52 protein-coding genes and 4 pseudogenes (1 of these 56 running past the window's edge) are annotated in these 56,693 nt (G+C 67.3%); 25 read left to right on the top strand and 31 right to left on the bottom strand.

Features of this window, described 5'->3' with window-relative positions:
* From rpsR to BJF87_RS26080, 5 genes are all read right to left on the bottom strand, one after another.
* Positions 1–231 carry the 5' portion of a 30S ribosomal protein S18 gene (gene rpsR / locus BJF87_RS11280; RefSeq protein ID WP_006361034.1) on the bottom strand. 27 nt of this gene lie to the left of the window's left edge, so only the first 231 of its 258 coding nucleotides appear in the window; it begins with the start codon at positions 229–231; its stop codon lies off the left edge, out of view.
* Between the two features lie 65 nt (positions 232–296).
* A complete protein-coding gene (locus BJF87_RS11275; RefSeq protein ID WP_035753991.1) occupies positions 297–821 on the bottom strand; it encodes a single-stranded DNA-binding protein in 525 nt (174 codons plus the stop codon).
* A 116-nt stretch (positions 822–937) separates the two neighbouring features.
* Complete coding sequence (rpsF, locus tag BJF87_RS11270) at positions 938–1,219, bottom strand: 30S ribosomal protein S6 (protein WP_004020660.1); 282 nt, start codon at positions 1,217–1,219, stop codon at positions 938–940.
* A gap of 132 nt (positions 1,220–1,351) precedes the next feature.
* Positions 1,352–1,636 carry a hypothetical protein gene (locus BJF87_RS11265; RefSeq protein ID WP_075863124.1) on the bottom strand — a complete coding sequence of 95 codons (285 nt, stop codon included), beginning with the start codon at positions 1,634–1,636 and terminating at the stop codon, positions 1,352–1,354.
* Entirely contained in the window at positions 1,633–1,803 is a 171-nt protein-coding gene (locus tag BJF87_RS26080) for a hypothetical protein (protein ID WP_158037494.1), read from the bottom strand. Before BJF87_RS26080 ends, BJF87_RS11265 begins: the two co-directional genes overlap by 4 nt.
* Before the next feature lie 122 nt (positions 1,804–1,925).
* Here BJF87_RS26080 and BJF87_RS11260 point away from each other — a divergent pair, with 122 nt between their 5' ends.
* Both BJF87_RS11260 and BJF87_RS11255 read left to right on the top strand, forming a co-directional pair.
* Positions 1,926–3,383 (top strand): membrane protein, encoded by a 1,458-nt coding sequence (locus tag BJF87_RS11260; protein WP_042376071.1) that lies wholly within the window; start codon positions 1,926–1,928, stop codon positions 3,381–3,383.
* Between the two features lies 1 nt (position 3,384).
* Entirely contained in the window at positions 3,385–3,966 is a 582-nt protein-coding gene (locus BJF87_RS11255; protein ID WP_035754048.1) for a GNAT family N-acetyltransferase, read from the top strand.
* Here the strand turns inward: BJF87_RS11255 and BJF87_RS11250 are convergent.
* The 5 genes from BJF87_RS11250 to BJF87_RS11230 form a co-directional block, all read right to left on the bottom strand.
* Positions 3,946–4,389 (bottom strand): hypothetical protein, encoded by a 444-nt coding sequence (locus BJF87_RS11250; RefSeq protein ID WP_035753990.1) that lies wholly within the window; start codon positions 4,387–4,389, stop codon positions 3,946–3,948. The genes BJF87_RS11255 and BJF87_RS11250 overlap by 21 nt on opposite strands.
* A 36-nt stretch (positions 4,390–4,425) precedes the next feature.
* Positions 4,426–5,367, bottom strand: coding sequence for a hypothetical protein (locus BJF87_RS11245; RefSeq protein ID WP_035754047.1), 942 nt, complete (start codon positions 5,365–5,367; stop codon positions 4,426–4,428).
* Between the two features lie 74 nt (positions 5,368–5,441).
* Positions 5,442–7,094, bottom strand: coding sequence for a glycosyltransferase family 87 protein (locus BJF87_RS11240; protein ID WP_187346490.1), 1,653 nt, complete (start codon positions 7,092–7,094; stop codon positions 5,442–5,444).
* Positions 7,054–9,414: a transglycosylase domain-containing protein gene (locus tag BJF87_RS11235; protein WP_035753989.1), complete on the bottom strand. Its 2,361-nt coding sequence runs from the start codon at positions 9,412–9,414 to the stop codon at positions 7,054–7,056. The genes BJF87_RS11240 and BJF87_RS11235 overlap by 41 nt, the downstream gene beginning before the upstream one ends.
* A 128-nt stretch (positions 9,415–9,542) precedes the next feature.
* Positions 9,543–9,935 carry a DUF5318 family protein gene (locus BJF87_RS11230; protein WP_006361045.1) on the bottom strand — a complete coding sequence of 131 codons (393 nt, stop codon included), beginning with the start codon at positions 9,933–9,935 and terminating at the stop codon, positions 9,543–9,545.
* A gap of 225 nt (positions 9,936–10,160) precedes the next feature.
* On the opposite strand from BJF87_RS11230, the gene BJF87_RS11225 reads away from it, so the two are divergent.
* The 3 genes from BJF87_RS11225 to BJF87_RS11215 all read left to right on the top strand — a co-directional run bounded on the left by BJF87_RS11225 (position 10,161) and on the right by BJF87_RS11215 (position 12,624).
* The gene (locus BJF87_RS11225; RefSeq protein WP_035753986.1) at positions 10,161–10,874 is read left to right on the top strand and encodes a PadR family transcriptional regulator; all 714 of its coding nucleotides are present in this window, start codon (positions 10,161–10,163) and stop codon (positions 10,872–10,874) included.
* 57 nt (positions 10,875–10,931) lie between these two features.
* Positions 10,932–12,023: an inositol-3-phosphate synthase gene (locus tag BJF87_RS11220; RefSeq protein WP_006361047.1), complete on the top strand. Its 1,092-nt coding sequence runs from the start codon at positions 10,932–10,934 to the stop codon at positions 12,021–12,023.
* A gap of 175 nt (positions 12,024–12,198) precedes the next feature.
* Positions 12,199–12,624, top strand: coding sequence for a hypothetical protein (locus BJF87_RS11215; RefSeq protein ID WP_035754045.1), 426 nt, complete (start codon positions 12,199–12,201; stop codon positions 12,622–12,624).
* Between the two features lie 3 nt (positions 12,625–12,627).
* Here BJF87_RS11215 and BJF87_RS11210 read toward each other — a convergent pair whose 3' ends face one another.
* Complete coding sequence (locus BJF87_RS11210) at positions 12,628–14,637, bottom strand: aconitate hydratase (RefSeq protein ID WP_035753985.1); 2,010 nt, start codon at positions 14,635–14,637, stop codon at positions 12,628–12,630.
* Between the two features lie 339 nt (positions 14,638–14,976).
* On the opposite strand from BJF87_RS11210, the gene BJF87_RS11205 reads away from it, so the two are divergent.
* Entirely contained in the window at positions 14,977–15,552 is a 576-nt protein-coding gene (locus BJF87_RS11205) for a TerD family protein (RefSeq protein ID WP_035753983.1), read from the top strand.
* A 145-nt stretch (positions 15,553–15,697) separates the two neighbouring features.
* Positions 15,698–16,852, top strand: coding sequence for a DUF475 domain-containing protein (locus BJF87_RS11200; protein ID WP_035753981.1), 1,155 nt, complete (start codon positions 15,698–15,700; stop codon positions 16,850–16,852).
* Positions 16,853–16,928: 76 nt separating this feature from the next.
* On the opposite strand, the gene BJF87_RS11195 is transcribed toward BJF87_RS11200, so the two are convergent.
* From BJF87_RS11195 to BJF87_RS11185, 3 genes are read right to left on the bottom strand one after another with little or no spacing between them, the layout of a single operon-like run.
* On the bottom strand, positions 16,929–17,693 hold the full coding sequence (locus BJF87_RS11195) for an AIM24 family protein (protein WP_075863123.1): 765 nt from the start codon (positions 17,691–17,693) through the stop codon (positions 16,929–16,931).
* Positions 17,690–18,409 carry an AIM24 family protein gene (locus BJF87_RS11190; protein WP_006361066.1) on the bottom strand — a complete coding sequence of 240 codons (720 nt, stop codon included), beginning with the start codon at positions 18,407–18,409 and terminating at the stop codon, positions 17,690–17,692. Before BJF87_RS11190 ends, BJF87_RS11195 begins: the two co-directional genes overlap by 4 nt.
* A gap of 14 nt (positions 18,410–18,423) precedes the next feature.
* The gene (locus BJF87_RS11185) at positions 18,424–19,044 is read right to left on the bottom strand and encodes an AIM24 family protein (RefSeq protein ID WP_042376020.1); all 621 of its coding nucleotides are present in this window, start codon (positions 19,042–19,044) and stop codon (positions 18,424–18,426) included.
* A gap of 269 nt (positions 19,045–19,313) precedes the next feature.
* Between BJF87_RS11185 and BJF87_RS11180 the strand changes: the two genes are divergently transcribed.
* The 5 genes and pseudogenes from BJF87_RS11180 (at position 19,314) to BJF87_RS11160 (ending at position 24,966) form a co-directional block, all read left to right on the top strand.
* Positions 19,314–20,426 carry a hypothetical protein gene (locus tag BJF87_RS11180; RefSeq protein WP_042376022.1) on the top strand — a complete coding sequence of 371 codons (1,113 nt, stop codon included), beginning with the start codon at positions 19,314–19,316 and terminating at the stop codon, positions 20,424–20,426.
* A complete protein-coding gene (locus BJF87_RS11175) occupies positions 20,423–21,673 on the top strand; it encodes an HpcH/HpaI aldolase/citrate lyase family protein (RefSeq protein WP_006361069.1) in 1,251 nt (416 codons plus the stop codon). Before BJF87_RS11180 ends, BJF87_RS11175 begins: the two co-directional genes overlap by 4 nt.
* Positions 21,670–22,982: pseudogene (locus BJF87_RS11170) on the top strand (phosphoribosyltransferase family protein). Before BJF87_RS11175 ends, BJF87_RS11170 begins: the two are co-directional and overlap by 4 nt.
* Entirely contained in the window at positions 22,979–24,097 is a 1,119-nt protein-coding gene (locus BJF87_RS11165; RefSeq protein ID WP_006361071.1) for a cysteine protease StiP family protein, read from the top strand. Before BJF87_RS11170 ends, BJF87_RS11165 begins: the two are co-directional and overlap by 4 nt.
* Positions 24,094–24,966 carry a hypothetical protein gene (locus BJF87_RS11160; RefSeq protein WP_006361072.1) on the top strand — a complete coding sequence of 291 codons (873 nt, stop codon included), beginning with the start codon at positions 24,094–24,096 and terminating at the stop codon, positions 24,964–24,966. The genes BJF87_RS11165 and BJF87_RS11160 overlap by 4 nt, the downstream gene beginning before the upstream one ends.
* On the opposite strand, the gene BJF87_RS11155 is transcribed toward BJF87_RS11160, so the two are convergent.
* Positions 24,911–25,654 carry a response regulator gene (locus BJF87_RS11155; RefSeq protein WP_035753974.1) on the bottom strand — a complete coding sequence of 248 codons (744 nt, stop codon included), beginning with the start codon at positions 25,652–25,654 and terminating at the stop codon, positions 24,911–24,913. The genes BJF87_RS11160 and BJF87_RS11155 overlap by 56 nt on opposite strands.
* Positions 25,655–25,934: 280 nt before the next feature.
* Between BJF87_RS11155 and BJF87_RS11150 the strand changes: the two genes are divergently transcribed.
* From BJF87_RS11150 to BJF87_RS11135, 4 genes are all read left to right on the top strand, one after another.
* Positions 25,935–26,621, top strand: a complete 687-nt coding sequence (locus tag BJF87_RS11150) for a hypothetical protein (protein ID WP_006361074.1) — start codon at positions 25,935–25,937, stop codon at positions 26,619–26,621.
* Between the two features lie 63 nt (positions 26,622–26,684).
* A complete protein-coding gene (locus tag BJF87_RS11145) occupies positions 26,685–27,203 on the top strand; it encodes a hypothetical protein (RefSeq protein ID WP_006361075.1) in 519 nt (172 codons plus the stop codon).
* Positions 27,200–27,817 (top strand): SRPBCC family protein, encoded by a 618-nt coding sequence (locus tag BJF87_RS11140; protein ID WP_006361076.1) that lies wholly within the window; start codon positions 27,200–27,202, stop codon positions 27,815–27,817. The genes BJF87_RS11145 and BJF87_RS11140 overlap by 4 nt, the downstream gene beginning before the upstream one ends.
* Positions 27,818–27,874: 57 nt before the next feature.
* Positions 27,875–29,266 carry an acyl-CoA synthetase gene (locus BJF87_RS11135; protein ID WP_035753971.1) on the top strand — a complete coding sequence of 464 codons (1,392 nt, stop codon included), beginning with the start codon at positions 27,875–27,877 and terminating at the stop codon, positions 29,264–29,266.
* A gap of 126 nt (positions 29,267–29,392) precedes the next feature.
* Here BJF87_RS11135 and BJF87_RS11130 read toward each other — a convergent pair whose 3' ends face one another.
* The 3 genes from BJF87_RS11130 to BJF87_RS11120 all read right to left on the bottom strand — a co-directional run bounded on the left by BJF87_RS11130 (position 29,393) and on the right by BJF87_RS11120 (position 32,737).
* Positions 29,393–30,244, bottom strand: a complete 852-nt coding sequence (locus BJF87_RS11130) for a type IV toxin-antitoxin system AbiEi family antitoxin domain-containing protein (RefSeq protein WP_075863122.1) — start codon at positions 30,242–30,244, stop codon at positions 29,393–29,395.
* A gap of 199 nt (positions 30,245–30,443) precedes the next feature.
* The gene (locus BJF87_RS11125; protein WP_075863121.1) at positions 30,444–31,631 is read right to left on the bottom strand and encodes an alpha/beta fold hydrolase; all 1,188 of its coding nucleotides are present in this window, start codon (positions 31,629–31,631) and stop codon (positions 30,444–30,446) included.
* Entirely contained in the window at positions 31,628–32,737 is a 1,110-nt protein-coding gene (locus BJF87_RS11120) for a homogentisate 1,2-dioxygenase (protein WP_075863120.1), read from the bottom strand. Before BJF87_RS11120 ends, BJF87_RS11125 begins: the two co-directional genes overlap by 4 nt.
* 206 nt (positions 32,738–32,943) lie before the next feature.
* On the opposite strand from BJF87_RS11120, the gene BJF87_RS11115 reads away from it, so the two are divergent.
* Both BJF87_RS11115 and BJF87_RS11110 read left to right on the top strand, forming a co-directional pair.
* On the top strand, positions 32,944–33,558 hold the full coding sequence (locus BJF87_RS11115; RefSeq protein WP_006361081.1) for a TetR/AcrR family transcriptional regulator: 615 nt from the start codon (positions 32,944–32,946) through the stop codon (positions 33,556–33,558).
* Positions 33,559–33,615: 57 nt separating this feature from the next.
* Positions 33,616–34,200, top strand: coding sequence for a GNAT family N-acetyltransferase (locus BJF87_RS11110; RefSeq protein WP_075863127.1), 585 nt, complete (start codon positions 33,616–33,618; stop codon positions 34,198–34,200).
* On the opposite strand, the gene BJF87_RS11105 is transcribed toward BJF87_RS11110, so the two are convergent.
* From BJF87_RS11105 to BJF87_RS11075, 7 genes are all read right to left on the bottom strand, one after another.
* Positions 34,127–34,933: a DUF429 domain-containing protein gene (locus BJF87_RS11105; protein ID WP_006361083.1), complete on the bottom strand. Its 807-nt coding sequence runs from the start codon at positions 34,931–34,933 to the stop codon at positions 34,127–34,129. The genes BJF87_RS11110 and BJF87_RS11105 overlap by 74 nt on opposite strands.
* Positions 34,934–34,935: 2 nt before the next feature.
* The gene (locus BJF87_RS11100) at positions 34,936–36,237 is read right to left on the bottom strand and encodes a TrpB-like pyridoxal phosphate-dependent enzyme (protein ID WP_006361084.1); all 1,302 of its coding nucleotides are present in this window, start codon (positions 36,235–36,237) and stop codon (positions 34,936–34,938) included.
* A gap of 57 nt (positions 36,238–36,294) precedes the next feature.
* On the bottom strand, positions 36,295–36,963 hold the full coding sequence (locus BJF87_RS11095) for a response regulator (protein ID WP_006361085.1): 669 nt from the start codon (positions 36,961–36,963) through the stop codon (positions 36,295–36,297).
* Positions 36,963–38,615 (bottom strand): sensor histidine kinase, encoded by a 1,653-nt coding sequence (locus tag BJF87_RS11090; protein ID WP_075863119.1) that lies wholly within the window; start codon positions 38,613–38,615, stop codon positions 36,963–36,965. Before BJF87_RS11090 ends, BJF87_RS11095 begins: the two co-directional genes overlap by 1 nt.
* Before the next feature lie 54 nt (positions 38,616–38,669).
* The gene (locus BJF87_RS11085) at positions 38,670–40,106 is read right to left on the bottom strand and encodes a CitMHS family transporter (protein WP_075863118.1); all 1,437 of its coding nucleotides are present in this window, start codon (positions 40,104–40,106) and stop codon (positions 38,670–38,672) included.
* 182 nt (positions 40,107–40,288) lie between these two features.
* Entirely contained in the window at positions 40,289–41,497 is a 1,209-nt protein-coding gene (dinB, locus tag BJF87_RS11080; protein WP_075863117.1) for a DNA polymerase IV, read from the bottom strand.
* A 66-nt stretch (positions 41,498–41,563) separates the two neighbouring features.
* Positions 41,564–42,001, bottom strand: coding sequence for a DUF309 domain-containing protein (locus BJF87_RS11075; RefSeq protein ID WP_075863116.1), 438 nt, complete (start codon positions 41,999–42,001; stop codon positions 41,564–41,566).
* Positions 42,002–42,132: 131 nt separating this feature from the next.
* Between BJF87_RS11075 and BJF87_RS11070 the strand changes: the two genes are divergently transcribed.
* Both BJF87_RS11070 and ilvD read left to right on the top strand, forming a co-directional pair.
* The gene (locus BJF87_RS11070) at positions 42,133–43,641 is read left to right on the top strand and encodes an acyl-CoA synthetase (RefSeq protein ID WP_075863115.1); all 1,509 of its coding nucleotides are present in this window, start codon (positions 42,133–42,135) and stop codon (positions 43,639–43,641) included.
* 97 nt (positions 43,642–43,738) lie between these two features.
* Positions 43,739–45,448 (top strand): annotated as a pseudogene (ilvD, locus tag BJF87_RS11065) (dihydroxy-acid dehydratase); the annotation flags it as partial.
* 45 nt (positions 45,449–45,493) lie between these two features.
* Here the strand turns inward: ilvD and BJF87_RS11060 are convergent.
* Entirely contained in the window at positions 45,494–45,916 is a 423-nt protein-coding gene (locus BJF87_RS11060) for an organic hydroperoxide resistance protein (protein WP_075863126.1), read from the bottom strand.
* A gap of 37 nt (positions 45,917–45,953) precedes the next feature.
* Positions 45,954–46,400, bottom strand: coding sequence for a MarR family winged helix-turn-helix transcriptional regulator (locus BJF87_RS11055; protein WP_050918789.1), 447 nt, complete (start codon positions 46,398–46,400; stop codon positions 45,954–45,956).
* 134 nt (positions 46,401–46,534) lie between these two features.
* On the opposite strand from BJF87_RS11055, the gene BJF87_RS11050 reads away from it, so the two are divergent.
* Both BJF87_RS11050 and BJF87_RS11040 read left to right on the top strand, forming a co-directional pair.
* On the top strand, positions 46,535–48,370 hold the full coding sequence (locus tag BJF87_RS11050) for a hypothetical protein (RefSeq protein WP_040004438.1): 1,836 nt from the start codon (positions 46,535–46,537) through the stop codon (positions 48,368–48,370).
* A 221-nt stretch (positions 48,371–48,591) separates the two neighbouring features.
* Positions 48,592–49,943: pseudogene (locus BJF87_RS11040) on the top strand (hypothetical protein).
* A 23-nt stretch (positions 49,944–49,966) separates the two neighbouring features.
* Here BJF87_RS11040 and BJF87_RS11035 read toward each other — a convergent pair.
* A complete protein-coding gene (locus BJF87_RS11035; protein WP_035754037.1) occupies positions 49,967–50,566 on the bottom strand; it encodes a hypothetical protein in 600 nt (199 codons plus the stop codon).
* A 229-nt stretch (positions 50,567–50,795) separates the two neighbouring features.
* Here BJF87_RS11035 and BJF87_RS11030 point away from each other — a divergent pair, with 229 nt between their 5' ends.
* On the top strand, positions 50,796–51,650 hold the full coding sequence (locus BJF87_RS11030; protein WP_075863114.1) for an SGNH/GDSL hydrolase family protein: 855 nt from the start codon (positions 50,796–50,798) through the stop codon (positions 51,648–51,650).
* Positions 51,651–51,662: 12 nt separating this feature from the next.
* Here the strand turns inward: BJF87_RS11030 and BJF87_RS11025 are convergent, their stop codons facing one another.
* Both BJF87_RS11025 and BJF87_RS11020 read right to left on the bottom strand, forming a co-directional pair.
* Positions 51,663–52,274 (bottom strand): bifunctional 2-polyprenyl-6-hydroxyphenol methylase/3-demethylubiquinol 3-O-methyltransferase UbiG, encoded by a 612-nt coding sequence (locus BJF87_RS11025; protein WP_075863113.1) that lies wholly within the window; start codon positions 52,272–52,274, stop codon positions 51,663–51,665.
* A 50-nt stretch (positions 52,275–52,324) separates the two neighbouring features.
* The gene (locus BJF87_RS11020; protein ID WP_040004441.1) at positions 52,325–53,485 is read right to left on the bottom strand and encodes a MalY/PatB family protein; all 1,161 of its coding nucleotides are present in this window, start codon (positions 53,483–53,485) and stop codon (positions 52,325–52,327) included.
* 157 nt (positions 53,486–53,642) lie between these two features.
* Here BJF87_RS11020 and BJF87_RS11015 point away from each other — a divergent pair, with 157 nt between their 5' ends.
* Both BJF87_RS11015 and BJF87_RS11010 read left to right on the top strand, forming a co-directional pair.
* On the top strand, positions 53,643–54,434 hold the full coding sequence (locus BJF87_RS11015) for an LLM class F420-dependent oxidoreductase (protein ID WP_035753946.1): 792 nt from the start codon (positions 53,643–53,645) through the stop codon (positions 54,432–54,434).
* Between the two features lie 76 nt (positions 54,435–54,510).
* Positions 54,511–56,571, top strand: coding sequence for a TPM domain-containing protein (locus BJF87_RS11010; protein WP_075863125.1), 2,061 nt, complete (start codon positions 54,511–54,513; stop codon positions 56,569–56,571).
* Here the strand turns inward: BJF87_RS11010 and BJF87_RS25745 are convergent.
* Positions 56,568–56,693: pseudogene (locus BJF87_RS25745) on the bottom strand (IS481 family transposase); the annotation flags it as partial. The gene BJF87_RS11010 and the pseudogene BJF87_RS25745 sit on opposite strands and share 4 nt — an antisense overlap.

Genomic DNA, 56,693 nt, shown 5'->3' with positions numbered 1-56,693 from the left:
CAGGGCCACCTCACGCGAGTTCTTGACAGCCACAGCGACGTCGCGCTGGTGCTGCACGCAGTTACCGGTCACGCGACGCGAGCGGATCTTGCCACGGTCGGACAGGAAACGGCGCAGAAGCGCGGTGTCCTTGTAGTCGATGTCGGCCTTCTTGTCCTTGCAGAAGCTGCACGCCTTGGTCTTGGTGACCTTTTCGACGCGAGGCTTCCGGCTGGGCTTCGCCTTTGCCATGTGTGTATTGCTCCAGTCAATGCTTCTTCGGGATCACTCACATGTGAGTGTCGTCCCGTGAGATATCAGAAAGGTGGTTCGTCGTCCCCGCCACCGAACGATCCGCCGCTGCTGGCAGGCGCGCTGCCCCAGGGATCGTCGGCGACCTGCTGGTTCGATCCGCCGCCGCGGCTACCGCCGCCGCCACCGGATCCGAATCCGCCGCCACCACCGCCGCCGCCGCCGCGCGAGGCGCGGTTGACCTTGGCGGTGGCATAACGCAGCGAGGGGCCGATCTCGTCGACCTCGAGTTCCACGACCGTGCGTCGTTCGCCTTCTTTGGTTTCGTAGGACCGCTGCTTGAGCCGTCCCTGCACGATCACCCGGGAACCCTTGGTCAGGCTTTCGGTCACGTTCTCCGCGGCGTCGCGCCAGATGTTGCAGCGGAGGAACAGCGCTTCGCCGTCCTTCCACTCATTGGTCTGACGGTCGAACGTGCGCGGGGTGGAAGCCACCGTGAAGTTGGCAACCGCTGCACCGGACGGCGTGAACCGCAGTTCCGGGTCGGCGGTGAGATTGCCGATGACGGTGATGACCGTGTCGCCTGCCATGTGTGTTTCCCCTTGGGTCGTAGGTGGGCACTCGCTGATCGACATGCACCGGGATTTTCTGGGTCAACCCTAGAACCCGGTACCGACGTCTTCAGACGTTCAAGAAACCCTGTGGATTACTTCCGCAGGACCTTGGTGCGCAGAACCGACTCGTTCAGCTTCAGCTGACGGTCGAGCTCGGTGACCGTGGCGGGCTCGGCATTGAGATCGATGACGGCGTAGATGCCCTCGTTGTGCTTCAGGATCTCGTAAGCGAGGCGGCGCTTGCCCCAGATGTCGACACCATCCACCGAACCGCCATCCTTGCGGACAACATTGAGGAAAGTATCGAGTGAGGGTGCGACGGTGCGCTCGTCCAGATTCGGATCGAGGATGACCATCAATTCGTAGTGACGCATAAGACCACATCACCTCCTATGGGCTAGGTCGGCCACGGACTGTCCGTGGCAGGAGGGTCGCCTGCGTCGGCAACCGGTCCAAGATACATGACCAGGACGTTCTCCCGGAAATCCGAGGTCGTGAGCACCGGTTCAGCGGCTGGTGACGACCTCGATGCGGTAGTTCAGCTCGAGGGTCGCGACGCCGTAGCCGTGGATGTGCGCCTGGGTCTGCAGCCACCGGCCCTCGCCACCACGGGGATCGTCGACCACGGTCGTCTCCGCCCAGGTGGGCCCGATCCCGATCGCCGCCGGCCCGGGGTTGCTCACGTACTGCCGCACGCCGAGCTCGGTGTGGATCGCCTGCGGGTCGCGGCGGTGATCGAGGCTGTCGGGGAGGAAGAACGAGATCGACGTGACGTCGGTGAGGCGGATCATCCCGCGGAACTCCCGGTTGTGATCGAGAGAGACGACGCCTGGTAGCGCCACACCCGCACCGGCAGTTCGCGTCCCGCGGTGCCGTCGTGCCCGATTCCGGTCGCCAGGGTCGCCTCGACGCTGTAGCGCGGCCCCGGGACGATGCCTGCGACGGTCAGCACGTTCATCGACCCAGGGTAAGTCGGAGAGACACCGGTGGCCGTTGATCGACGATCGGGTCGGTTCGGCGTTCGCGGCTCGTCACACCTCAGGGAACACGATCCAGACGCGACGACCTACTCTGTTGGCCATGTCGGAGCCGCGGATCAGTACGCCTCGGCGGATCCCGTGGTTGTCCGGACGCGGTGAGACCGCGGTCATCGTGCTGGTCTCGCTACTGGCCACCGCGGCGACGATGTTCTGGAGCTTCCAGGCGAAGGCCCGCTGCGGCGGGGCGCCGTTCGACGCCGAGGGCCGCAGCGCCAACTGGCCCTCCGGCGATCCCGGCGGCCTCATCCCCTGCTACTCGGACCTGATGTACCTGTGGCTCGGCCGCGACATCAACAACCACGTGTTCCCCTACATTCACGGTGGGATCGCCGGGGACGGCACCCTGTTCGGCGGCGTGGTCGAGTACCCGGTGTTGTCCGGCCTGCTCATGTACGTCGGGGCCATCGGCGCCGACACCGACACCGCGTTCTTCACCCAGTCCGCATTGTTGTTGGCGCCGTTCGGTTTCGCGATCACCGTGATGCTGGCGCTGATGGTCCGCTGGTGGGCGCTGTTGTGGGCGGCCACTCCCCCGCTGGTCCTGTACTCCTTCCACAATTGGGAGTTGCCGGTGGTCGCGACCGCGGTCGCCGCGATCGCCGTGATGGCGTGGGGCGGTTCGATCGATCCCGCCACCGACCGACGGAGACTCCCGCTGCGCGCCTGTGCCGTGGTGGCGGCCGTCCTGCTGGCCATCGGCTTCTGCCTCAAGCTCTATCCCGGGATCTTCGTGCTGCCGCTGGCCGCCTATGTCCTGACCGGGGACGCCGCTCGTCTGGGACAAGCGGGGCGTCGCGGCCTCGACTGGGTCGGTGCCGCATGGGTGGCCGGCGCCGCGGTGGTGACCGTCGTCGCGATCCAGTTGCCGTTCATGGTCCTCGGATTCGACGGCTGGAAGGCGGCATTGACCTTCCAGGGGCGGCGGCGAGCCGACGTCGACACCAACTCCATCTGGTACTGGGGTCTGCGCTATCTCACCGGAACGACAGACACCTACCACTCCGTCGTCGGAGTGGCGTCGCCGGTGCTGATCCTCGTCAGCTTCGCCGTGGCCATGTACCTGGGGTGGCGCCGCTACGAGCGGATCGGGGTCTTCCCCTGGATCGGCGTGAGCGGGGCGATGCTCGCCGGGTTCATGCTGTTCCACAAAGTGCACTCACCGCAGTACACGCTCTGGATTCTCCCGTTCTTCGTGCTCATGCGAGTCCGCTGGCAGGTGATCGCCGTCTACCTGCTCACCGACATCGCCCTCGACCTCACGATCTTCCGCCTGTTCCCCATCCGCGACGCCGGCGATCCCCTGCCCTGGTGGGTGCTCACCGGAGTCGCCGGCTCGGTGTGGGTGCACGCGGTGTTGCTCGTCTACCTGATCGGTACGCTCGCCCGCACACCGCTGCGGGAACCGCTCGCGTCGAAGACGATCCGCGACACGGGACCGCGTGATCTCCCCGGAAATCCCGCGACTCGACCCGCTGCACCGGCCGCGGATCGAGCCTGACGTGAGTTCCTGGTTGGGCACTGGCCCGCTCGTCGGCGAGCGGGTCACCCTGCGGCCGTTGACCGTCCACGACGCTCCGGCGCTCGCCCGCGTGGTCGGGGATCCGGCCCGGTTCCGCTGGTCTCCTGGTGTACCGGTCGACCTCACCTCCGCCCAACGTTTCATCGATGCCGCCAACGTCGGCCCAGACGCACGCGTTGCGTTCGCGGTCGTCGACAACGTAGACGGCGAGATCGTCGGGTCGACGAGCTTCTACGAGATCGACCACACCCACCGGAGTGCCTGCATCGGGTACACGTTCTACGCCGAACGCGTGCAGGGGACGACGGTCAACCCAACCGCGAAGTACCTGTTGCTGCGGCACGCCTTCGAGGACTGCGGCGCTGTACGAGTCACCTGGCACACCCACGAGCACAATGCGCAGTCCCGCGCCGCCATCGAGAAGCTCGGCGCCCGATTCGAGGGTTTGCTCCGCAAACACCGGCGGTTCGGCGGCGGCTGGCGCACGACCGCGCTCTACTCGATGACCGATGATGACTGGCCGGTCGCCAAAGACATACTGCTACAGCGGATGTCCACCTGATCCGGGTTCTCTGCCCTCAGGCTCCTTGGTGTGGTCGGGGTGACCGTGCGTCCGTCGGTCCTCTTTCATCCGCGCCTCGTGGAGGTGTGCGATTCCGTCCGTCAGCTCGGTCCGTGCCCGATCGACGTGGTCGCGCAGCGGTTGCCAGTAGGTGGAGTCGAACTCCTCGACGACCTGGAATGTCCAGCGGCCGTTGACGACATTGCGTCCGACCATCTCGGTGGCGAGGGCGTCAGCGATGTCGGTGTGCCCGTCCTCGCGCAGTGCGTCCACGGCCTCGCCGAGCAGCAGGTCTGCATGCCCGATGAGCTGATGGAAACTGTAGAGGTGGCCACGGGCGCGCTCGACGTACTCGAGCGCCTCCCCCACCTTGCCGACCGCCTCCGCGGTGCTGTCCGGGATGTTCTCGCCACGCTCAGCCATGTCCAGGCCATACCCACGGCAAGCACGCCTCAACCCTCAGAATCGTCGACCGAGATAGCTGCCGTAGACGTGGTCCTCGTCGAATCCGTTGTTGATCTCACTGACCTCGCCATTGAGCGCCTGGCTGATCTTGCGACCGAGGTCCCTGAATTCGTGTTGCGCCTCAGCGGATCTCGGCGCCAATGCGGACAGAGTGCACAACCAGCGGTGGACGACGCGCAGATCGTCGGTGGACAGCGGGCCGCGCACCCAGTTCGCCTTCTCCCACGTCTGACGCTCCCAGGCCTGCCATGGGTGGTCCCATCCGGTCGGGGGCGAGATCGCGAACAGGCCGCGCACGATGACGTCGTTGCGATCGACCCCGGCTTCCGTGCGCCAGCGATCCACGATCCGCGAGTAGGCGACGTAGTCGGCGGCGGTCCAGACGCCGTCGCGCAGACCCTTCCACCCGGCACGTCGCAGCGACCGGCCGACCTTTGCCTCGAGCACCGGACTCGGGTGTTTCGGGTCGCCGGCACCCGCGAAGTACAGAAACCAGGTGAACCCGCCCGGGCCAAGCCGATCGATGGTGTTGCCGCCCTTGTCCGGTCGCAGCATCGCGTACGCCGCGCCCGGGTCGTCTCGACTGGCCAGGGCGGCCTCCTGGAGCAACCTTCCGAGGCGTTTGCGGTCCGCGGCCACGGCGGCGATCCGCTTCTTGCCGTCGGAGTTCTGCCGGCCCAGGCAGAACGCGACGACATTCCACAGCAGCGCGATCGCATCTTCCGGGGATTCGCCGGCGACCGCACCGAGAGCGAACAACTCCTGTCGGCCGATTCGACTGCCGTGCAACGTGTTCGGCATCTCGAACTCGGCCAGCGTGTCGATCCACCACTGTTGGTCGACCAGCACGGAATCGGACAGGAGCTCGGCCGTACGGTCGCCCTCGGCGAGCCAGTCGGTGAGGTCGTCGGGGAGTGCGAGTTGCGAGGGATTCATGATGGATTGGACGCGCCGGCGCAGCGTTCGGTTCCCTCGGATACGCGTCGGACCGCGGCGCAGCCGCTGTCCGCTCACCGACACCCGGCCGAAACCGGCTCGGCCACTTCGTCTTCGGTACGTCGCCGCACACGCCTCGACGGCAGGCGCAGCCGGATGTGGTCCGGTGCGCCGTCGAGCACCCCACCGGCCGGGTCGTCGTACCAGCGGCCGTCGTTCCCGGCCCGGACGAGGTCGTCCTTCGGATGCCAGATCTGCCAGATCACAACCGCACACAGCACGATGACGATCAATCCCCGGAGCACCACCGCGGTGGTGAACCACTGGTCGGGGAGCCAACGACGTTCCTGGTCGAGGAACAGGCCCATCCGCGGAATCCAGATCAGCGCGTCGATCGTCATCCACGTCAGCAGCAGCCGGGTGTGCGGGATCGCCAGGACCGCCAGCGGCACCAGCCACAGCGAGTACTGCGGGCTCCACACCTTGTTGACGAGGAGGAAGCCGGCCACCGCGAGGAACGCCAGTTGCGCGACCCGGGGACGGAACGGCGCGCACAGACCGATGAGGGCGACCGCCACCAGGACGAGGACGGTCAACCCCACCGACAGCGCGTTCAGATGGTTGATGTTCCATGTGAAACCAAGCGTGTCGGCGAGGATGCGGTAGATGGTGTCGGCGTCGGCGGAGCGGTCGCCGTTGAACCGGAAGAACTCCCACCACCCGGTCGGATACGGGATGAGGATCGGCAGGTTGACCAGCAGCCAGGCGGTGAGCGCGGCCGCAGCCGTGGCCCCGAACTCCCGAACCCGGCCGGACCGCAGACACAACGCTCCCAGCACCACCAGGAGCAACGCCGGATAGAGCTTCGCGGCGGCGCCGACCCCGATAGCCACGCCCGCGATCCACGGCCGGTCCCGCGACCAGGCGAGGAGGGCGACCGCGACGGCTGCCGTCGCGATGGTGTCGAAGTTGGTGAAGGCGTGGACGAACACCAGCGGCGACAGCGCCGCCAGCCAGACCGCCCACATCCGGGTGCGTGCGGTCAGAGCCGTGGCCCAGATCGTGACCAGCCAGAACAGCGCCAGTCCGAGCGCGACGATGGTGAAGAACAGCACGACGTCGAGCGCACCGGGGACACCCCAGTTCTCCTCGGCCCACACCCAACCGCGCGTCAGCTGCGCGGCGCCGTACATGAACATCCCGGTGAGGACCGGGTACTCCATGTAGCGCTTGATGGTCTGACCCCGGGCATCCTCCTGGAACCAGAAATCGCGGTAGGGCAGTGCCCCGATGTTCAGTCGTTCCGCGCCGTACAAGCTGATGACGTCGCTGTAGCAGAGATTGGTGAACTGCCGCTGGTCGTCCCAGTCGAGTCGCATCTCGGCACCCGGCCGGCTCGCCGAACCGTCGTCGGCCGGAGCCTGCTGCAGACAGCTCGCCTTGCCGAACCAGCCGAGGGCCAGACCGCACAGAGCCAGTGCGAACAGCACGCGCAGCGGTGTCAGGTGGCGGCTGCGGCCGATGACGGCATGCGCGCCCGCCGGGCCGCCGATGAGTGAACTCGCCTCGCGCACGAGGTTGTCGGGGAGTATTCGTTCTGCGTCGACGCGTTCGTCACGCGCCAACGGTGCAGGGCTGTCCCAGGCAGGGTCGGCTGCGTCGTCGGTGTCAGCCGAGGTGTCCTGGTCAGCCGACAGGCGGTTCAGGGACGCCTCCGCCGTCCTCACCACCGGGCTGGTTGCCTCCGCCGCCCGGGGTGTTCCCGCCGCCGGTGCCTCCGCCACCGGGCGAGTTCCCGCCGCCGGAATTGCCGCCACCGGAGTTGCCGCCGCCGCGCGGGGCTCCCGGGATCGGGATGGTCACGCCCGGTGCGAGGGTCAGGTTGCCGTCGTTGCCCTGATCGGGGATCTCGAAGGTGGGAGCAGAGGGTCCGCGCGAGCGCGTCGACGGGGCGTATGTCGTCGCCGGCGCCTCGTACGGGATGCCGACCTGTCCGCCGATCGCCTCTTCGGGTTCGGGGAACTCCTTGATCTCCTTGCCCTCCAGGGCGGAGTTCATGGCCGCCTTCCAGATCTGCGAGGGCAGGCCGCTGCCGTAGATCGACGCGCCGCTGTAGTTGGTGAGCGCCGTGCCGTCGTTGGTGCCGACCCAGACCGCGGTGGACAGCTGCGGCGTGTAGCCGACCATCCAGGCATCCTTGTTCTTTCCGGTGTCGCCGAGCTGCACGGTGCCGGTCTTGGCAGCCGACGGACGCGCGCCCAGCGACGAATCGTAGAGCGAGTTGCCGTTGGAGTACGCGGCGATCGGTTCGAGTGCCGCGGTCACGGTGTCGGCGACCTTGGCGGGGAAGACCCGCTTGCCCTCGTTCTTGCGCTCGAAGAGCACCTGGCCCTCGGAGTCGGTGACCTTCTGCACGAAGTACGGCTCGTGGTAGACGCCGGACGCCGCGAGCGTCGCATATGCCGAGGCCATGTCGATGACGCGGGACTGGTACTGGCCCAGCACCACGCCGCCCTCGGGGGAGCCGTTCGCCTCCTCCAGGGTCTTCTCGATGTTGCCGAAGGACTCGGCGACACCGGCCCGGTGCGCCGCGTCGGCGACGTCCTGGGCGCCTCGCTTGAGGTCCATCATGAGGCGGTAGTAGACGGTGTTCAGCGACATCTTCATCGCGGTCGCGAGGTTGCACGAGCCGCAGCTCTCACCGTCGGAGTTCTCGACCGTCAGTCCACCGCTGGCCTCGAAGGGCGCCGAGCTGTAGGTCTTCGACAGCGGGATGTCCTGTTCGAGGGCTGCGATGAGCGCGAAGACCTTGAACGACGAGCCGGTCTGGAGACCCGCCTGCGCGAGGTCCCATCCCCCGGCGTTGTCGCCACCGTAGTAGCCGCGCACGGCTCCGGACTGCGGGTCGATGGACACCACGGACGCCAGGAGGTCGTCGGGTTCACCGTTCAGCTGACCGTTCGGACACTTGTAGATCTTGTTCTTGCGGCAAGCCGCCTGGACGACACCGTTCTGCACCTGGGGGTCGATGGTGGTGCTGATCTTGAGGCCGCCGGTCTGCAGCTGCTTCTCGGTGATGCCGACGCTGGTGAGCTCTTCGAGCACCCGACGCTTGATCAGACCGTTGGGGCCGGGCGTCTCGTCGCTTCCGCTGACACGCGCCTTGACGGTCTTGGGGAAGACCGCGTTGTCGGCCTGCTGCTTGGTGATGGCTCCGGTCGCGACCATGCCGCTCAGCACATACCGCCAGCGGGCCTCGGTCGCCTCGAGGTTGTTCTCCGGGTCGTAGTACGACGGCGCGCGGATGACGCCCGCGAGCAGAGCGGCTTCCTCGAAGGTCAGCGGGTTCTTCTTCGCCCGCGCCTTGTCGGTGATGGACTTGTTGAAGTACTTCTGCGTGGCGACGGCGACGCCGTAGGCTCCGCGGCCGAAGTAGATGGTGTTGAGGTAGGCCTCGAGGATCTTCTCTTTCGACCAGCCGTGCCGCTCGTTCATCTTGGCGGCGATCGCGAGTTCCTTGAACTTGCGGTCGAAGCTGCGTTCGTCGCCGACGATCGCGTTCTTGACGTACTGCTGCGTGATCGTCGAACCACCGCCGGCGGACTGGTTGCCGGTGATCTGACCGATCATGGCGCGGGACAGGCCGCGCGGCGAGAAGCCGTTGTTGGTCCAGAACTCGCGGTCCTCGGCAGCGACGATCGCCTGGATCATCGTCTCGGGGATCTCGTCGAACGGGACGACGGTGCGGTTGCCGTCGGGCTGGGTGATGTCGGCGAGGGTGCGGCCGGAGGTGTCGACGATCGTCGCCTTCTGGCTGACCTCGGGTTCGGGGATCTCCGCGGTGAAGTAGGTGAATGCGAACGCGATGATCAGCACCAGCACGATGGCCGGGACGATCGCACCCACTGCGCCGAGCGCCCACGCGAAGCGTTTCTGCCGCGCCTCCGTGGCCTGCCTGCTGGCTCGTCCGTTGTTACCGCCACCGTTGCGACCGGGACGGGGTCCGGTACCGCGCGGTGTGGGCGAAGAACCGTACGCCTCGCTCATCGTCCACCTTTCCTACCGGGCCGTGCGGCACGTACACGCACCGCTGACCTCGGGCTCATTCTCTAGCCTCGTGCCACTCCACTTTGACAGCACGCATGAGGCCTCGGCAAAAACCGCAGGCCAGCGCACTACTTGGCCACACGTCGGGTGCGACGCGTGGTCCGCGGCGGCAGCCCGGCAACGTATGACTGCACCAAATGGTTCCAGCTGCACGTCCGGCACACCTCGACGACATGCACCGAGAACTCCTCGGCGGTGGTCGCCAGCCGGGCGATCTCGTCCGTACTCCGCGCTGAGCCGCTCACCTGGCCGAGCCGTTCACCGAACACCCAGGACACAAGTGTGACCTGCTCTTTTCGGCAGATCGGGCACATCGTCTCGCTGGGCCGACCATGGAATTTCGCCGCGCGCAGAAGGTACGGACTCGCATCGCACACGTCGGCCACGGCGGTCCGGCCCGCGTGGACCGAGGACAGCCGAGCGCGCCGCTGCAGGGCGTAGTCGACGATCTGGCGTTGCACGGTTCCAAGCGTACGTGGTCACACCTTTGTCGTCGGCGCGACGGGTCCGCGCGCTCCACGGAACCGGGTGGCTGCCGAGACCGCCCAACGCACGACGTATCTTCCTCGATCGACCTCGTCGTGGACACCGGTTATATCGGTGCGATACATTGGCAAACACATCGGAGCGAGGTGTTGCGCTGTCAGCACCTTTCGACACATCGACGGACCGGAGGGGGTGACGAAGTGCTCGAGCTCGCGATTCTGGGGTTGCTTCTCGAAGCCCCCATGCACGGTTACGAGCTGCGCAAGCGGCTGACCGGGCTCCTCGGGGCCTTCCGTGCCTTCTCCTACGGCTCGCTGTATCCGACCCTGCGTCGGATGCAGGCCGACGGTCTCATCGATGAAGCCGACGCACCCTCGGGCATGAAGGTTCGCCGTGGGCGTCGGGTGTACCAACTCACCGATGCCGGCCGCACTCGGTTCGCCGAGCTCGTGGCCGACACCGGTCCGCAGAACTACACCGACGACGGTTTCGGTGTGCATCTGGCGTTCTTCAGCCGGACTCCCGCAGTTGCGCGCATGCGCATCCTCGAGGGTCGTCGTCGGCAGGTGGAGGAGCGCCGCGAAGGGTTGCGGGAGATCGTCGGACGGTCCAACCGGGCGGTCGATCGCTACACCCGTCAGCTGCATCAGCTCAGCCTCGAGTCCAGCGAACGGGAGGTCCGCTGGCTCAACGAGCTGATCGCCGCCGAGAGCTCCCAGCAGCGAGACGGGACTCCAAGTCCGTTCGATTCCGACACATTTGATCCCGACGACACCGCTCGGGACGACGCCGGAACCGAACAGTCACCTGTCGATCCGGGGCCGGACGCCGGCACCGGACGAGCCGATGACGAATTGCCAGAACCGGACTCGCCGCAGAGCCGGGACGAACAGCTCGGGCACCCGAGCAAGTGAAAACACCGGTGGCGCAGCGAAGGTCTGCGACGCCGCAACAAGAAGGAGAGCCCGACCATGGGTGAGCCCAATAAGGTGCGCGTTGCCATCGTGGGCGTAGGAAACTGCGCTTCATCCTTGGTGCAAGGCGTGCAGTACTACAAGGACGCCGACGAGAACGCCAGCGTTCCCGGCCTGATGCATGTGAAGTTCGGCCCGTACCACGTCCGCGACGTCGAGTTCGTCGCCGCGTTCGACGTGGACGCCAAGAAGGTCGGCTTCGACCTGTCCGACGCGATCTTCGCGAGCGAGAACAACACCATCAAAATCGCCGACGTGCCGCCGACCGGTGTCACCGTTCAGCGTGGCCACACCCTCGACGGTCTCGGCAAGTACTACCTCGAGACCATCACCGAGGCCGACGGCTCGGGTGTCGACGTCGTCGCGGCCCTCAAGGACGCCGAGGTCGACGTCCTCGTCAGCTACCTGCCGGTCGGCTCGGAGCAGGCCGACAAGTTCTACGCACAGTGCTGCATCGACGCGGGTGTCGCCTTCGTCAACGCACTCCCGGTATTCATCGCCTCGGACCCCGAGTGGGCGAAGAAGTTCACCGACGCCGGCGTCCCGATCGTCGGCGACGACATCAAGAGCCAGGTCGGCGCCACCATCACCCACCGCGTGATGGCGAAGCTGTTCGAGGATCGCGGCGTCACCCTCGACCGCACCTACCAGCTCAACGTCGGCGGCAACATGGACTTCAAGAACATGCTCGAGCGCGAGCGCCTGGAGTCCAAGAAGGTCTCGAAGACCCAGGCCGTGACCTCCAACCTGACCGGCGCGCTCGCCGGCAAGGTCGAGGACAAGAACGTCCACATCGGCCCGTCGGACCACGTCGCCTGGCTCGACGACCGCAAGTGGGCCTACGTCCGCCTCGAGGGTCGTGCCTTCGGTGACGTGCCACTGAACCTGGAGTACAAGCTCGAGGTCTGGGACTCCCCCAACTCGGCCGGCATCATCATCGACGCCGTGCGCGCCGCGAAGATCGCCAAGGACCGCGGCATCGGCGGACCGATCCTCCCGGCATCGGCCTACCTGATGAAGTCCCCGCCGAAGCAGCTCGCCGACGACGTCGCGCGTCAGCAGCTCGAGGCGTTCATCGTCGAGGCCTGATCCTCTTCGGAACACCACGTACGCAGCCCCCGCCAGGGTCGAGAGTTCACTCCGATCCGGCGGGGGCTTCGTCGTGTCCCCCATATGGGCGCCGGGATCGGCGGTTTGGCGTCCGCGGCCCGTCCGGGTGTCCGAGAATGTTCGCGTGCCGGAACCCGACCGGAAGGCGGATCTCATGCGACGGAACATCATCAGGACCTGCGTGACCGCTGCGGTCGCCGCGGTGGTCGCGATCGTGGGCGCCACCGGCCTCGGGACCGCCGCTGCCGCTCCGGCGCCCGCCCCCGCAGTGACGGTCGTGGGCGGTTGCGACGGCGCGAAACTTGTTCAGCCCCGCACTCTCTCGTCGATCTTCTGCGCCGATGTGGGAGTCATCGTCTCCGACATCACCTGGCTCGCATGGACCGACGCCTTCGCGGTCGGCTTCGGCACCGAAAACCGCAAGCTCTGTGACCCGAACTGCGCTGCCGGGAAGATCGCGAAGTACCCGGTCGGTATCTGGCTGTTCGCGCCGAAGAAGGGCGCGTTCACTCAGGTCTCGCTCTACTCGTCGATCACCGGTCCGCCGGAGACCTACCAGCTCACGGGGTACGTCCGCTGACGCTCAGCTGATCTCGCCGCTGTCCTGCAGCACGGTCTCCTCGGCTCGATGTTCGTCGGGGTGTTCCTCGGCGGCGAGCCGCGGGATCAGGCCACCGGCCAGGACATCTGAGACCTGACGCTTCGAGAGTCGGTGCCGGACTTCGAACCTGCGATCCTTGGTCAGGTTGTGAACGGTGAGGACGTCATCGGCACCCAGGGCGTCCCGCAGGTTCTCCAACCGCAGGGTGTCGTCCTGCTCGACGGCGTCGTAGTCGGCGGGGTCGACGAATTCCACCGCCAACACACCGAAGTTCGCGAGATTCTGCCAGTGGATGCGCGCAAACGACTTGGCGATCACCACCCGCAGGCCGAGATGGCGCGGCGCGATGGCGGCATGCTCGCGCGACGAGCCCTGTCCGTAGTTGTCACCGCCGATGATGATGTGGCCGGTGTCCGTGGATCGGGCACGCTCCGTGTACGTGTCGTCGATGCGGGTGAAGCAGAACTCGGCGAGCTTCGGGATGTTCGACCGATACGGCAGCGCTTTCGCACCAGCCGGCGAGATGTCGTCGGTGGAGATGTTGTCGCCGACCTTCAGCAGCACCGGCGCCTCGACGACGTCGGGTAGCGCATCGAGGTCCGGCAGGTCGGAGATGTTGGGCCCCTTCACCGGCTCGATCTGCGTTGCCTCCTCCGCCGGGAGCGGCGGCACCAGCATCGCGGTGTTGACCGAATGCTCTTGCGGCAGCTCCAGATCGGGATATGGGACGTCGTTTCCGGCCGCCCAGTCGCGGGGATCGGTGATCACGCCGGTCAGCGCGGACGCGGCCGCCGTCTCCGGTGAACACAGCCACACCTTGTCGTCCTTGGTGCCCGACCGCCCGGGGAAGTTGCGGGGCATCGTGCGCAGGGAGTTCTGGCCGGTCGCAGGCGCCTGTCCCATGCCGATGCAGCCCATGCAACCGGCCTGGTGGATGCGTGCGCCGCTGATCACCAGGTTGGTCGTGGCACCCATCTTGGTGAGATCGGTGAGGATCTCGCGCGAGGTCGGGTTGATGTCGAAGCTGACACTCGACGACGTCTGCCGCCCCGCCACCATCGCCGCGGCGATCGCGAAGTCGCGGAGACCCGGATTGGCACTCGACCCGATGACAACCTGCGAGATCTCCTCGCCGGCGACCTCGCTGACGGGCACGACGTCCCCCGGTGAGGAGGGCTTCGCGATCAGCGGGACGATCCCGGTGAGGTCGATGGTCTCCTCGGCGTCGTAGGTCGCGCCGTCGTCGGCGACGAGCTCGGTCCAGTCGTCCTCGCGACCCTCGGCGCGGAGGAACTCACGCACCGCGTCGTCGCTCGGGAACACCGTCGTCGTCGCACCCAGTTCCGCACCCATGTTCGCGATCACGTGTCGGTCCATCGCTGTCAGACTCCCGAGCCCGGGCCCGTGATACTCGATGATGCGGTTCACGGCACCCTTCACGTCGTGCCGTCGAAGCATCTCGAGGATCACGTCCTTTGCCGAACACCACGGCGGCAGTTCACCTTCCAGCTTGATGCCCCAGATCTCGGGCATCCGGATGTTCAACGGGCGACCGGTGATGGCCAGTGCCACCTCCAGACCGCCGACGCCGATCGCGAGCATCCCGAGGGATCCGGCGGCGGGCGTGTGCGAGTCGGACCCGACCATCGTCTTGCCGGGAATGCCGAACCGCTGCATGTGGGTGGGATGGGAGACGCCGTTGCCGGGCTTGGAGAACCAGAGCCCGAACCGTTCACAGGCGGTGCGCAGGTACTCGTGGTCCTCGGCATTCTTCTCATCGGTCTGCAACAGATTGTGATCGACGTACTGGACGCTCACCTCCGTGCGGGCGCGGTCGAGACCCAGCGACTCGAGTTCCTGCATGACCAGCGTCCCGGTGGCGTCTTGGGTGAGGGTCTGGTCGATGCGGATCGCGATCTCGTCGCCGGGCGTCATCTCCCCGGCCTCGAGGTGGGCTTCGATGAGCTTGCGGGCAACGTTCTGGGCGGGCATCGCACACTCCTGATCGGCTCACGCCCGAGCCACACTGGCTCGGGACTGAACCGACGTCAGAAACCGTCCGCCGATGTCGACACCGCGACACGCCTGGCGCTCACGCTCGGACTGACCTCCATGGTCGCAGTGATGCCCATCACATGCCAGCGTCCCCTCCTGGATGCGCACATGTGTCCCGGCCCGAGGTGTCGTGGATCCGGGAACCCGCAGGTCATCTATCCGACCCAGTGACCCCGACACCCCCTTCACATAGAGTGTTGTCGGTTGCTCCGATCGGCTGCACCCCGGACGAATCGGACATCACCAGACCACGTACCAACAGAAAGGCACAATCTCATGGGCGTGAGCCTGAGCAAGGGCGGAAATGTCTCGCTGACCAAGGAGGCCCCCGGACTGACCGCGGTGTCGGTCGGGCTGGGCTGGGACATCCGCACCACCACCGGCACCGACTTCGACCTCGACGCCAGCGCGATCGCGCTCGGTACCGACAAGAAGGTCGTCTCGGATCAGCATTTCGTCTTCTTCAACAACCTCCGTTCGCCCGACGGCTCGATCGAGCACACCGGCGACAACCTGACCGGTGAGGGTGAGGGCGACGACGAGGTCATCAAGGTCGATCTCGCCGCTGTTCCCCCGAACATCGACTCCATCGTCTTCCCCGTCTCGATCTACGACGCCGACGCTCGTTCACAGTCGTTCGGCCAGGTGCGCAACGCGTTCATTCGCGTCGTGAACCAGGCGGGCGGCTCGGAGATCGCACGTTACGACCTCAGCGAGGACGCCTCGACCGAGACCGCGATGGTCTTCGGTGAGCTGTACCGCCACGGCTCGGAGTGGAAGTTCCGCGCCGTCGGTCAGGGCTACGCATCGGGGCTCGCGGGCATCGCCCGCGACTTCGGCGTCAACGTCTGAGTCCGGTCTTCGCCTGCTGTTCCCGCAGCAGATTCCGCGAGGATGCCGCACCTCTCCTAGAGTGGGTGCGGCATCCTCGTGTCTTCACCCTCCGGCGTCGCCGTCGGCAGCGGTCCCTTGAACACCTCAGAAAGGCCACCAGCTAGTGGTAGTACGAATATTCGGCCTCTCGGTCGTCGTGACGGTCGTGTCGCTGATCATCGCGTTCCTCTATGGCGGTGTCGAAGCGCTGATCCTGACGGCCATCCTGGGCGTCTTCGAGATCTCACTGTCCTTCGACAACGCGGTCATCAACGCCACGATCCTTCGCAGAATGAGCGAGTTCTGGCAGAAGATCTTCCTCACCATCGGCATCCTGATCGCCGTCTTCGGCATGCGTCTGGTGTTCCCCCTGGTCATCGTGTGGCTCGCGTCGGGACTCAACCCGGTCGACGCACTCGACCTCGCGTTGAACCCGCCGCCCAACGACGCGGCCTACTTCGCCAACGGTGACCCGAGCTACGAGACGATCATCACCGACGCCCACCCGCAGATCGCGGCGTTCGGCGGCATGTTCCTCCTGATGCTGTTCCTGGGCTTCGTGTTCGAACAGAAGGAGATCACCTGGCTGTCGTGGATCGAGCGTCCGCTCGAGAAGATCGGCAAGCTGGAGATGCTCGAGGTCGTCATCGCGATCACTCTCCTCGTGCTCACCGCGACGTTCATCGCGCCGGCCGACGAGCGGTCGACGGTCATGATCGCCGGCGCGCTCGGCATGGTCACCTACATCCTGGTCAACGGCCTCGGTGAGTACTTCAACGTCGAGGTCGAAGAGCACGACGAGTCGGCAGAACCGGGTACCGACTCGGCCGAGAAGGCCGCGGCCGAAGGGGACAACGGGCGTTCCGGTCCGTCGAACCTGGCGAAGGCCACCGGCAAGGCAGGCTTCTTCCTGTTCCTCTACCTCGAGGTGCTCGACGCGTCGTTCTCGTTCGACGGCGTCATCGGCGCGTTCGCCATCACCGCGGACCCGATCATCATCGCCTTGGGCCTCGGCCTCATCGGAGCGATGTTCGTCCGTTCGCTCACCGTGTACCTGGTCCGCAAGGGCACGCTCTCGGAGTACGTGTACCTCGAGCATGGCGCGCACTGGGCCATCGGCGCGCTGGCGTTCATCCTGCTGTACTCGATCGGCACCCACGTGCCGGAGATCATCACCGGCCTGATCGGTGTCGCACTGATCATCGCGGCCCTGATCTCCAGTGTGGTTCGCCGAAACCGCCTCGCTGCGAAGGGCGAGCAGGAAAAGGTCGAGGTGTAGCGCACCGCACACAGCACACACAACTGCGCCGCAGATCCTTTCCGGATCTGCGGCGCAGTTCTCGTTTCCGCGGGTGTCAGCCCTGGTGCTGTGTGAGCTGCTGACTGATCTGCTGGTTGATCTGCTGCAGGCCCGGCACCGAGAGACCCGGCAGCTGGCCCTGGATGGTGCGCAGGACCGACGAGTCGTCGCGCACCTTCTCACTGGACTGCACCAGAACCGTTCCGGCGCCGGTGAAGTCGAACTGCCGCTCCTCGCCGGAACTGATACCGAACCGTTGGCCGGCGGCGGCGATGAAGCTGTTCACCCAGGCCTGGTCATAGTGATGGCTCGGGGACGGGCAATCCGACCAGCCGACAAGCGCTTCGGGGTCCACGCGCACGGGCGGCTCGACGAACATCACCGGACCGTTCGACGACGCCAGGAACTTGCCGGTGCCGATCAGGGTGAGGAAGCCGGGCACGATCGACTGATTCAGCGACAGATTCGGCTGGAACGCCAGTAGATTCGACGCACGGATGGTGAGATTGCCGTCCTCCAGGTCGTAGGCGTTGATGTCGTAGCCGCGGTCGCCGATGATCAGCTTGCCCTGCCCCTCGGCCACCACGTAGTCGCCGAGGTACAGCGGGGCGGAGAACTGTTGCGCCACCATCTGCAGCAGCTGGCCCTGCAAGCCCTGCTGCAGTGAGGTGAACTGCATCTGACCGTAGTAGGCGATCATCGCGCCCTTGGACATGAACCAGGGCTGGTTCAGGTCGATGCAGAACGAGTAGTTGTTGTCCGGAACGTTGTCGTCCGACGGCAGAGTCATCGGATTCCACACGGTGTTGAGTTGGCTCACAGCTTCTCCTCCGATGCCTGCACGTAGACGATGCCCTGCCCGGAACACTCCAATTGCATTGCCTCGCCGCCGGTCCGGCCGACGTTGCGCCAGCTGACCGTCGAGCGGAGGTTGGTGTTGACCTGTCCCGCGGAGCCGACGAAGGCCTGCGGGTCGACGGTCACCGGCGGCTTGTTCGGCGTCACCTCGAGCTCGAAGACCCCGCCGTGGCCGAGGATCACCGCGGAGCCCGGACCGGAGAGCTGCGTCGTGAACATGCCCTGGCCGGTGACGGCGCCGGCCGCCGCCGACCGCAGGGCACCGAACAGACCCCCGCCTCCGCCACCTCCGCCACTCCCTCCCTGGGAAGCCACCGATACGACCGACGCCTGCAGGTTCGCGCCGTATGCGAGTAGTCGGGAGGCCTCGACTCGGATGGTTCCGCCGACCGCGCCGAGATCCACGACGTGTACCTCGATGCCGAGGAATCCGTAGTGCACCTCGCCCTGCCCCTGTGCGATCATCGTCGACTCGTGCTCGCCGGCGAGCATGCGGCCGGCCATGCCGCCCATCGCACCCAATCCCGGCATGCCGCCGCCCATTCCGGCACCGGCGATCTGATGCGGCTGGAAGAAGACGTTGCCCTTGTAGAAGATCATCGCCCCCTTGCGGGCGATGACCGGTCCGCTGCGGCCGATGTCGACCGAGACGATCTTGCTGTTGACCTTGGTGAACATTCGCTACCTCACCCTCACCGCTCGGCCGGTTGGATCGACACGACTCCGCTGCCGTCCCACCGCAGCGAGAAGGCCTCGCCGCCACCCTGCCCCAGGGCGGAGCGCCAGGAGACGTCGGTGACGAAGGACTGGCTCAATTGCCCACGGGCACACACGAATGCATCCGGATCGACGACCAGTGGGTACTGGGGTGACACCTCCAGATGGATCAGCGGGCCACCGTTGGACAGCAGGGCTATCTGGCCGTGTCCACTGACCGTCGTCGTGAACAGTCCCTGTCCCGACGACGCGCCGCGCAGACCCGCGAACGTCACGTTGGTCTGGAGGTTCCCGTTCAGCACCATGAGTTGCTGGGACTCGACCTGCAGCGTCTCGTTGTTGAGTTCGATGATCGTCGTCTCGGCCGCGTTGTGGGCGAAGTACACGATGCCGTTGCCCGAGGCCTCCATGAAGGACAACGCCTCACCGGTCGCCCGCTGCTTGAGACCGGCGAGCACGTCGTCACCACCGCCGAAGCCGGCCGACTTGAACGCGACCTGCCCCTCGTAAGCCACCATCGAACCGCTGATCGCGCGGACCGCGGTGTTGTTCAGCCTGGCCTCGACCACGCGTTTGGATCGTTGTACCAACTGCATTCGACGTGCCTCTCTCGCGCCGCCGGGAGGCCGCCGCTCGGCCCCCCTCGTGTGTTCCCCGACGCCGTCCCCGAATCACGGCACCGCCGCCGATCGGCATCCATCTGCGCCATGAGGTGGCTGATGAGCTCAGCTGTGAGTCGATCGGTCCGGCCTCATACCGAGTTGAAATTAGCCGATAGCATCGTGTCGTGCCCGGAAACTTCGTACGTCGTTGGTTCGGCAACGATTCACGCACGAATTCCGCCTCACCTGCATCATCGGAACAAATGACAGCGACCTTCCTGGAGTCCGAGACGGTCCTCGCCGAAATCGATCCGGCGGTCGCGGTGGTCGCCGCCACCGACCCGCGCTCGCAGCTGCGCGAGGCGTGGTCGGCGATCCGGGATCAGCACGCCCAGGTGACCGCCGACTACCTCCAACTCGTCTCCCCGCCCGAGGGCACGCGCGTCCGGCAACAGGACTACGACCGCACCACCGAGGCCCTCCGGGCGGTCACGGCGTCGATGCGCGGCTTCGCCGAGGCGAACGCCGGCGCACTCCGACGCGCCCGTTCCGCGGTGCAGACCGCGAACGCCCAGGACCACGAGGCGCGCGTCGCCTCGCATCGGGCGATGACGGCCCTGGAGAACGCCGGTCCGGCGATCGGCCGGCTGCAGTCGGTGACCCGGGCCACCGACGAACTCGACCGGGCGTTGAGAGTTTTCGAGCAGAGTTCAGCCCTCCGTGAGCGGCAGCCGGCGGCTGCGACGGTCATCACGTCGGCACAGCGGCTCGAGAGCCTCCTCCGTGAGGCGCCCGCGTTCGCCGACCGCGCCCGTCGGGTCATCCGGTCGGTGGAAACCCGACGCAGCGCCATCGCGACCCGCAGCGCACAGGTTCCCGACACGCTCTCGACGTTGCGCCGGGAGTTCAGCGCGGACTGTTCCACCGACCTGGAGCGCACCGAGACCATCGTCGACGAGCGTCTGGCCCATGCGGATACGGCGATCTCGACGGCGCGCGGAATGCTCGCCGACGCACCCGACCAGGCAATCGAACAGGCCGACGCCGCCCGCGATGATCTGTCCGTCGCGGAGGCCGCGGTCGACGCCGCCCTGGATCGGCTGAGGCTCCTGCGCGAGGTGCGCGCCGATCCGCAGGACGCCGAACGAGGCGTCCGCTTCCGACTCCGCGACGCCCAACGCTTCGCGGTCAACCATTCTCTGGTTGACGAATGGGGCTCGGTACTCGATGCTCAGGCCGACCGGATCGAGCGTGCGAAGGGGGAGCTCGATCGCGTCCACCCCGACTACTGGGGATATCTGACCCAGTTGCGGGCCGTGGACGACCGGATCAGCGAGATAGTTTCCCGGATGAGAGGACAGGTGGCCGCACGATGACCACCACGGCACGCCACGACGATCCCGGGCTCGAACCCGGAACAATCCGGCATTTCGGTCAATTGGGACTTGCTACGCGCGAACAACTGTTCTTCCGGCAACCGGAGTCGATCGATCGGACCTGGCCCGCACAGAGATTGGCGATCGCGCTCGGCGCCACCCTCTACGTGCCCGCCACCCGTCCCGATCTCGCCGACGTCATCCGCAAGCGGCGGGCCGAGGGCGTGATCTCGATGGTCATCGACCTCGAGGACGCGGTCGCCGACCACGAGGAGGCCGATGCCATCGATCACGCGGTCGCCGCCCTGCGCGACATCGGGGAGAATCCCGGCGAGCCGATGCTCCTGTTCGTCCGGCCGCGATCGGCCGACCGCGTTCTGCGCATCGCCACCGCCCTCGCCGGCCCGTCGGCCGCAGGTGCACCGTCTGCGAGCACCCCATCAGCGCTCACCGGTTTCGTCATCCCGAAGTTCAACTCCGCCAACGCCGAAGAGGCGCTTGGCGCCGTCGCCGAGGCGAGTGAACTTCTGGGACAACATCTGTGGGTGATGCCGGTCCTGGAGTCCGCCTCGGTGGTCCACCGGGAGACACGCGACGAGGAACTGACCACCCTGGCCGCGCATCTCAGCGCACACCGCGCCAGCGTGCTCGCCGTTCGTATCGGGGCCACCGACATCTGCGGTTACTTCGGAATCCGCCGGGACCGCGACCTCACGATCTACGACGTCCGGGTCGCCGCCGACGTCATCGCCGGCATCGTCAACCACCTCGGACGCACCGACGAATCCGGCTTCATCGTGACCGGACCGGTGTGGGAATACTTCGCCGACCACGAGCGTATGTTCCAGCCGATGTTGCGGCACACACCTTTTCGCGAGAGTGACGCCGTCTATTTCCGGCAGCAGCTGGTCAGCCGGGACATGGACGGCTTGCTGCGCGAGATCTCGCTCGACCGCGCCAACGGCCTCCACGGCAAGACGGTGATCCATCCGGCACACGTCGCCGCCGTGCATGCGCTGTCCGCGGTGACCCACGAGGAGTATCACGATGCGCTCGACATCCTCTCCGGAGAAGCCGGCGGCGTCCGGGCGTCGTCGTACCGGAACAAGATGAACGAGCTCAAACCACATCGCAATTGGGCGCTACGCGTGATCGACCGAGCCGCCGCCTTCGGCGTGACCCGGCAAGGCGTCAGCTTCGTCGATCTCCTGACCGCCCTCGCCGCCCCGGGACCCACCGCCCGGTGAACGCAGTGAGCCACGATCCCTCAGACCGCGAACCGGACTGGGTCACCACCCGCTTCGGCGTGGAGGTGACGTCCGACGGCACCGGTCATGCCGAGCACGAAGTGCGTGACCTCGTCGTCCTCGGTCTGCGCCACAACAAGCGGCGGGCCCACCTCCTGGTCTCGACCGTTCTCGGCAAGCACATCCCCACGCCTCCCCACGTGGTTCGCCGTGCTGCGACGACCTCGGTGCGGCGATCATCGAGCAGATCGGCGCCGACGCCGCGCGCGACTCCATCGTGTTCGGCTTCGCCGAGACCGCCACCGGACTCGGACACTGTGTCGCCCAACGGATCTCCGCGTCCCGCTACTTACACTCGACGCGTCGTCGGCTTCCCGGCGTAGTCGTGTCGGGAACCTTCGAAGAGGGGCATTCGCACGCCACCACCCACCTGCTGCAACCCAGCGATCCGCGCTTTCTCGACGCGACCACCCCGGACGAGACGCTGATCCTCGTCGACGACGAGATCTCCACCGGCACCACGGCGCTCGGCGCGATCGAGACGATCGTCGCGACACGCCCGCGCGCACGGTTCGTCGTCGCCTCACTCGTCGACATGCGTAGCGCCGATCAGCGGGCCATCTGCGCCAAGGCCGCCGCCGACCTCGGCGTGGAGGTCTCCTACGTCGCACTGGCACACGGCTCGGTCACGTTGCCGCCCACTCTGCTCGACGACGTGTGGGAACTCACCTCGGACACGCTCAACCCCGTTGTGCCGGAAAGAGCGGGCGTCACCACACTCGACCTCGACTGGCCGAAGGGGACGCCGGACGGCGGCCGCCACGGGTTCGCGCGATCCGATGCGGGGCCGTTCCGCGACGCGACCGAGGCCGCCGCCGCGACCATCGCGAAACATCTCGATCCGCAGCGTCCCGTCGTGGTGGTCGGACACGAGGAGCTGATGTACGCGCCGCTGTGCATCGCCGAAGGCCTCGAGCAACGAGGCTTCGTGACCGGCTATCAGACGACCACTCGGTCGCCCGCGCAGGTCCACAACGTGCCCGGCTACCCGCTGCGTCGAGGATTCCGTTTCCTCGCACCCGAATCCGATCCGGAGACACCGCGCTACATCTACAACGTCTCGTCGGACGCCCTGCCCGATCCCCAGGTGGTGGTCGTGATCGACACCCCAGCCGACACCCCTGAACTCCGCTCCCCCGGCGGCCTTCTCGACGTCCTCACCACCGCAGGCCATCCCGTCACACTGGCAATCCTCCCGGCAACCGACCAGACGCAACTCCGCGCATCACGACAGGCGGTCAACCCGTGACGTCCACACCCCCGCTCCGCGGTCCCGACTTCGGTTCCTACGCACCCGACGAGGTGACGTGGCTGCTCAAGGATCTCTCCGACATCGCGCTCGAGGGCGACCTGCACGAGCGGGAACGTCGAATCCAGTCGGGTAAGGCGCATTACGCCGAGTCCCTGCCGATCGAGTACCAGCCGGGACGCGAATACCAGGACCTCTTCCAGGCAACGCTGCAGTCTTCAGCACAGCGACTCGCCGAGGCGGTCGGGGTCGTCTCCGAACTGATTCTCACCGAACGGCATTCGTCGCCGACACTTGTGTCACTCGCGCGAGCCGGGACACCCGTCGGCATCCTGATCCGCCGGTGGATGCAGGCGGTTCACGGGATCGAGCCCCAGCACTACACGATCTCGATCGTGCGTGGTCGCGGGATCGACACGGTCGCCCTGGACCACATCGTCGAACGCCATCCCGCTGAGTCGATCGTCTTCGTCGACGGCTGGACCGGAAAGGGTGCGATCCAGCGCGAACTCACCGCGGCGCTGGCCGAGTACGCGCAGCTTCCCGGCCGCCCGGCACTGCACGACGAGCTGGCGGTGCTCGCCGATCCCGGCTCCTGCACCACCCTGTTCGGTACTCGCGACGACTTCCTCATCGCGTCGGCATGCCTGAACTCCACCGTGTCGGGGCTGGTGTCGCGCACGGTCCTCAACGCCGACCACATCGGTCCGGGAGAGTTCCACGGCGCCAAGTTCTATCGGGATCTGGCCGAGTTCGACGTCTCCGGTCGGCTTCTCGATGCGGTGAGCGCCGAGTTCCCCACCGTCGCCGACCGCGTCGCCGCCACGCTGGCCGCCATGACAGCGGAGCATCGGACGCCGACCTGGTCGGGATGGCGATCGGTCGAACGGATTCAGCTCGACTACGGATTGTCGTCGATCAACCTGGTCAAGCCGGGCGTGGGCGAGACGACCCGCGTGCTGCTGCGTCGCGTTCCGTGGCGGGTCCTCGTCCGCGCCGACGACCTGCCCGAGCACCGCCACATCCGACTCCTCGCCACCGAACGCGGAGTGCCGGTGGACGTCTCGCCCGATCTCGCCTACTCGTGTGTCGGGTTGATCAAGGAGGACGCGTGAGCGTGCTGGTCGCCACCGACCTCGACCGGACGATGATCTACTCGCAACCGGCGATGGGCGAGGCACAGTTCGCCGCCCTCGACACCGTCTGCGTCGAGATCTACCGCGACGCCCCGCTGTCGTACATGACGACCACCGCCGTCCAGCTCCTCGCCCACCTCGCCGACGAGGTGCCGGTGATCCCGACGACGACTCGGACGCCAGACCAGTACGAGCGAATCGCTCTGCCCGGCGGACCGTTTCGGTTTGCCGTGGCGAGCAACGGCGGACGAATCCTCGTCGACGGAGCCGATGACCCGGTCTGGCGTCACCAGATCGAACGCGTGGTGTCCGCCTCAGGCGCAGGCCTCGACGAGGTACTCACCGAACTGCGCACCCGCATCGACGATTCCTGGGTGAAGTCGCTGCGGATCGCCGACGACCTGTTCTGCTACCTCGTCGTCGAACCCGCGGCCCAGCCGCATGAGTTTCTGCCCGCGTGGCAGGACTGGTGCGCGGCGCACGGGTGGACGGCCTCGCAGCAGGGTCGCAAGATCTACGCGACGCCCCGGTCGGTCACCAAGTCCGCGGCGATCGCCGAGGTGCGTCGTCGCCTCGTCGACGACGGCACGATCGGGACGGACGCGCAGCTGTACGCGGCCGGTGACGGGTGGTTGGACGCCGACCTTCTCGAGATCGCCGACCACGCGATCCGCCCACGCCACGGCGAGCTCGAGCTCCTCGGCTGGACGACGCCAGGTCTCACCGTCACCGCCGAGACCGGCGCTCTCGCCGGGGTGGAGATCCTCGAATGGCTCCACGCCCGGTGTTCGGTCAGGCCGGCATCGGACCCAGCACATCCGAGTGCCCGTGCCGTCGGCACCAGCTGATCAGGTACCGCGCGTGCAGACCGCACCAGCGGTAGACGGCGGCCTGCGACATCGGGGACGAAGTCGGTGCCTCACCACGCTCGGAGATGATCGGGCCGAGGTAGTGACTCGTCACCTTGTTGGCCGTGTTGGGTGACACCTTGGCCGCGCGCGCCAGACTCGCACCGTCGGACGCGTTGCCCGAAGCGATCGCGCCCGCCAGGCGTCCCGCGGTATGACCCCGCTGGCCCGTGAACAACTCATACAGAGGCCTCCGACGCGGAGGCCCCGGCTTCTCCCCCAGCACCTGACCGAGCGCCACCGCGCGCACCGCGCGCATGAGTGTCGCGAACCCGTCGGACTTCGAGATGACGCCCGCGACCTCGTCGCGCAGTCGCGCCTCATCGAGATGATCGGATTCGAGCCCATGGCCCTGGGTCGCGAGGATGACCGGCGCCTGACGGTCGTGTTTGTTCAGGGCGTCGATGGCGTCGAGCCCGTCGAAGCGCCACTCCAGGTCAGGGCGGTTCCAGATGAGGTCGGCGATCACGACGTCGAAGCGGACGTGGCCGGCAACCGAGCGGGTGAACTCGTCCTCGCTGGTCGCCACGGTGACGACAGCGTGTTCGAGCGCGCCTTGGAGAGGGCCCGCCACGACGTGGCCGAGCGGGGAGGCGACGAGCACGCGAAGACGATTCGGCACGTGCATGATTTTGCCTGATGCGGGCCATCCGTGCGTGATCACGCATTTACTGGAGTCATTCGAGCCAATTATGGCTCGATTACTTATCAATCGGGCCGGAAAGGCAGTGACTTATCGAGCAATGTTCGTAACCCTAGAGAAGTAGACGTTGAGAGCAGTTCATCTCTCCGCCTGCCAAACCGATCGCGAGCAAGGTCGATCACGGCTCCCATCATGCCGCCGGGTCGAGAGAATTGGCGGCACGCGGGGCCGGCAGCAGGATTCTGTCGACAGGAGGACGGTACCGATGTCAGCCCCTCTGGATGAACTTCACCGCCAGCACGAGACAAACCCGCAGCCCAACGTGTCCCGACTCAATTCGGTCGGCCGGACCGTCCCGCAATCCGCCGGGTCGCAGCCCCACTCCCATCTGAGACGCCTCGCCGTCGTGGTCGCCGAAGGCGATCTGTTCGACGCCGCACTGGTGGCCCTCATCGAGGGGGCCGGCTACGGCGCCACCCTGGTCGAGCCTGGGCAGATTCCCTCCCTGCGCAATCCCGCCGTCCTCCTGGTCAGGTCGCCCGGCTCGCTCGCTAAGGTCCGGCGTGCGTCGATGCTGCGCAATGTGCGCGTCGTCTTCCTCGGCGACGGGATCGCCTCCCGCGACCACATCCGCATCTCACCCCGTTCGCCGGGCGCCGAATCCGCATTGCGTCAGGCCCTTGCCGCGATCGTCGGCCCGCCCGATCAGCAGTCGACCCCGCACGCGCCCGCCGACCGCGTGCGGGTGACCGAACGCGAGCGAGAGATCCTGCAGACCTACACCCTCGGCGCCACACTCCGCGAGACTTCGCAGGCACACCAGATCGCGGAGAGCACGGTCCGCGAGCACTACCGCCGCGTCGTGCGTCGTTACGAAGAAGCCGGGCGACCCATCGGCAACAAGGCCCAGCTCCTCCTCGAGTTCATGGCCGACGGTTGGGTTCGCCCCTGAGAACGTCCTGGTCAGGGACCTAGTACCCTCGACGCCGACTCGCCGGGCGCGCAGACTGGAGGTATGAGGTCAACACCGGGCCTCCGCCGCCCGCTCACCATCGCTGCCGGATACCGACGTACCTGGGCCGCTGCGCTGCTGGCTGTCGTCGAGTTGCTCGTCGCGTATCAGGCGATCGACGGTGGTCTGGCGCTCGCCGACGACCGGTGGAAGATGCCTCGGGAGTGGCTGCAACACACGCCGTTCGACAACTGGACCGGCCCCGGCCTCGTACTCATCGCAGCGATCGGCGTGCCACACGCGCTCGCGGCACTGGCCGTCGTCGTCCTGCCTGTCGACGCCCGGCTCGGCATTCTCGGGGGTCTGCTGAGCGGCGCGTCGTTGGTGGCATGGATCGGCATCCAGATCGCGCTGCTCCAGATCTTCTTCTTCCTGCAACCGGTCATCGTCGTACTCGGGATCATCGAGATCTGCCTGGCGATCCTATGGCGGCGCACGCTGTCGCGCCGCCCGGTACCGCGGCCCGACGACCCGTATCCGACTCGCCCCCTGTCCGCCGCGTCGAACCGGGACCCGGAATGAGGAGCGGCCCGATCATCGCAGGTCTGCTGGCTTCGACCGCGTGTTCCGCCGCTGCGTACTGCGCCTGGGTCCGGCCGTGGGTGATGACCTGGGGCGCAACGGACGAGGAGGTGGCCGCAGCACTCCCGGGCGACGAGTTCCTGCCCGACGCCGACGGTGTGGCCACGCGCGCGATCACGATCGACGCACCACCGGACGCGATCTACCCGTGGCTGGCCCAGATGGGACCGTCGCCGCGGGGCGGCGCTTACACCTACGACTGGATCGAGAACCTGCTCGGGCTCGACATGCACAGCACCGACCGGGTGCTCGAGGAGTTCCAGCATCCGGTCGTCGGCGAGACGATCGGTGTCGGACCCGAGGCCTCCCGCATCGAGATCGCCGACCCCGGCCGCGCATTCGTCACCCGGACCACCGACGGTGACTGGGTGTGGTCGTTCACCCTGGTCCCCGACGGCGACTCGACGCGGCTGATCAGCCGGAACCGCTTTCGGCTGCCCGGGCTGGGCAAGAAGCTGGCGATGATCCCGATGGAGCCCGGGTCGCTGATCATGGAACGCAAGATGCTCCACGGGATCAAGGAGCGGGCCGAGGCTCTCGCGCACGCCGGGTGACCTCGCAGGTCGCGCCGGGTCCACGGGACGGCGCGCCGGTCGTGGCACAGTGAGAGGGTGCTCCTGCCGACGTTGACCCCCACTGCCCCGGACGATCCCGAAGTGATCCGGATAGGTGAGGATCGACTGTCGCGGGAAGACCTGGTCGGTGCGGCCACCGCTGTCGCGGAACGGATTGCCGGTGCGCGCACCGTCGCGGTTCTGGCGCAGCCGACGGTCGAGACCGTTCTCGCGGTGGTCGGCGGTCTGATCGCCGGTGTGCCGGTGGTCCCGGTGCCGCCCGACTCCGGTCCGCGCGAATTCGCCCACATCCTGGCCGATTCCGGCGCACAGGCCTGGCTGGGACAGGGGCCGGCCGACGCCACACTGCCGGTGGTCCCGGTCCGTCGCTACGCGAAGTCGTGGCATCGGCATCCCGAACCCCACGCCGATTCGACGGCACTGATCCTCTACACCTCCGGCACCACGGGGCTCCCCAAGGGCGTGCCGATCACCCGTCAGGCCATCGCGGAGGGACTCGACGCACTCGCGGATGCCTGGCTGTGGACCGCCGATGACACACTCGCGCATGGCCTTCCGCTCTTCCACGTTCACGGGCTCATCCTCGGCGTTCTCGGGCCGCTCCGCCGAGGCGGCCGGTTGATCCACACCGAGAAGCCGACCGCGGCGGGGTATGCCGCCGCCGCCGAAGCCGGTGCGTCGATGTTCTTCGGGGTCCCGACCGTGTGGAGTCGCGTCGGCGCCGATCCCGAAGCCGCCCGAACGCTCTCCAGCGCACGCATTCTCGTGTCCGGCAGTGCCCCACTGCCGGTTCCCGTCTTCGACCGTGTCCGCGAACTCACCGGTCACGAGATCGTCGAACGTTACGGCATGACCGAAACCCTGATCACCGTCAGCACCCGGGTCGACGGCGAGCGTCGCCCGGGCTGGGTCGGACTTCCCCTCGCGGGAGTCGAGACTCGCCTTCGCGAGGGCGACGCCGACGTGCCCCACGACGGCGAATCCGTCGGCGACCTCCACGTCCGCGGACCGATGATGGCGTCGGGCTACCTCAACCGACCCGACGCGACCGCCGAATCCTGGCTCGACGACGGTTTCTTCGCCACCGGCGACGTCGCCGTCATCGACCCGGACGGCATGCACCGCATCGTCGGACGCCGGTCCACCGACCTCATCAAGTCCGGCGGCTTCCGCATCGGCGCCGGGGAGATCGAGACCGTGCTCCTCGCGCACCCGGCCGTACGTGAAACCGCGGTGATCGGCGTCCCCGACGACTATCTCGGCCAGCGCATCGTCGCGTATGTGGTGGCCGACGAGGTCGACGACACCGAGCTCATCGAGTTCGTCGCCGGCGAACTGTCGAACCACAAACGCCCCCGTGAGATCCGGTTCGTCGACTCACTCCCCCGCAACGCCATGGGCAAGGTGCAGAAGAAGCTGCTCGGCTGAGGGCTTGCGGGTCATGCCCGGCGGCCCGCACCGAGAAGCGCCCCTGGAAAGCACCCTCGGTGGCGGTGCCGGCGGTGACATAGTGTCGTCGGGCGGGCTGTGGAGGGTGGAGATCAGGGGTCGATTTCAGGGGCGGTTTCCGGCGGCGGCGCGGTTGCGGTGGTACCCCTTCCGGACCGCGGCCGCGATGTCGGCGTACGTGGCCTCCCAGTGGCTGAACACCTGCGCGTAGGTGAGTCGCATCGGTAGATAGCCCAGCGGGATGAGCTTGCGGGACCTGACGCGGTCGCTTTCGTAGTCCTCCTCGCCGGTGTGGTGGGCCCGGCTGTCGAGTTCGATCGCGAGCCGCTCACCGACGAGCAGGTCGATCCAACCCACCCCGGGCACGTGATGCTGCACCTCGACGCGTAGCCCGGCACTCCTCAGCCTCAGGCGTGCCGCAGTCTCGGTTCCCGACGCCGCTAGCCGGTTGCACCTCTCGATTGCGTTCTTGATCGCGAGTGGGGCGAGTCGGAACTCGGAACGGAGATCGTCGTGGGTCAGCTTGCCGTGATGTAGTGCGGAGTCACACAGGATGACGAAGCCCTCCTCGTCGAAGCACCGTGCGGCATACTGCAGTGCGGTCGCGACATCGTCGACGGCGGCCAGAGCCGGAGTCGGGCGGCCGTGGCGTCGGCAACGGTCGGGGGACCGACGTCGTTCGTACCGCGTCACGCGCGCATGGGACTCGACGGGATGGTCGGGAATCCACAATCCGTGGCGGAGCAGCGCACTCGCGCACGACACGACGGCGTGGTCGGCCACCGCCGCAACCACGTCGGGGTCGGCATCGGGAACCCGAAACCATCCGTGCCGAATCCGTTGGATCGCACCGGTTTCGACGGCGCGTCGAATATCCGGCGTGGTCTCTCCGGATTCGAGCAGCTGGCGGGTCGACACCACACCCCCGAAGCGCTCGATGAGCTGGTCGTAGTCCATCGGTTCAGTGTCAGGTGCTGGGGACTCGATCGAGCGTGGCGTCCCGGGGGCTGTGGATAACTCCGCTGGAAACCGCCCCTGGAATAGGGCTTCCACAACCGACTCGATGACACTATGTCGCCGGCGGCGCTACGGAGGGCGCATTCCGGGGGCGGATCTCAGGGGCGCATTTCAGGGCGGATCTCAGAGAGCCCGGTGATCAGTTGGCCCAACCCCGCTCACCCATCCAGCCCGTGATGATGCCGACCGCCTCCTTGAGGTGCGGGATCTGTTCGCGCCCCGAATAGTAGTGCGTCGCACCGGTAATGGTGTGCAGCGTCTTGTCGGGGTGTCCGACTGCGTCGAACAGTCGGTGGGTGTGACTGGGCGTGCACGCGTTGTCGGCCGAGTTGCCGATGACGAGGGTCGGGACCTCGAGATCGGCGGCGCAGCGCGGACCGTCGCCGTGGGCGTCGTCATAACTCCACTGCGACAACCAGCTTCGCAGCGTCGTGAAGCGCGCCAGGCCGACCGGACCCATGTTGACGATGCGCGGATCACCCAGGTAGCAGCCCAGTTTGCGGTCGCTCGGGTCGACGGACAGGTCCAGCCACCGGGGGTCGGCCATGGTGCCGTGGACGATGAAACCGCGTTCCATCAGCGGCTCGCCACGGCCGCGAAGGTCGGCGAGTTGTTCCTTCACCCACGCGGTGATCCGGCGGTTGCGGTCGATCTGCGCTGCTCGGTACCGCTCCAGGAACTCCGCGGTGTACGGCGGCTGGTTCGGGTTGGCCGGGTTGTAGAGATCGAGCTCGGGATCGCGCTTCTCCGGGTCGGTTTCGTCGAGGATCGAGGGGTCCATCCACTCGGTCAGCGTCCCGTGCCGCGACACGTGGGCGGCGAGGAGCATCATGCCGTCCGCGGCCGGGAGGTCGAGCCGGGTGAGGTCTGGCGGTTCGCCCGCCGGGGTCTCGGTGACCGTCGCATGCTGGGCCTGCTGCTGGTAGTACAGCGACAGCGCACCGCCACCACTCCAGCCGGCCAGGATCACCTTCTCGTAGCCGAGGCGCTCCTTGGCGTCCTTCACGCAGGCGCCGAGATCCTGGACGACCTTCTCCATGATCAGCGCACTGTCGACGCCGCGATACCGGCTGTTGCAGTAGATGACGTGATGCCCGGCGCGGGCCAGCGCGTTGGTCATCGGCAGGTAGGCACCACCGCCGATCGGGTGCATGAAGATGATGACGTTCTTCGACGCCACGCCGACCGGCTTGAGGAGGTAGCTCTCCAGGACGACGCTCTCGGTGACACCGCCATAGGTGTCCTTGTACGCCGACGTGTCGTCGAAGACGACGAGGTAGGGAATGCGCTCGTATTCGTGGCGCGGCAACGTGTTCGGCGACGTCATACCTGTGCCTCTTCCTGGACCTCGGCCTGCGCCGACTCGGTCATGACGGGGGTCGCGATGAGACGACGACGCGTGTCGATCGCGATGACCTTCCACTCCACGCGGTCGAACTCGTCGAACTTGCGGCGCGACCGCTCGCGGGCGCGTTCGGGGATGCCGTGGTGGATGCCCTGCGGCGCATGCGAGATGAATCCCGGCGGCATTCCGGCGCCGAACAGGCTGCCGCCGTGGAAGAACGCGATCTCGTCGAAATCGGTGTTGCGGTGATACCAGGGCAGGCGCTCGGCACCCTTGCGGGCCTCGGCCGGGCGTGGCAGGAAGTTCATCACATACACCCCGGTGGCCTGCATGAACAGGTGAACGGTCGGCGGGAGGTGCACCGACTCTGAGGTGATGACGTCGTAGTCCTCGAGGTTGAAGGTGAACGGGAAGAGATCCCCGCGCCAACCCTCGACGTCGAGCGGGTGGAAGGGATAGAACAGCGTCGTCTGTCCCTCGCGCTGACGGAAGCGGACCTCGTACTCGTCGCGTCCGTCGCCCTCGAAGACCTCGGCTTCCGGGACGCCGACCAGTGACGAATCGAACGGGAAGAACCGTCCGAGGACGCCCGGTTCCGGCACCCGGTACTCGTCGACCGCCTCGATGATCAGCAGCAGGGACTGGTCGTCGGGGATCTGCCGATACGTGCACCCCTTGGGGATGTAGATGTAGTCGCCCGGCCGGTAGGGCAGCCGACCGAACTCGGTCTCGAAGTAACCGCTGCCCTCATGGACGAAGATCAGCTCGTCGCCGTCGACCGGGCGGAACCAGAACGGCGCGGCCTGGCCTCGACGACTCAGCGAGATGCGGCAGTCGTCGTTGTAGAACATCAGCAGCGGCTCACCCGACGGGTCGATCTGGTCGGTCGGGGTCAGCTCGGTGACGAACCGGTCGACGCCGGTGTGCGTCCCGACCGCGCGGAACTGCGTCGGATCGTTGCGGCGGTAGAGGTGCGCAGTGCGTCCGGTGAACCCGTAACGACCGAGCTCGTCGTCTTTGAGGCCCTCGAGGTCGCGGTGGACCTGTCGCGGTGTGCGACCTTTCCGGTGCTGGATGAACGATTCCACTGGCTGACTCCTGTGTGAGTATCGGGAGAGCGACGGGCAGGCGCGATCACCTGCACGGGAACACTCCCCGACGGTTCCCGTGCAGCTTTTCTGATGCTAGATTCAGGTTCAGAATATGACAAGGACCACACCGTTCATCCGGACCTTCTCCGACCAACGTGAATGCGTGGTTCGATGAACTGATCAGTCCCCGGAAGGAGTACTCGGTGCCGCCGACGAACAAGGGACGTCAGACCGAGGCCGCGTTTCTCGACGCGGCGCGGCGTTGCTTCGCCGACAAGGGCTATCTGAACACCAAGATCTCCGACATCGCGGAGGCCGCGGGACGCTCCACCGGCTCGTTCTACAACTACTACGACAACAAGGATCAGCTCCTCGAGGCACTGCTGGATCAGTTCAGCGACGAGGTGGTCGAGGGTTCCCTAGCGACACGACACAGCGATCCCGAAGCCGGCGTGCGTGCCGCGGTCACCGCCTATTGGACGACCTACAAGAAATACCTGCCCGAGATCATCGGCCTGTTCCAGATGTCCATGCTCGACGACGAGTTCCGGGATCGCTGGCACGCCAACCGGGCGTCGGGGATCAAACAGGTGCTGGCGGGTCTGCACAGCGCGGAACGCGCCGGATACGACGTCGGCCTCCCCCTCGAGCCACTCGCGTCGGCATTGGTGAACACGCTCGAGTCCTCCTGCTGGTCCTGGCTCGCCGTCCGCGGAGGCGTGGTCGGGTCGATCCCCGATGACGACACCGCGATCGACATCCTCACCACCATCTGGTTCCGTACGGTCTACCGGTCCGCTCCGCGCATCCGACGCTGATCGCGGACAGGTTCTGGCCCTTGCGCCACGTCGGCGACGGTTGTGATGCTGGGACGCATGACGATCGACGTCCGGCCCGCGACGGTCTTCGCCGACATGGCGACGATCCTCGGCCCCAAGAAGCCGACCTCCAACGTGTGCTGGTGTCTCAGCTACCGCATTCCGAGCAAGGAGAATCAGGCGCTGGTCCGCCAACAGCGCGGCGAGTACGTGAAGGAACTGTGCGACAGCGGCATTCCACTCGGCGTCCTCGCCTACGAGTCGACGGACGACGGCGAGGACGTGGTCGGCTGGGCGGCGGTCTCACCGCGAGCGGACACGACCTTTGCGACCAGCCGCACGATCCCGCACGTCGACGACCTCCCGGTGTGGTCGGTCTGGTGCATCCGCGTCCGACCGGGCCACCGCAAGCGGGGGATCGCACATGCGCTCCTCGACGGCGCGGTCGAGTTCGCCCGGTCGAACGGGGCGCCGGCCATCGAGGGGTATCCCGTCGACAACCACGGCGAGAAGGTCGATCTCACCATGGCGTACGTCGGCACCCGGGGACTGTTCGACAGGGCAGGCTTCACCAAGGCCGCCGACACCGGCTCGGTACTGAACGGATTCCCACGCGTGCTGATGCGGAAGTCGTTGGGGTGAGGGTGTCCAGCTCGCCGTCCGGCACGTGAATCCACCCCTCGCGCAACGCAACCGGCCGATCGTCCGGGGAGGGCAGCGTCGTGGAGCCCAACTCCGCAGCGCGGGCGATCAACGCGGTGATGACGGCGTCGAATGCGTCGTCGTCGCTCCGCATCTGACCGATTCGCTCGCCGAGCTCCAGCCACGGTGCTGCAGTCCGGAGTGCATCGACGAGTTCGGTCAGCACGGTTCGATCGGCTGCGCGCTTGTAACCACGAGAGGTCAGTCCCCAGCGTTTGAGTGCGCCGGCGGGATACGCCTCGACGGCCCAGCCCTCGACACGATCCTCGACGCCCAGGTCGGCGAGGAGTCCCGCGCAGCGGAAGGCGACGTGGGCGATCTGATCTGCCGACACACTCAGAGGTCGGCCGAGGCCGGATTCGGCGATCCACCGGTCGGTACGACGCAGCGCGAGCGGGCGTCGATTGGCGATGTCGTCGAGTTTGCGGCCGGGAACCAAACCGCCGCGGTGATGTGCGACAACGAATTCCACGAAGTCATCGGGCCAGCCGAACGGCGAGTCGATCCCGATGCGCGTGGCGCCGTCGACGAGGCGTCGGATCTCGGCGTCATCGGCTCCGACGACCAGGTCCACCAGCTCGGTCCGGTCGTCGAACCAGTCGAGGACCGCGACCGCGGTCTTGGCCGGCGATGCGGACAGGTCGACACCGACCGTCCGCATCGCCGCGGTCATGCTCAGATGTTGCCGTCGAGGAACTCGGCGTAGGCGGGCAGATCGAGCTGGCCGTGACCGGACAGGCCGATGACCACGACCTCTTCCTTGTCACTGTCGGCGACGTGGGCCGCACAGGCCGCGATCGCGTGGGTGGACTCCGGGGCCGGGACAATGCCCTGCGCCCGGGCGAACTGCACGCCCGCGGCGAACGCGTCGTGCTGTGTGATAGCGACGCCCTCGACCAGTCCGAGCTCGACGGTGTGGCTCAGCGCCGGCGCCATGCCGTGGTAGCGCAGGCCACCGGCGTGGATCGGGTCCGGGACGAAATCCATTCCGAGCGTATGCATCTTGAGCAGCGGGGTGAGACCGGCGACGTCGCCGTGGTCGTAGCGGTACTCGCCCTGCGTGATCGACGGGCACGCGGCCGGCTCGGCGGCGACCACGCGCGGGTTCGACCGTCCGTGCAGCTTCTCCCGCAGGAACGGGAACGAGAGTCCGGCGAGATTCGAACCGCCTCCGGCACAACCGAAGACGACATCCGCACCGCCGGCTTCGACGGCGTTCAGCTGCTCGACAGCCTCTTGACCGATGACGCTCTGATGCAGCACGACGTGGTTGAGCACGCTACCCAGGGCGTAGCGGGTGTCGGCGTTCGCAGCGGCCACCTCGACCGCCTCGCTGACGGCCATGCCGAGGCTTCCGCTGGTGTTCGGGTCCTTGGCGAGCATCGCCCGGCCCGACTCGGTCAGGTCCGAGGGGCTCGGGTGGATCGTGCCGCCGTAGGTGCGGATCAGGAAGCCGCGGTACGGCTTCGAGCTGTACGAGGCGCGGACCTGCCAGACCTCGACGTCGATGCCGAACTGCGCGCCGGCGAAGGCGAGTGCGCTGCCCCACTGGCCGGCGCCGGTCTCGGTCGTCAGCTTGGTGACGCCGTCGAGGCTGTTGTAGTAAGCCTGTGCGACAGCGGAATTGGTCTTGTGGCTGCCGACCGGGCTGACGCCCTCGTACTTGACGTAGATGCGCGCCTTGGTGTTGAGCGCCTCCTCGAAGCGGCGGGCGCGGATCAGCGGCGAGGGACGCCACATCTTGTAGATCTCGCGGACGGGCTCGGGGATCTCGATGTAGGTCTCGCTGGAGACCTCCTGCGCGATGAGCCCGGCGGGGAACAGTGCGGCGAGGTCCTCGGGGCCCACCGGCTCCTTGGTGCCGGGGTGCAGGTGCGGGGGAATCGGTGTCTCGAGCTCGGCGGCGAGGTTGTACCAGTGCGTCGGCACACCGACCGTCACCAGATCGGGATTGGTGGCGTCTACTTGCGTCGTCATGGGTTGACACTCTAGTGCGCGAGGTCGGCGGCGTACCCCGCCCGCGGCATTATCAGGTCACGATTTGGGGCGCCGGTATTCCTGACGGGGTCGGCCGGTGGTTCCGTACTGCAGCGACATCCGCAGGCGGCCCGCGGCGACGAGATTGGCCAGGTGTCGCCGGGCAGTCGGAGCGGCGATCCCGACCTCGCGTGACACGTCGTCGGCGAACAGTGCGGTGCCGGGGTCGACGAAGAGGTCGAGGATGCGCTGCTCGGTCGGCGACCCGGATTCCGACCGTTCCGCCGCGCGGGTGCCGAAGCGCAGCGCGGACAGCGCGGCGTCGACCGCGTGCTGGTCGACGTTCTCGCCGCTGAGGACGCGACGGTACTGCGCGTAGCCGGCGAGGCGGCGGGCGAGGTCGGCGTCGTCGAAGGGTTTGATCAGGTAGGCCAGCGCACCGGCGCGCATCGCGGTGCGGACAGCGCTCGCGTCGTTCTCGGCGCCGACGATGAAGCAGTCACAGTCGAGTTCGGCGACCAGGTCGATGCCGGAACCGTCGGGGAGGTAGACGTCGAGGAGTGCGAGGTCGATGTCGGGATGATCGACGAGGGCTCGTCGTGCTTCGGCCACGCTGCCGACCCGCGCACGGACGCTGAAGCCGCGCACAGCGTCGACGATCGTCGAATGCAGTGCGGCGACCCGGAAGTCGTCGTCGACGATCAGGACGCCCAGATCCCCTGTCATCACCTTTGCACTTCCTCGTCGGGCTCGGGCGCGATGATGCCCGGGAGCCGGGCGACGAACAGTGCGCCAGGCGGATCATGCTCCGGTGCCGGGGACCGTTCGCCGCCGGGGTCCGCGACCCACAGGTCTCCCCCGATCCGGCGTGCGACCTGCCGCGCGAGGGACAGGCCCATCCCCCGACCACCGGGCACGTGGTCGCCGGGTTTGGTGGTCGCTCCCTCGGCGAAGACCTCGTCGGGATCGTCGAAGGAGATTCCCGGACCGGAATCGCCGACCGATACGAACAGGGTGTCGCCGTCGGCGATCAGCTCGACCTCGACGATCCCGTCAGCCTGCCCGCTTACTGCCTCAAGTGCATTGTCGATGAGGTTGCCGACGACGGTGGTGGCGACGACGGGTTCGGTGAGTGTGCCCTGCAGCCAGGTCTGGTCGCCGAGGCGGAGCGTGACGCGACGCTCCCGCGCGTGGGCGGCTTTCGCGTCGAGGAAGGCGTGGAGGTGGGGTTCGCGGACGTTGCCCAGTCCGGCGAGCAGCGCGCCGCCGGGGCCGCTCCCGAACAGCTCTTCGAGGTAGTCGAGCGCTTCGTCGGCATGGCCGTGGCGTAGGAGGCCGGCAAGGACATGCATTCGGTTGGCGGTCTCGTGACGCTGAGCGCGGAGGGCGGCGCCCATCGACCGGATGGAGTCGACCTCGCGACTGAGCGCTTCGACGTCGGTGCGGTCGATGACCGAGAGGACCATGCCGAGGTCGCGACCGTCGGCGTGCACCCGATGGGAGCTGACCAGGACGACGCGGTCGCCGACGGTGGCGGCGAGCGGCTCGTCGGTGGGCGTGGCCAGAACGGCCGCGATGCGGGGGGTGAGTCCGAGGTCGGCGGCCTTCGTCCCCGCCGGAGCGTCGATGTCGAGAAGCGCGCGGGCCTTGTCGTTGACGACCCGGACGATGCCGTCGGCGTCGACGGCCAGCACTCCGTCGGCCATCGCGTGCAGTACCGCGCCCTGTTCACGAACGAGTTCGGCGAGTTCGTCGGACTCGAGGCCGAGGGTGAGCTTGCGCCAGCGCCGGGCCAGCATGACCGATCCGAGTGCGCCGATGCCCAGTGCGGTCAGCGCGAGGAGCGTCGTGGCGATGATGTCGCTGCGCGTTTCCTTCGCGAGCCGTTCCGTCGAGACGCCGACGCTGACGAAGCCGACGATGCGACCGCCGGGGTCGAAGATCGGGACCTTCGCCCGGACGGACTCGCCGAGGGTGCCCCGGTCGGTCGCGACGTCGTCGGAGCCGGCCAGCGCCTTCGACGGGTCGGTCGACACCGGTTTCGCCAGTTCCGCGACCTCAGGGTGGGCGAGTCGGATGCCCTGGTCGTTGCCGATGACGACGAACAATGCGCCGGTCCGTTCCCGAACCGCGGCCGCCTGGCGTTGCAGCGGGCCGTCGACGAGCTCGTCCGCTTCCACGGCTCGACCCTGTTGAGCCGCCACCGCCACACGGACCCCGGTGTCGGCGGCCACCGAACGAGCTATCGCCAGGGCTCGCTGGGCGTACTCGTCGCGGACACGATCGTCGGCCCCGGCGATGACGAGACCGAACCCGACCGCGAGGCTGACCGCGAGGACAGCGAGCTGCAGCAGCAGCACCTGCGTCCGTAAACGCATGACGTCAGCCTAATGGCGGCGCTGAATGCAGCGCCGCCACCGACATCGATTCGCTCAGAACGGGATGGCTCCGACGAGCACACCCGCACCGAGCATGACCAGGGAGACCACCGTCGCCCGCCACAGGACCTTCTTGTGATGGTCGGCGAGGGTGACGCCGGCCAGCGCGACGAGCAGCAGGATCGCCGGGACCAGCGGACTCTGCATGTGGACCGTCTGACCGGTGATGGACGCGCGAGCCATCTCGGTGGGGTCGATGCCGTAGCGCGTCGCGGTCTCGGACAGGACGGGCAGCACGCCGTAGTAGAAGGCGTCGTTGCTCATCAGGAAGGTGAACGGGATCGACAGGACGCCGATGACGACGGCCATGTGCGGACCCATCCAGTCGGGGATGCCGTCGGCGAGCCAGTGGGCGATGGCATCGACCATGCCGGTGCCGTTGAAGACGCCGGTCAGCACCGCGGCGGCGAGCACCATGGCGACCACCGACACGATGCTCGAGCTGTGCCGGGTGATGGCCGCCTGCTGCTGCTTGACGTGCGGGAAGTTGACGGCGAGGGCGATGCCGGCGAAGACCATGAACAGCACGGGGATGGCGAGGATGTCGGCGCCGAGGATCGCCAGCAGGGCGACGGTGAGGCCGGCGTTGAGCCACAAGAGCTTGGGCCGGAGCGTTTCCCGGTTCGGGTCGAGGACGCCGGAGAACGACTGGTCACGACCCGGGGTCTCGTCGGCTTCGGAACCCGTTGCCGTCGAATCGATTTCCGACGATCCGCCGGTGCTGCGTCGGGGCGGGGTCGACGGAAGGGTCGTGCCGGTGCCGGCGGCGACCAGGACCTCTTCACGCGGAGCCAGCAGCGACTCCTTCATCTTGAGGGTGCCGATGCGGCGACGTTCGAGGACTCCCAGGTGGTAGGCGAAGAGGAGTACGACGACCAGCGCGGCGCCGAGCGCAGGGATCATCGGGACGAAGACGTCGTTGGTGTCGATGTTGAGCGCACTCGCGGCGCGGGCGGTGGGACCACCCCACGGGAGGATGTTCATGGTGCCGTTGGCGAGACCGGCGACGACGGTCAGGACCACCGGGCTGACACCGAGTTTCACGTACAGCGGCAGCAGCGCTGCGGTGGTGATGATGAAGGTCGTCGACCCGTCACCGTCGAGCGAGACGACCATCGCCAGAACCGCGGTGCCGACGACGAGCCGGGCCGGGTCGTCGTGCACCGCGCGGATGACGAGGCGGACCACCGGGTCGAAGAGCCCGACATCGATCATGATCCCGAAGAAGATGATCGCGAAGAACAGCATCGCCGCGGTGGGTGCGAGGTCCTTGATGCCGTCGGTGATCATGTCGCTGATGTCGAGGCCGGCTCCCGCGAACAGGCCGAACGCAACCGGGACGAGGATCAGCGCCACCACGGGCGTGGCCCGTTTGGTGATGATCAGGACCATGAAGGTGGCCACCATTCCGAGGCCGAGTGCTACCAACATTGTCTAGCTCGATTCTGATGTTGATGTGAGGACGACCACATTTCGGTGGCCACATCAGAAGTGTTGGGGCAGACGTCGACACAGTCACGCTTGAGCGCATAAGTATCGTTTCGCGCGTTTTGCTCACCTCCGCGATCGGTAGAAAGCGTGGGGACATGGCGCGCATGTTCTCTACGAGATTCCTAATCGGGGAGCATCGGTGCGTCGTCGCCGTGATGACGGCCGATGAGTACGGCCCGGGTGACGGAGTCCCGGCCGAAGCGATCCCGCAACAAGTCCATCGTGGCGTCGAGCTGTTCGGCATGATCAGTGTCGAAGGGCAGCGTCAGCTGGATGTTGTCGTGGTCGTCGAGATTGGTCAGCGACAACCCGACGAGGGTGCAGCCGCGCTCCCGGATGATCGGCATCGCGTCGGCGAGGAGGCCGCGAGCCGACGCCATGATGAGGTCGGTGCGGTCCGTGGCCTCGACCAGGGTGCGCGACCTGGTCGCGCGGGTGAAGTCGTCGAAGCGGAGCCGGAGAATGACTGTGCGACAGACCCTTTCGGCGGACCTGAGTCGCCTGCCGAGACGTTCGACGATCGCCGTGATGGTCGCCTCGAGGTCGGCTTCGGACTTCGGGCGGCGACCCAGCGCACGCTGTGAACCGATCGACGAACGGCGCTTTCCGGTTTCGACGCGACGCGGGTCCTGCGCCAACGAGAGCGCGAAGAGGTGGCGACCTGCTCCTGATCCGACGATCGCACTCAGTGACCGCTCACCCATCTCGGCGAGTTGACCCACCGTCTCGACCCCGGCGTCGTGCAGCTTGGCCTCGGTCACCGGCCCGACGCCCCACAACCGACGCACCGGAAGAGGATGGAGGAAGGCGAGTTCGGTGCCGGGCGCGACGATCAGCAGACCGTCGGGCTTGCCGACGGCGCTGGCCACCTTGGCCAGGAACTTGCTGCGCGCGCCGCCCACGGTGATCGGCAACCCGACCTCGTCCCGTACGCGTTCGCGGATCGTCGTGGCGATGTCGTGCGGGGTGCCGCTGATCCGGCCCAAACCGCCGACGTCGAGGAACGCCTCGTCGACCGAGATTCCCTCGACGACCGGAGTGGTGTCGTGGAAGATGTCGAAGACCTCGCGGCTGGCCTCCATGTAGGCATCGAACCGGGGACGCACCACCACGGCGTCCGGACAGAGGGCGCGCGCCTCGTGCCCGGGCATCGGCGACCGCACCCCCTTGGCCTTGGCCTCGTAGCTCGCGGCCAGCACGACTCCCCCGCCGACCAGCACCGGACGTCCGCGCAAGGACGGATCGTCGCGCTGTTCGACCGATGCGTAGAAGGAGTCGAGATCGGCATGCAGGATCGTCGCCTCCTGGCGCTCCCGGCGCTCGATCCGCATAGAACATATGTTCGCATACGGGTCCGACAACTCCTCCCTGCGGCGATGACACTCAGCCTGGCCACCTCAGGTCGGTTCGGACTCGTCGATCTCGTCGAGCACGCAGTCGCGGATCGCTTTCAGATCCATCTCGTACCTCACTCCGCCGGCGTTCTCGTACTCGACGAGTCGCGTGGCGGCCCGATCGTGGAGGCGTCGGGCACCGACAGCATTTCCGCGTCGATGATGCGTCAGCGCCACGCAGAGCTGGGCAAGCCCCTGCCACAGGGGACGTTCCTCGACCGGACAGGACTTCCATCGCGTCTCGAACACCTCGTGCGCGGAGAACGGCCGGCCGTCCTCGAGCAGCCGCCGCGCGAATGCGATCGTCTCGTGCGGTGGCAACGGCTCCTCGGGCACCGGCTCGACGCCCGCCGCACCGTACGGCAGCGGGCGACCCAGTTCGTCACGCGGCCGAGCCTGTCGGGCGCGACCGCCGGGATCCCGATCTCGGTCTTTTCCCATGGCCACATCTCCATCGCGTCGATCTCCGATTCGTGCTGTCCTTCGACTCTGACAGACGCCCTGGGCAGGTGCCGGACGCGGCAGGGGGTGCTTGCATCACAACCCCCCTCGACCGTCATCCTGATGAGGTGATGACCCCCACTTCGAACACCGTCGACGGAGTGCTGCGCCGCACTGCCGCGAGATTCCCCGACCGCGCCGCCCTGCATTTCGGCGACGACACCCTCACCTACCGCGAGCTCGACGACGCCGTGACCCGCGCCGCCGCGCACCTTCTCTCCCTCGGTCTGGCCAAGGGCGATCGCGTGGCCGGTTACGGCACCAACTCGCACGCCTACGTGATCGGCTACCTCGCCGCAGCGCGTGCCGGGCTCGTCCACGTGCCGATCAACTACGCCTTGCGCGCCGGCGAACTGAGCTACCTGCTCGAGCAGTCCGGCGCCCGGGCCGTGCTCGTCGACCCCGCTCTGACCGACAATCTCGACGCCGTCATCGACGTCGTGCCGGCCGAGTTCGTGCTCCCCCTGCGCGACGCCGACGACTCGCTGTTCACCATCGCGACCGCGGGAGACGTTCCCCCACTCGACGTCTCGGTGGAGGACACCGACCTGGTGCAGTTCCTCTACACGTCGGGCACGACGTCGAAGCCCAAGGGCGCCATGATGACCCACCGCGCGCTGATCCACGAGTACACCTCGTCGATCATCGCGCTCGACCTCGACGCCGACGACAACCCGCTCATCTGCATGCCGCTCTACCACTCGGCGGGCATGCATGTGTTCATGCTTCCGTACCTCGCGGTCGGCGCCACGATCCGGCTGATGCCGGCACCCGACATCCCCGAGATCCTGCGGCTCGTCGAGGAACACCGGATCGGCTCGCTGTTCCTGGCACCGACGGTGTGGGTGCCGCTGGCCGCGCACCCCGACCTCGCGACCCGCGACCTGTCGTCGCTGCGCAAGGCGCAGTACGGCGCGTCGATCATGCCGGTCACCGTCCTGCAGCGCCTCCGCGAGCGTTACCCTGACCTCGGCTTCTACAACTGCTTCGGTCAGTCCGAGATCGGCCCGCTGGCAACGGTTCTCCGCCCCGATGAGCACGACGCCCGCCCCGCCTCGTGCGGCCGTCCGGTCTTCTTCGTCGAAACCCGCGTCGTCGACGCCGACGGCAACGACGTGCCGGTCGGCGAGCCCGGCGAGATCCTGTACCGCTCGCCGCAGCTGTGCCAGGGCTACTGGGACAACCCGACCGCCACCGAGGAGGCCTTCCGCGACGGTTGGTTCCACTCCGGCGACCTGGTCACCCGCGACGAGGAGGGTTACGTCACCGTCGTCGACCGCATCAAGGACGTCATCAACACCGGCGGCATCCTCGTCGCCTCGCGCGAGGTGGAGGACGCGATCTACACCCACGACGCCGTGGCCGAGGTCGCCGTCATCGGCACCCCGGACGAGAAGTGGATCGAGGCGATCACCGCGGTCGTCGTGCTGCGCGCCGAGGCCGTGGTCACCGAGGCCGAGCTGATCGACCACGTCAAGCAGCAGCTCGCGCCGTTCAAGGTTCCGAAGCTGGTGAAGTTCGTCGAGGAACTGCCGCGCAACCAGAGCGGCAAGCTCCTCAAGCGGGAGCTGCGCGCCTGAAATCGTCCGCTGTTCACCGAGATCAGGTTGCGTTTCGCCCCGCTCGCCGAGGGCAAACGCAACCTGATCTCGTCCGGGCACCACTACCGTGGACCACATGACCGAGCGCACGAGCACAGGCCACGAAGTCGACATCAAACCTCGCAGTCGCGACGTCACGGACGGTCTGGAGAAGACCGCCGCGCGCGGCATGCTCCGCGCGGTGGGCATGGGCGACGACGACTGGGCGAAACCCCAGATCGGTGTCGGGTCGTCGTGGAACGAGATCACGCCGTGCAATCTCTCGCTCGACCGCCTGGCCAAGGCCGTCAAGGACGGCGTGCACGAAGGCGGCGGATATCCGCTCGAGTTCGGCACCATCTCGGTCTCCGACGGCATCTCGATGGGCCACGAGGGCATGCACTTCTCGCTGGTCTCCCGCGAGGTGATCGCCGACAGCGTCGAGACCGTGATGAGCGCGGAACGGCTCGACGGCTCGGTCCTGCTCGCCGGCTGCGACAAGTCCCTGCCCGGCATGCTCATGGCCGCCGCCCGCCTCGATCTCGCCTCGGTGTTCCTCTATGCCGGGTCGACGCTGCCCGGCTACGCGACGCTGTCCGACGGCAAGGAACGCCAGGTCACCATCATCGACGCGTTCGAGGCGGTGGGTGCTTGCTCCCGCGGGCTGATGAGCCGCGAGGACGTCGATACCATCGAGCGCGCCATCTGCCCGGGTGAAGGCGCCTGCGGCGGGATGTACACCGCCAACACGATGGCAAGCGCCGCCGAGGCGCTCGGGATGTCGCTCCCGGGTAGCGCCGCTCCCCCGGCCCCCGACAAGCGTCGCGACCAGTTCGCCCGGCAGAGCGGGGCGGCCGTCGTCGAGTTGCTGCGCCGCGGGATCACCGCGCGCCACATCATGACCCGTGAGGCCTTCGAGAACGCGATCGCCGTCGTGATGGCCTTCGGTGGGTCCACCAATGCGGTCCTCCACCTCCTCGCGATCGCCAACGAGGCCGAGGTCGAGCTCTCGCTCGACGACTTCATCCGCGTCGGCGCACGCGTCCCCCACCTCGCCGACGTCAAGCCGTTCGGCCGGCACGTGATGACCGACGTCGACCGCATCGGCGGTGTGCCGGTGGTGATGAAGGCCCTGCTCGACGCCGGCCTGCTGCACGGCGACTGCATGACGGTGACCGGCAAGACGGTCGCGGAGAACCTCGCGCACATCGCGCCGCCCGATCCCGACGGGCAGGTCCTACGCGCCACCAAGTCGCCCATCCATCCAACCGGCGGCATCACCATCCTCAAGGGGTCGCTCGCCCCGGAAGGGGCCGTGGTGAAGTCGGCCGGCTTCGACTCCGACGTGTTCGAGGGCACCGCAAGGGTTTTCGACCGGGAGCGCGCCGCGATGGACGCACTCGAGGACGGCACGATCACCGCAGGCGACGTCGTCGTCATCCGTTACGAAGGCCCCAAGGGCGGACCGGGGATGCGCGAGATGCTGGCCATCACCGGCGCCATCAAGGGCGCGGGCCTCGGCAAGGACGTGCTGCTAATGACCGACGGCCGGTTCTCCGGTGGCACCACCGGGCTGTGCGTCGGCCACGTCGCGCCCGAAGCGGTCGACGGCGGGCCGATCGCGCTGGTCCGCGACGGTGACCGCATCCGGCTCGACGTCGGGCGCGGCCTCCTTGACCTCATCGTCGACGACGCCGAACTCAAGACCCGCGCCGAGGATTTCAGTCCGCTGCCGCCGCGGTACACGCGTGGCGTGCTGGCGAAGTACGCCAAGCTCGTGACCTCCGCGTCGCAGGGTGCCGTCTGCCGCTCGACCGGCACCCCGGCGGAGCCGCATTCCCAGGGAAACCGGTCAGTCGTCGACGACGATGACGTTGACGTCGATGTTGCCGCGGGTGGCGTTGGAGTAGGGGCAGACCTGGTGCGCGCGGTCGGCGAGGGCCTGCGCCTGGCCCTGAGGGAGGTCGGGGATGACGACCTCGAGCGTGACAGCGAGCTGGAAGCCGCCCTGCTCGTCGGCGCCGATACCGACCTTGGCCCCGACGCTCGAATCGCCGAGCTTGGCCTTGGCCTCGCGAGCCACCGCCTGCAGGGCGGAGTGGAAGCAGGCGGCGTATCCGGCAGCGAAGAGCAACTCGGGATTGGCGGCACCGCCGGCACCACCCATCTCGCGCGGAATGGCGAGGTCGGTGTCGACGAAGCCGTCGGTTGTGCGGACGTGCCCGTTGCGCCCCGCGCCGGTGGCCAGGGCTTCTGCGGTGTAGAGGGTGTTCATGATCGTCTCCTTCGACGGTTGGTGATGACGGACTTGATCAGTTACGCGGTTGTCTGCCGCGCGCTTGATCGGTGACCTTGTGCGCCAGCGCATGCAGCGTCGACGCCTCGTCGTACGTGAGGTCCAGGTTGTCCACCAGGCATCCTTGGATCCGACCACCCTGGCTACGCAGCGCATCCCCTTCCGGGGTCAGGTGGACATGGACCACGCGGGCATCCTCGACCGAGTGTTCGCGGGTGATGTGCCCGGCCCGCTCGAGACGCCGTAGAAGCGGTGACAGCGTGCCGCTGTCGAGCTGGAGCCGCTCGCCCAGATCCCGCACGGTGAGCCCGTCGTGTTCCCAGAGGGCGAGCAGAACGAGGTACTGGGGGAACGTGAGACCGAACTCGGACAGCACTTCCCGGTAGAGGCCGGTGACAGCCCGGGTAGCGGCATACAGCGAGAAACAGAGCTGTCGGTCGAGCGGCTCCGGATTGGTGGGCACCCCCAAAACAGTAGTGCACAACTTAATTGTGCACAACCTAAGTTCCTTGTCGGCGGCGGCAGCGCCATGCGTCTCCGGGTCGCAGTTTGATCGACGGCCTTCCGGGACATGACCAAGATGTGCATACTTCGTTCATGACAACAAGCGATGTCACGGACCTCCGCCTCGCTGCCGAGGGCGGAGGAGCGGCACTCGACCAGGTGTTCCTGATGTCCGCAGCAGCCGGAGTGGTGTCCATCGGACTGCTCTGGATTGGCTACCTGCATCGCACGCACAAGATCACGTGGCTGACCACCCTCGCCGAGTGGGCCGCGCGCCGCGTCAACCGGCCACCGTGGGCGGCCCTGCCGATCTTCCTGTTCACCAGCACCATCATCTGCGCCCTGTTCGGCTTCCTCTGGGACGTCAGCCTGCACATCGGTGACGGCCGCGACGAGGGACCGCTCGCCAACCCGGCGCACTACTTCATCCTGGTCGGCCTGTTCCTGCTGTTCATCTCCGGCATGCTGTCGGTCTTCCTGCCCTTCGAGAAGCCCGGACGCTCCGCGATCAGGATCACCCGCAACTGGTACGCACCGGTCGGCGGAATCCTGTTGGCAGGCTGCGGCTTCTACGCCCTGCTGGGCTTCCCGCTGGACGACGTCTGGCATCGCATCTTCGGTCAGGACGTCACGCTCTGGGGTCCGACCCACCTGATGCTGATCGGCGGTGCAGGACTGTCCCTCATCGCGGTCGTCATCCTCGACCGCGAGGGCAGGGCCGCGATGGGCGCCGACCTCCCGCCGGACGGACGAGGACAGTGGATTGTCCGCTGCCTCGCCTTCGGCGGCCTTGTGATCGGCATGTCGGTCTTCCAAATCGAGTACGACTTCGGCGTCGAGCAGTTCCGGCTCGTGCTGCAGCCGATGATGATCGCCGGTGCCGGCGCATTCGCGCTCGTCGCCGCGCGGATCAGCCTCGGACCGGGCAGTGCGCTCGTCGCCGCGGTGTTCGCGATCCTGCTGCGCGGTGTGGTCGCGGTCGTCGTCGGGCCCGCGCTCGGTGCGCCGATCAACGTGTTCCCGCTGTACCTCGGCGCGGCCGTGGTCATCGAACTGCTCGCGCTGACGCCGCTGTTCAAGCGGCGCGTGCTCTTCGGCGCGGTGGCGGGCCTGGGCGTCGCGACCGTCGGACTCTGGATCGAATCCTGGTGGATCGCGGCCGCTTACCCGTTCCCGTGGGTGACCGGCATGTGGGGAGAGGCCCTGGCCATGGCCATCCCGGTGGGCGTGGCCGCGGGTCTGTGCGGTGCCCTGCTCGGCATCGTCTCGGTCGGTGAGCGCCTGCCCCGACGCTGGATCAGCATCACCGCCGTCGTGCTCTCGGTGGTGGTGATCGGCGGTGCCGTCGCGAACGGTCTGCGCGTCTCCGTGCCGGCGGACATGACCGCACGAGTCGTCCTGACCCCGGCCGGAGCGAACGACGCGGCCGAGCAGAACGTCACGGCCGAGGTCTTTCTCGACCCGTCGGACGCGATCAGCGGCGACCCGGAGTGGGTGACGCTGATGTCCTGGCAGGGCGGCATCGACAACGATCGCGGCATCGTCATCGACCGGCTCGAACGCGTGGGCCCCAACCAGTTCCGGTCCACCGAACCGATGCCGGTGTCGGGATCGTGGAAGACGATCCTCCGTGTGCAGGACGGCACCACCATGGCCGGTGTACCGGTGTATCTGCCGGCCGACCCCGCGATCGGCGCGGAGGGGGAACCGGCGCAGCAGACATCGACGAAGCCGTTCGTCGCGGAGATCTCGATCCTGCAGCGTGAGCGCACCTTCGACTATCCGTCGTGGCTGTTCGGTGCCGCGTCGCTGGTGGTGCTGGTGTGCTCGCTGCTGCTCATCACCGCGCTGTCGTGGGGAGCCGGTCGGGTCAACTCCCGCGAGACCACCACGGGCGCACGGGAACCCGAATTGGCGCCGCAACGATGATCGCCGCCGCACCGGAGATGATGGTCCATCACCTCGCCACGCATCCCCTGATCCTGGCGCTGCCCGCGGTGATCCCGGCGTTCATCCTGGTGGGCGTCATCGTCGCGATCGCGATCCACGACCGTCGTCGTGGCGACGACGAGGACGCTCCGGACTCCGACGAGCCACCCACTCCGACGCGGATACCGACCCCACCGTCCCACCGACCCGGAACGAGGCCGATGACCCCGACCGTGAGGCCGACGTCTGACACCCTGCTCGCCCACGGTCTGGGCGGTTCGGAGTACCTGCCGGTCCCGCTGACCGCGGTGCTGATCGGCGGCGCCTGGGCTCTGACGATCTCCTTCGCGGTGATCGCATTCGCCTGGCGCACACCGCGATACGGTCGATCTGACGCCGGGCGCGAACTGCCGTCGTGGGTTACGGCCACCGTCGACAATTCCTGGGTTCGCGGCCTGATCGCCGGTGCCGCCCTGGTACTTACCCTGTGGCTGGTGCTTGCCGCGTTCGGCCCGGACACCGACGAGAACCCGCTTCCCGGAGCGTTCTACGTGCTGTTGTGGGTCGGGATGACGGTGCTGTCGGCGCTCATCGGTCCGGTCTGGCGGCTCCTGTCGCCGATCCGAACGGTGCTGCGCGTCGCGGGCGCGCCCTCGGCCCGCGGGCTGTCGGCCGGAAGATCTATCCCCGTCGTCTGGGCTGGTGGCCGGCCGCGTTCGGCCTGTCCGCCTTCGTCTGGCTGGAACTGGCCTCGCCAGAGCCGGGTTCAGTCTCGGCCGTGCGACTCTGGTTGCTGTGCTATCTCGTGATCACACTCGCCGGCGGCATCGTCTGTGGACTGCGGTGGACCGACAACGCCGACCCGTTCGCCGTGTACAGCACCGTCGCGTCCCGCCTCGCCCCGTTCGCGAAGAACGCCGACGGCAAAGTGATCGTGCGGAGTCCGATGAACTCGCTGACCACCCTGCCGGTTCTTCCCGGAACCGTCACCGTCCTGGCGATCCTGCTCGGCTCCACCGCATTCGACAGCTTCTCGGCAATCCCGCTGTGGCAGGAGTTCGTCGACGAGCGGTCCGACGGTAGCCAGGTGAGCGCGACCCTGCTCTCGACCGCCGGTCTGCTGGTGTTCGTCGGCGTGGTCGCGGTGACCTTCTGGTCGGCCGCGCGCGCCGTCGGCGGGGTGGGACCCGACCGGCGACGCCGCCTACCCGGTCTGATGGCGCACTCACTCATCCCGATCGTGATCGGCTACATCCTCGCCCACTACCTGCAATCACTCGTCGAACAGGGACAGGAAGCGCTTCTGGCCCTGGGCGATCCGCTGGGACTGGGATGGAACCTGTTGTGGCTGAGCGACGCCCACCCGGTGTACATCATGTCGGATCACCCGACCGTCACCGTGACACTCAAGGTGCTCTTCGTGGTCGGCGGCCACATGATGGGCGTCGCGGCGGCCCACGACGCCTCATTGCGGCTTCTCCCCCGCCGACACCAGCTGACGGGCCAGCTCACGATGATGGTGACGATGGTCTGCTACACCTTCCTCGGGCTGTACCTGCTGTTCGGCGGGTAGATCCGGCCCCGGCTGGCGAACAGCTATAGACCGAGAGTGCCGAGGTCGAGCGACCCGAAGTCCAGCGAACCGTTCGAGCTGCGACACCCGTCGACGACCAGTTTCTGCGGTGTCGGTAGACGATCAGCGGTCTGAGGTCCGGTCTTGATCCGGAACCAGATCGTCTTCGTTCCGTCCGACGAGGGTTCGGGCGCGCCGGTCACCGTCTTGAGGTCGATCGTCCGCTCGGTGACGAAACCGTCGGGTTGGGCGTTCCGATTGTACGGATTGCCATTCCCCCAACTCGGAACTCCCGGACCGAGACCCGAGGTCAACGCCGGTGAATCGCCGACCCACCGCGCAATCGGCCATGGGATACCCGACACCTCACGCCACGGAGCGGACATCTCGGCCGGAATGCTCGTCGCGTTCACCATGGCCGGGTCATTCTCCTGCTCGAACCACCAGTCCGGCTGGAAATAAGTGGAATTCGTGTAGTTGGTGATCTTGATGGTAGCCGTACAGTCTCCGTTGGAGACCCCTTGCAGTGTCAGTCCGCCCGGAGCCGCGGATGCTGTTCCGGCACCGGTGATTCCACCGGCCGCCACGCCCGTCGCCAGCACAGCCGCGCACAGGGCGCGCATCGATGATTTCCTCATGAGCCCTCCCGAAAGGCGCAGGCACGTTTGTCGGTTTTGATCCGCCTGCGCCGACGTCACCGTAAACCGGAGAAGAAGCGTCATGCGACAGATTCGGCTTTTATGTCTGACCGACAACAGATGTCCGATTTCGCTGATATCGAGCACATCTCGGTTCCCTCACGAAGCAGTCACCCCGAGTTCACTTCTGTGCACAGACGGTCACTCTCGACCCATGCGTTCATGTCGTCGAAGTAGAACCCTCGCCGTCGCGTTGGGAGCGGTGGCCGGACTGATGGCCGGGGCAACCGCGGTTGCGGTCGCCGACGATCCGACCGAGTACGTGGCGCTCGGGGCGTCGTTCTCGGCAGGCGTCGGGATTCCCTCGTCGGTTCCGGGATCGCCGACCGGCTGTGGACGGTCCACCAACAACTTCCCGCGTCTGGTCGCCGAGGAGGAGGGCTACCGACTCAAGGACATGAGTTGTGGTGGCGCCCAGACCCGACACCTCACGACGAGCCAAACCGCCGGCCAACCGCCACAGTTCGACGGCCTGAGCCCGACGACCGATGTCGTCACCATGCAACTCGGTTACAACGACGGCAACGTCTACTCGGGCAGCATCGCCGACTGTTCACAAACCGCCTCGGGCAGCTCACAACTCGCACCGTGTGAAGCCCGCACTCTCGGTCGGTACTCGGCCGAGATCCAACTGTCGGCCGCGAAGATCGCCACCGCCATCGCAGGGATCAAAGACCGAGCCCCAGCCGCGCGGATCCTGGTCGTCGGCTATCCGGCGGTCTACCCGCAACAAGGCAACTGCCCCGGACGAAACCCGTTCTCCGCCGAGGACACCGCCTTCCTCGACCGTCTCGAAGTCGAGCTGAACACCATGCTGAAGACTCAGGCCCAGCTGGCCGGCGTCGCGTTCGTCGACACGTACGGCCCCAGCGTCGGGCACGATTCCTGCAAGTCCCAGTCCACGAGGTGGGTCGAACCGTACACGAATCCCGTTGGCGCACTGCGGCTACATCCGAACGCCAAGGGGCATCAGCAGGTTGCGAAAGCGGTACTCGCCGCCCTCGACTGACCCACGCGCCCGCTACTGGCCGGCTCGTCGAGCCCGGAACACCATGTCGTGCGTGTGATGACCGCGGCCTGCGGCTTTGCCCCGCTCACGCGTCTCGTCGGTGACGATCTCCCAACCGTCGCCGAGGAGTTCGGCGAAACCGCCCGGCTGCACGTAATCGCCCGGCTGCACGTAATCGTCCGGCTCGAACCCGTGCGCTCGCACGCCCTCCGGTGCATGCGCGACGACGAGCAGCGAACCTCCCGGGCCGACAGCGTCGACGAGCTTCCGCGCGACCTCGAGCTCCTCGACGAGGATCGGGAAGTAGTGCAGCGCGACGAGACCGTAATCGGCACCGGGGACTGGATCGACGACGAGATCGGCGCGTGTCCACGTGATCGGCAGTTCGCCACTGATCTCGCGTGCCCGGTCGAGCGCCACCTGTGAGATGTCGACAGCGGTCACCTCCCAGCCGCGTTTCGCCAGCCAGCGGGCGTCGGCGCCCTCCCCCGACCCGACGTCGAGCGCGGTGGTCGGCGTCAGGTCGTTCGCCTCGATGATCAGCGCGGGGTTGACGTCCGCGGTCCACAGCCGCTCGGCATTGCCGTATCGCTCATCCCATTCTGCGGCCCGCTCGTTGTCCATTCGGAGATTCATAGCAGTTGGCCGCGGCAGCAGGCGCGGTTTCGCCGCTATCAGTCGGGCGGGTTGTCGACGACGCGCGCGATCCGTCGGATCGCCTCGGTCAGCACCTCCGGCGAACACGCGACGTTCAACCGCGCGAAGCCGTTGCCCTGCGAACCGAACGCGGGCCCGTAGTGCAGCGCGACGCGGCCGTGTTCGAGGATCGGGAGGCCCGGGTTATCGCCGAGCCCGGCGTCGCGGAAGTCGAGCCACGACAGGTACGACGCACTCGGTCGGGTATAGACGACACCCGGAAGATGCTTTGCCAGAAGGTGATCCAGCAGATCGAGACTCTCGCCGATTACCTCGAGGATGGCGTCGAGCCACTCGTCGCCGTGAGCGAAGGCGGCCTCGGTCGCGGCGCGGCCGAGGATGGAGGTGCGGTACTGCACCTCGTCGGGCTGACGTGCGACGATCGCCCGGGTCGCATCGGAGGTGGCGACCATCAGCGCACACTTGGCGCCGGCGAGGTTGAACGCCTTGCTGGCCGAATGCGCAGCGATGCCCACCTCGCGCGCGGCGTCGCTCACCGCGAGGAACGGGACGAATCCCACCCCGGGATGGACCAGCGGCGCGTGGATCTCGTCGCTCACGACCGTCGCACCGTACGACGCCGCGAGCTCGGCCAGCCGCGCGAGATCGGATGCGTCGTGGACCAGACCCACCGGATTGTGCGGGTGACACAACAAGACTGCCCGCGCACCCGCCTTCAGCGCTGTCTCGATGCCGTCGAGGTCCATCCGCCACCCCGGGTCGTCGAGCAGCGGCACCTCCACGACGGTTCCGCCGGCCTCCGGGATGAGCTCGAAGAACGGTGGATACACCGGCGGCATCAGGATGACACCGTCGCCCGGACGTATCGCCGTCCGCAACGACTCGACGATCACGACGCTCACGTCGGTGGTCAGCGTGACGTCGTCGGCGCTCAGCTGCCAGTCCCACCGCCGCTCGGCGAAACCTGCGAAAGCCGTTCCCACACCGCCCGAGTCGCCGGCGTAACCGACATCGGACGCCCGGATGCGGTCGATCATCGCCTCCGCGACCACCGGTGCGAGCTGGTAGTCCATCTCCGCGATGAACAGTGGCAGGACGTCGTCGGGGTGGGTCGACCACTTCGAGCTGGTGCGGCGTCGGAGTTCATCGAGGGACGGAGCGGCGGGCCTGGGTGTCACAGGCTCTTTGGTACCACCCTTCGAGACGACCCTCCGCAAGCTCCGGGCCTCCTCAGGGAGCAGAAGACACGTCAGCCCCCCAAGCTCCGGGCCTCCTCAGGGAGCGCGGGACCATAAGACGTCGACGTCGACGCCGTAAGCAGGCAGACTGGTCGCCATGGCCTTTCCTCTTCGTATCGGTGTCCAGATCCAGCCCCAACACGCTCCCGAGTACGGCCTGATCCGGGACGCGGTCCGTCGCGCCGAGGATGCGGGCGTCGACGTCGCCTTCAACTGGGATCACTTCTACCCCCTCTACGGTGCTCCGGAGGGTGAACATTTCGAGTGCTGGACGATGCTCGGTGCGTGGGCGGAACAGACGTCGCGGGTGGAGATCGGCGCGCTGGTGACCTGCAACTCCTACCGCAATCCGGAGTTGCTCGCCGACATGGCCCGCACCGTCGACCACATCAGCGGCGGCCGTCTGATCCTCGGTGTCGGCGCCGGCTGGTTCCAGAAGGACTACGACGAGTACGGCTATGAGTTCGGCACCGTCGGCTCGCGCCTCAACGACTTCGGGGCGGCACTGCCGCGCATCAAGTCGCGTCTGGGCAAGCTGAATCCCGCACCCACCCGCGACATCCCGATCCTCGTCGGCGGCAGCGGCGAGAAGAAGACGCTGCGCTACATCGCCGAGCATGCCGACGCCTGGCACGGCTTCAACGACGTCGAGCAGTACCGCCACAAGTCGAAGGTCCTCGCCGAGCACTGCGCCGCGGTAGGACGCGATCCGGAGACCATCGAACGGTCGTCGGCGGTGCAGTTCGACGGCGACGTCGACGCCATGCTCCGCGGTGCCGACTCGCTGGCCGATGAGGGCATCAGTCTGCTCACCGTCGGCGTGACGGGCCCCGACTACGACCTCACCGCCGTCGAGGCCCTGTGCCGGTGGCGCGACGCTCGACGCTGAGCACGTGCCGGTACCGATCGAGGTCAAGGACGGACATACACTCACCCGAATGCGGCGGCTGGTTAGATTTGTGATCATGCATCGGGAACCTGCGTTTCGTGGTGGGTGGGGGCATGTCGTGACACGCCGCGTCTCGGCAGCTCTCGGAGCCGTCGGTCTCGCGCTCGGCATGACCCTGCTGCTGAGCGTCGGAGCCGGCACGGCCGCCGCCGAGCCGCCCACGCGCCTGCCCACCTATGTCGTCGACTCGGCCGAGGTGATCACCCCGGAGCAGCGGAGCGAGCTCGAGAACGCCCTCGACGATCTGTACAACGAGCACGACATACAGATGTGGATCGTGTACGTCCGCAGCTTCGACGGCCTCACCAGCGAACAGTGGGCCGACCAGACCGCCATCGCCAGCGAACTCGGCGACCACGACGCGCTGCTGGCCGTCGCGACCGAGGACCGCGCCTACCGCATGTTCGCTCCGGACAGCATCGGCGGACTCGACCAGTCGACCCTCGATGACGTCGCCACCAACGACGTCGTCCCGCAGCTTCGCGAGGGCAACTGGGCGCAGGCCGGGCTGGGCGCCATCAACGGGCTCTCGAATGCCCTCGACCCCAGCTACACCGGGGTCATCACCGCCGGTGTCGTCGGCGGGGCGGTCGTGATCGGCGGTGGCGGCGCGTACCTCTATTCGCGACGGCGCAAGCAGCGTCGGATCGACGGCAGCGTGGAAGCGCTTCGCGAGCAGGAACTGACCGTCGACCAACTCGCGGAGCAGCCACTCGACGTACTGGATCCGTGGTCCCGCGAGGTCCTCACCGATCTCGACAACGCCATCCGCACCAGCGAAGAGGAACTGCGGCTGGCCGTCGACGAGTTCGGGCCGGCCGAGACCGCACCGTTCACGAAGGCGCTCGAGCGGGCGAGACGCGGTCTCGCGCAGTCCTTCACCACCCGGCAGCGGCTCGACGACAACGTCCCGGAGACCGACGACGAACGCCGCGGGATGCTCGTCGAGATCATCACCGCGTGCACCGAGGCCGACGCCGCGCTCGACGACCAGGTCGAGGCCTTCGATGCGATGCGCAACCTGCTGATCAACGCGGACACCCGCTTCGACGCGATCACCCAGCAGCTGATCGGCTTGCGCGCACGCCTCGACCCGGCCACGCAGCAGCTCACCGAGTTGACCGAGAAGCACGGCGAGCAGACGCTCGCATCGATCCTGCCGAACGTCGAACTCGCCCGGCAGCAGATCGATTTCGCCGAGGCGACCGCCGATCAGGGTCGTGCTGCGAGTGCCGCACCGGTCGGGCAGCAGGGTCCCGCGGTCGCGGCGATCCGTTCGGCCGAGGGGTCCATCGAGCAGGCCACCGTGCTCCTTGACGCGATCGACCACGCCGACGCGAACATCGCGGCCGCACAGTCCCGTATGCCCGCGCTGATCGAGGAGGTGGAGGGCGAGCTCGCCGAGGCCGCCTCACTGACCGCCGATGGCGGACCCGCGCTGGCGACTGCCGCGGCGGCCGCGCGAACCGCGCTCGACGCGGCCCGCACCGGCTTCGACGCCGACCCGCTGGGAACGTTCACCGCACTGGCCGACGCGGACGCCGATCTCGACGACGCGCTCGACGCCGCGCGGGATTCCGCGGCCGAACGCACCCGTCGCGCACAGGTGTTGACCGCGGCCCTCGAGTCGGCGACCGCGAAGGTGACCTCGGCGTCGGACTTCATCGGCACCCGACGCGGCGCCGTCCAGTCCACCGCCCGGACACGTCTTGCCGAGGCCCAGCGACTTCTCCGGTCCGCCCAGGAGGCCGCCGGAGCCGACCCGGTCGCCGCCACCTCGACGGCACGCCGGTCCGGCGCTCTCGCCGACCAGGCGCTGATGGCCGCCCAGGGTGACGTCGTGAACTGGCAGCAGTCGCAGCAGCCGCGTTCGGGCGGCTCCTCGACCGCCGGAGCCGTCCTCGGCGGCATCCTCGTCGACAGCTTCCTGCGCGGCACCATCAGCGGCGGGCGAGGTGGATACCGAGGCGGATACCCCGGCGGGTTCGGTGGCGGGTTCAGCAGCGGCGGACGCAGCCCCGGCTCGTTCGGCGGCTCCGGGTCGTCGGGCCGCATCGGTACGGGCGGACGGTTCTAGCTGTACTGCCCAGGGACGTTGGTCAAGCGGCTGAAGGGAACGTTCCGGCCGATGGCGGAGTGTTGCCGGTGGTGATTGTAGGTGTGCAACCATCCTGGCAACGCTGCGCGTCGGGCTTGTTC

It is taken from the genome of Gordonia sp. CNJ-863 (assembly GCF_001942325.1).
GTDB classification, from domain to species: Bacteria; Actinomycetota; Actinomycetes; order Mycobacteriales; family Mycobacteriaceae; genus Gordonia; species Gordonia alkanivorans.
The sequence above is the reverse complement of the archived record's forward strand: the minus strand, read 5'-3'. Positions and strand labels throughout refer to the sequence as shown.

Bases quoted from the DNA above. Each gene is read 5' to 3' on its own strand.
- BJF87_RS11075 (WP_075863116.1), bottom strand. From the start codon at position 42,001: ATGGGAAAAGACCGAGATCGGGATCCCGGCGGTCGCGCCCGACAGGCT.
- BJF87_RS11245 (WP_035754047.1), bottom strand. From the start codon at position 5,367: ATGAATCCCTCGCAACTCGCACTCCCCGACGACCTCACCGACTGGCTC.
- BJF87_RS11070 (WP_075863115.1), top strand. From the start codon at position 42,133: ATGACCCCCACTTCGAACACCGTCGACGGAGTGCTGCGCCGCACTGCC.
- BJF87_RS11175 (WP_006361069.1), top strand. From the start codon at position 20,423: ATGACCACCACGGCACGCCACGACGATCCCGGGCTCGAACCCGGAACA.
- BJF87_RS11215 (WP_035754045.1), top strand. From the start codon at position 12,199: ATGCGACGGAACATCATCAGGACCTGCGTGACCGCTGCGGTCGCCGCG.
- BJF87_RS11100 (WP_006361084.1), bottom strand. From the start codon at position 36,237: ATGACGACGCAAGTAGACGCCACCAATCCCGATCTGGTGACGGTCGGT.
- BJF87_RS11155 (WP_035753974.1), bottom strand. From the start codon at position 25,654: ATGCACGTGCCGAATCGTCTTCGCGTGCTCGTCGCCTCCCCGCTCGGC.
- BJF87_RS11185 (WP_042376020.1), bottom strand. From the start codon at position 19,044: ATGCAGTTGGTACAACGATCCAAACGCGTGGTCGAGGCCAGGCTGAAC.
- BJF87_RS26080 (WP_158037494.1), bottom strand. From the start codon at position 1,803: ATGAACGTGCTGACCGTCGCAGGCATCGTCCCGGGGCCGCGCTACAGC.
- BJF87_RS11275 (WP_035753991.1), bottom strand. From the start codon at position 821: ATGGCAGGCGACACGGTCATCACCGTCATCGGCAATCTCACCGCCGAC.
- BJF87_RS11205 (WP_035753983.1), top strand. From the start codon at position 14,977: ATGGGCGTGAGCCTGAGCAAGGGCGGAAATGTCTCGCTGACCAAGGAG.
- BJF87_RS11030 (WP_075863114.1), top strand. From the start codon at position 50,796: ATGCGTTCATGTCGTCGAAGTAGAACCCTCGCCGTCGCGTTGGGAGCG.
- dinB (WP_075863117.1), bottom strand. From the start codon at position 41,497: ATGCGGATCGAGCGCCGGGAGCGCCAGGAGGCGACGATCCTGCATGCC.
- BJF87_RS11260 (WP_042376071.1), top strand. From the start codon at position 1,926: ATGTCGGAGCCGCGGATCAGTACGCCTCGGCGGATCCCGTGGTTGTCC.
- BJF87_RS11095 (WP_006361085.1), bottom strand. From the start codon at position 36,963: ATGACAGGGGATCTGGGCGTCCTGATCGTCGACGACGACTTCCGGGTC.
- BJF87_RS11210 (WP_035753985.1), bottom strand. From the start codon at position 14,637: ATGCCCGCCCAGAACGTTGCCCGCAAGCTCATCGAAGCCCACCTCGAG.
- BJF87_RS11250 (WP_035753990.1), bottom strand. From the start codon at position 4,389: ATGGCTGAGCGTGGCGAGAACATCCCGGACAGCACCGCGGAGGCGGTC.
- BJF87_RS11130 (WP_075863122.1), bottom strand. From the start codon at position 30,244: ATGGACTACGACCAGCTCATCGAGCGCTTCGGGGGTGTGGTGTCGACC.
- BJF87_RS11190 (WP_006361066.1), bottom strand. From the start codon at position 18,409: ATGTTCACCAAGGTCAACAGCAAGATCGTCTCGGTCGACATCGGCCGC.
- BJF87_RS11145 (WP_006361075.1), top strand. From the start codon at position 26,685: ATGAGGTCAACACCGGGCCTCCGCCGCCCGCTCACCATCGCTGCCGGA.
- BJF87_RS11060 (WP_075863126.1), bottom strand. From the start codon at position 45,916: ATGAACACCCTCTACACCGCAGAAGCCCTGGCCACCGGCGCGGGGCGC.
- BJF87_RS11010 (WP_075863125.1), top strand. From the start codon at position 54,511: ATGCATCGGGAACCTGCGTTTCGTGGTGGGTGGGGGCATGTCGTGACA.
- BJF87_RS11035 (WP_035754037.1), bottom strand. From the start codon at position 50,566: ATGCGCGCCCTGTGCGCGGCTGTGCTGGCGACGGGCGTGGCGGCCGGT.
- BJF87_RS11140 (WP_006361076.1), top strand. From the start codon at position 27,200: ATGAGGAGCGGCCCGATCATCGCAGGTCTGCTGGCTTCGACCGCGTGT.
- BJF87_RS11090 (WP_075863119.1), bottom strand. From the start codon at position 38,615: ATGCGTTTACGGACGCAGGTGCTGCTGCTGCAGCTCGCTGTCCTCGCG.
- BJF87_RS11105 (WP_006361083.1), bottom strand. From the start codon at position 34,933: ATGACCGCGGCGATGCGGACGGTCGGTGTCGACCTGTCCGCATCGCCG.
- BJF87_RS11110 (WP_075863127.1), top strand. From the start codon at position 33,616: ATGACGATCGACGTCCGGCCCGCGACGGTCTTCGCCGACATGGCGACG.
- BJF87_RS11025 (WP_075863113.1), bottom strand. From the start codon at position 52,274: ATGGACAACGAGCGGGCCGCAGAATGGGATGAGCGATACGGCAATGCC.
- BJF87_RS11265 (WP_075863124.1), bottom strand. From the start codon at position 1,636: ATGATCCGCCTCACCGACGTCACGTCGATCTCGTTCTTCCTCCCCGAC.
- BJF87_RS11085 (WP_075863118.1), bottom strand. From the start codon at position 40,106: ATGTTGGTAGCACTCGGCCTCGGAATGGTGGCCACCTTCATGGTCCTG.
- BJF87_RS11220 (WP_006361047.1), top strand. From the start codon at position 10,932: ATGGGTGAGCCCAATAAGGTGCGCGTTGCCATCGTGGGCGTAGGAAAC.
- BJF87_RS11150 (WP_006361074.1), top strand. From the start codon at position 25,935: ATGTCAGCCCCTCTGGATGAACTTCACCGCCAGCACGAGACAAACCCG.
- BJF87_RS11235 (WP_035753989.1), bottom strand. From the start codon at position 9,414: ATGAGCGAGGCGTACGGTTCTTCGCCCACACCGCGCGGTACCGGACCC.
- BJF87_RS11050 (WP_040004438.1), top strand. From the start codon at position 46,535: ATGACAACAAGCGATGTCACGGACCTCCGCCTCGCTGCCGAGGGCGGA.
- BJF87_RS11180 (WP_042376022.1), top strand. From the start codon at position 19,314: ATGACAGCGACCTTCCTGGAGTCCGAGACGGTCCTCGCCGAAATCGAT.
- rpsF (WP_004020660.1), bottom strand. From the start codon at position 1,219: ATGCGTCACTACGAATTGATGGTCATCCTCGATCCGAATCTGGACGAG.
- BJF87_RS11015 (WP_035753946.1), top strand. From the start codon at position 53,643: ATGGCCTTTCCTCTTCGTATCGGTGTCCAGATCCAGCCCCAACACGCT.
- BJF87_RS11125 (WP_075863121.1), bottom strand. From the start codon at position 31,631: ATGACGTCGCCGAACACGTTGCCGCGCCACGAATACGAGCGCATTCCC.